At 42.0% G+C, this 57671-nt stretch carries 62 protein-coding genes, 2 pseudogenes and 2 other annotated features (1 of these 66 cut by a window edge); of the genes and pseudogenes, 4 read left to right on the forward strand and 60 right to left on the reverse strand.

Annotated elements, in window-relative coordinates; all coding sequences use genetic code 11:
* The 9 genes from rnr to ybeY all read right to left on the reverse strand — a co-directional run.
* Positions 1–1534, reverse strand: partial view of a ribonuclease R gene (rnr, locus tag DG474_RS05825; protein ID WP_000653281.1) — the 5' portion only. The gene continues 821 nt to the left of window position 1, outside the view; 1534 of the gene's 2355 nt are visible here — the first part of the coding sequence; the start codon lies at positions 1532–1534; its stop codon lies beyond the left edge, outside the window.
* 203 nt (positions 1535–1737) lie between these two features.
* Positions 1738–1971 carry a preprotein translocase subunit SecG gene (secG, locus tag DG474_RS05830; RefSeq protein ID WP_000282517.1) on the reverse strand — a complete coding sequence of 78 codons (234 nt, stop codon included), beginning with the start codon at positions 1969–1971 and terminating at the stop codon, positions 1738–1740.
* A gap of 39 nt (positions 1972–2010) precedes the next feature.
* The gene (rpmG, locus tag DG474_RS05835; RefSeq protein ID WP_007519517.1) at positions 2011–2160 is read right to left on the reverse strand and encodes a 50S ribosomal protein L33; all 150 of its coding nucleotides are present in this window, start codon (positions 2158–2160) and stop codon (positions 2011–2013) included.
* Positions 2160–3359, reverse strand: coding sequence for a multidrug efflux MFS transporter PmrA (pmrA, locus tag DG474_RS05840; protein WP_255777643.1), 1200 nt, complete (start codon positions 3357–3359; stop codon positions 2160–2162). The genes rpmG and pmrA overlap by 1 nt, the downstream gene beginning before the upstream one ends.
* The gene (gene coaE / locus DG474_RS05845; protein ID WP_255777644.1) at positions 3346–3951 is read right to left on the reverse strand and encodes a dephospho-CoA kinase; all 606 of its coding nucleotides are present in this window, start codon (positions 3949–3951) and stop codon (positions 3346–3348) included. Before coaE ends, pmrA begins: the two co-directional genes overlap by 14 nt.
* The gene (gene mutM / locus DG474_RS05850; protein WP_255777645.1) at positions 3951–4775 is read right to left on the reverse strand and encodes a DNA-formamidopyrimidine glycosylase; all 825 of its coding nucleotides are present in this window, start codon (positions 4773–4775) and stop codon (positions 3951–3953) included. The genes coaE and mutM overlap by 1 nt, the downstream gene beginning before the upstream one ends.
* A gap of 48 nt (positions 4776–4823) precedes the next feature.
* A complete protein-coding gene (gene era / locus DG474_RS05855; RefSeq protein ID WP_000143280.1) occupies positions 4824–5723 on the reverse strand; it encodes a GTPase Era in 900 nt (299 codons plus the stop codon).
* Between the two features lie 16 nt (positions 5724–5739).
* Positions 5740–6135, reverse strand: coding sequence for a diacylglycerol kinase family protein (locus DG474_RS05860; protein WP_255777646.1), 396 nt, complete (start codon positions 6133–6135; stop codon positions 5740–5742).
* Positions 6116–6613 (reverse strand): rRNA maturation RNase YbeY, encoded by a 498-nt coding sequence (gene ybeY / locus DG474_RS05865; RefSeq protein WP_042768640.1) that lies wholly within the window; start codon positions 6611–6613, stop codon positions 6116–6118. The genes DG474_RS05860 and ybeY overlap by 20 nt, the downstream gene beginning before the upstream one ends.
* A gap of 104 nt (positions 6614–6717) precedes the next feature.
* Here ybeY and pavA point away from each other — a divergent pair, with 104 nt between their 5' ends.
* Complete coding sequence (pavA, locus tag DG474_RS05870) at positions 6718–8373, forward strand: Rqc2 family fibronectin-binding protein PavA (protein WP_255777647.1); 1656 nt, start codon at positions 6718–6720, stop codon at positions 8371–8373.
* 32 nt (positions 8374–8405) lie between these two features.
* Here pavA and deoD read toward each other — a convergent pair whose 3' ends face one another.
* The 9 genes from deoD to DG474_RS05915 all read right to left on the reverse strand — a co-directional run bounded on the left by deoD (position 8406) and on the right by DG474_RS05915 (position 16497).
* Positions 8406–9116 carry a purine-nucleoside phosphorylase gene (gene deoD / locus DG474_RS05875; RefSeq protein WP_255777648.1) on the reverse strand — a complete coding sequence of 237 codons (711 nt, stop codon included), beginning with the start codon at positions 9114–9116 and terminating at the stop codon, positions 8406–8408.
* Between the two features lie 469 nt (positions 9117–9585).
* Positions 9586–10296 (reverse strand): type 1 glutamine amidotransferase, encoded by a 711-nt coding sequence (locus tag DG474_RS05880; RefSeq protein ID WP_255777649.1) that lies wholly within the window; start codon positions 10294–10296, stop codon positions 9586–9588.
* 4 nt (positions 10297–10300) lie between these two features.
* On the reverse strand, positions 10301–11110 hold the full coding sequence (locus DG474_RS05885; protein ID WP_000143352.1) for a purine-nucleoside phosphorylase: 810 nt from the start codon (positions 11108–11110) through the stop codon (positions 10301–10303).
* A complete protein-coding gene (locus DG474_RS05890; RefSeq protein ID WP_002874484.1) occupies positions 11107–11667 on the reverse strand; it encodes a DUF1697 domain-containing protein in 561 nt (186 codons plus the stop codon). The genes DG474_RS05885 and DG474_RS05890 overlap by 4 nt, the downstream gene beginning before the upstream one ends.
* Before the next feature lies 1 nt (position 11668).
* Entirely contained in the window at positions 11669–12880 is a 1212-nt protein-coding gene (locus tag DG474_RS05895) for a phosphopentomutase (protein WP_000033119.1), read from the reverse strand.
* Positions 12881–12903: 23 nt separating this feature from the next.
* On the reverse strand, positions 12904–13587 hold the full coding sequence (rpiA, locus tag DG474_RS05900; RefSeq protein WP_049505712.1) for a ribose-5-phosphate isomerase RpiA: 684 nt from the start codon (positions 13585–13587) through the stop codon (positions 12904–12906).
* Between the two features lie 105 nt (positions 13588–13692).
* The gene (locus DG474_RS05905) at positions 13693–14622 is read right to left on the reverse strand and encodes a peptidase U32 family protein (protein ID WP_255777651.1); all 930 of its coding nucleotides are present in this window, start codon (positions 14620–14622) and stop codon (positions 13693–13695) included.
* Positions 14623–14747: 125 nt separating this feature from the next.
* Positions 14748–15428, reverse strand: coding sequence for an ABC transporter ATP-binding protein (locus tag DG474_RS05910; protein WP_255777652.1), 681 nt, complete (start codon positions 15426–15428; stop codon positions 14748–14750).
* A gap of 13 nt (positions 15429–15441) precedes the next feature.
* On the reverse strand, positions 15442–16497 hold the full coding sequence (locus tag DG474_RS05915; RefSeq protein WP_255777653.1) for an ABC transporter permease: 1056 nt from the start codon (positions 16495–16497) through the stop codon (positions 15442–15444).
* 384 nt (positions 16498–16881) lie between these two features.
* Between DG474_RS05915 and DG474_RS05920 the strand changes: the two genes are divergently transcribed.
* The gene (locus DG474_RS05920) at positions 16882–17166 is read left to right on the forward strand and encodes a DUF3270 domain-containing protein (RefSeq protein ID WP_255777655.1); all 285 of its coding nucleotides are present in this window, start codon (positions 16882–16884) and stop codon (positions 17164–17166) included.
* Between the two features lie 65 nt (positions 17167–17231).
* On the opposite strand, the gene DG474_RS05925 is transcribed toward DG474_RS05920, so the two are convergent.
* The 21 genes and pseudogenes from DG474_RS05925 to DG474_RS06025 all read right to left on the reverse strand — a co-directional run bounded on the left by DG474_RS05925 (position 17232) and on the right by DG474_RS06025 (position 40152).
* Entirely contained in the window at positions 17232–18569 is a 1338-nt protein-coding gene (locus DG474_RS05925; protein ID WP_042768396.1) for a sensor histidine kinase, read from the reverse strand.
* Positions 18559–19233, reverse strand: coding sequence for a two-component system response regulator CiaR (gene ciaR, locus DG474_RS05930; RefSeq protein WP_000590630.1), 675 nt, complete (start codon positions 19231–19233; stop codon positions 18559–18561). The genes DG474_RS05925 and ciaR overlap by 11 nt, the downstream gene beginning before the upstream one ends.
* Positions 19234–19342: 109 nt before the next feature.
* Positions 19343–21889 carry a M1 family metallopeptidase gene (locus tag DG474_RS05935; protein ID WP_255777657.1) on the reverse strand — a complete coding sequence of 849 codons (2547 nt, stop codon included), beginning with the start codon at positions 21887–21889 and terminating at the stop codon, positions 19343–19345.
* 120 nt (positions 21890–22009) lie between these two features.
* The gene (locus DG474_RS05940) at positions 22010–22450 is read right to left on the reverse strand and encodes an ASCH domain-containing protein (protein ID WP_125420935.1); all 441 of its coding nucleotides are present in this window, start codon (positions 22448–22450) and stop codon (positions 22010–22012) included.
* Positions 22419–23295 (reverse strand): annotated as a pseudogene (locus DG474_RS05945) (putative PEP-binding protein). The gene DG474_RS05940 and the pseudogene DG474_RS05945 overlap by 32 nt, the downstream one beginning before the upstream one ends.
* Positions 23273–23773 carry an NUDIX hydrolase gene (locus DG474_RS05950; RefSeq protein WP_255777658.1) on the reverse strand — a complete coding sequence of 167 codons (501 nt, stop codon included), beginning with the start codon at positions 23771–23773 and terminating at the stop codon, positions 23273–23275. Before DG474_RS05950 ends, DG474_RS05945 begins: the two are co-directional and overlap by 23 nt.
* A gap of 10 nt (positions 23774–23783) precedes the next feature.
* Positions 23784–24482, reverse strand: a complete 699-nt coding sequence (locus tag DG474_RS05955) for a 3-oxoacyl-ACP reductase (protein ID WP_255777660.1) — start codon at positions 24480–24482, stop codon at positions 23784–23786.
* Positions 24475–24711, reverse strand: a complete 237-nt coding sequence (locus DG474_RS05960; protein ID WP_255777661.1) for a DUF2829 domain-containing protein — start codon at positions 24709–24711, stop codon at positions 24475–24477. Before DG474_RS05960 ends, DG474_RS05955 begins: the two co-directional genes overlap by 8 nt.
* A gap of 113 nt (positions 24712–24824) precedes the next feature.
* Entirely contained in the window at positions 24825–25640 is an 816-nt protein-coding gene (locus tag DG474_RS05965; RefSeq protein ID WP_000749425.1) for a hypothetical protein, read from the reverse strand.
* A 148-nt stretch (positions 25641–25788) separates the two neighbouring features.
* The gene (locus DG474_RS05970) at positions 25789–28041 is read right to left on the reverse strand and encodes a glucosaminidase domain-containing protein (RefSeq protein ID WP_255777662.1); all 2253 of its coding nucleotides are present in this window, start codon (positions 28039–28041) and stop codon (positions 25789–25791) included.
* Positions 28042–28151: 110 nt separating this feature from the next.
* Positions 28152–29138, reverse strand: coding sequence for a dihydroorotate dehydrogenase (locus DG474_RS05975; protein WP_255778964.1), 987 nt, complete (start codon positions 29136–29138; stop codon positions 28152–28154).
* Positions 29101–29901 (reverse strand): dihydroorotate dehydrogenase electron transfer subunit, encoded by an 801-nt coding sequence (locus DG474_RS05980; protein WP_255777663.1) that lies wholly within the window; start codon positions 29899–29901, stop codon positions 29101–29103. Before DG474_RS05980 ends, DG474_RS05975 begins: the two co-directional genes overlap by 38 nt.
* A gap of 245 nt (positions 29902–30146) precedes the next feature.
* A complete protein-coding gene (gloA, locus tag DG474_RS05985; RefSeq protein WP_255777665.1) occupies positions 30147–30527 on the reverse strand; it encodes a lactoylglutathione lyase in 381 nt (126 codons plus the stop codon).
* Positions 30528–30624: 97 nt separating this feature from the next.
* The gene (locus tag DG474_RS05990; RefSeq protein WP_255777666.1) at positions 30625–33396 is read right to left on the reverse strand and encodes a J domain-containing protein; all 2772 of its coding nucleotides are present in this window, start codon (positions 33394–33396) and stop codon (positions 30625–30627) included.
* A gap of 13 nt (positions 33397–33409) precedes the next feature.
* Positions 33410–35074, reverse strand: coding sequence for a molecular chaperone HscC (locus DG474_RS05995; RefSeq protein WP_255777667.1), 1665 nt, complete (start codon positions 35072–35074; stop codon positions 33410–33412).
* A 173-nt stretch (positions 35075–35247) separates the two neighbouring features.
* Positions 35248–35607 (reverse strand): 50S ribosomal protein L20, encoded by a 360-nt coding sequence (gene rplT, locus DG474_RS06000; protein WP_000124830.1) that lies wholly within the window; start codon positions 35605–35607, stop codon positions 35248–35250.
* Positions 35608–35658: 51 nt separating this feature from the next.
* Positions 35659–35859 (reverse strand): 50S ribosomal protein L35, encoded by a 201-nt coding sequence (rpmI, locus tag DG474_RS06005; RefSeq protein ID WP_001125942.1) that lies wholly within the window; start codon positions 35857–35859, stop codon positions 35659–35661.
* Positions 35860–35891: 32 nt separating this feature from the next.
* Positions 35892–36422 carry a translation initiation factor IF-3 gene (gene infC, locus DG474_RS06010; RefSeq protein WP_000848184.1) on the reverse strand — a complete coding sequence of 177 codons (531 nt, stop codon included), beginning with the start codon at positions 36420–36422 and terminating at the stop codon, positions 35892–35894.
* A 15-nt stretch (positions 36423–36437) separates the two neighbouring features.
* Positions 36438–36569, reverse strand: a sequence feature (ribosomal protein L20 leader region).
* Between the two features lie 72 nt (positions 36570–36641).
* Complete coding sequence (locus DG474_RS06015) at positions 36642–38882, reverse strand: DNA internalization-related competence protein ComEC/Rec2 (RefSeq protein WP_200371573.1); 2241 nt, start codon at positions 38880–38882, stop codon at positions 36642–36644.
* Positions 38866–39516 (reverse strand): helix-hairpin-helix domain-containing protein, encoded by a 651-nt coding sequence (locus DG474_RS06020; protein ID WP_125397719.1) that lies wholly within the window; start codon positions 39514–39516, stop codon positions 38866–38868. Before DG474_RS06020 ends, DG474_RS06015 begins: the two co-directional genes overlap by 17 nt.
* Positions 39517–39582: 66 nt before the next feature.
* Positions 39583–40152: a GNAT family N-acetyltransferase gene (locus tag DG474_RS06025; protein ID WP_255777670.1), complete on the reverse strand. Its 570-nt coding sequence runs from the start codon at positions 40150–40152 to the stop codon at positions 39583–39585.
* 175 nt (positions 40153–40327) lie between these two features.
* Between DG474_RS06025 and ald the strand changes: the two genes are divergently transcribed.
* Positions 40328–41440 (forward strand): alanine dehydrogenase, encoded by a 1113-nt coding sequence (gene ald, locus DG474_RS06030; RefSeq protein WP_255777671.1) that lies wholly within the window; start codon positions 40328–40330, stop codon positions 41438–41440.
* 50 nt (positions 41441–41490) lie between these two features.
* Here ald and DG474_RS06035 read toward each other — a convergent pair whose 3' ends face one another.
* From DG474_RS06035 to DG474_RS06115, 17 genes are all read right to left on the reverse strand, one after another.
* Positions 41491–42477: a PhoH family protein gene (locus tag DG474_RS06035; protein ID WP_084921953.1), complete on the reverse strand. Its 987-nt coding sequence runs from the start codon at positions 42475–42477 to the stop codon at positions 41491–41493.
* Between the two features lie 80 nt (positions 42478–42557).
* On the reverse strand, positions 42558–42773 hold the full coding sequence (locus DG474_RS06040; protein ID WP_001232084.1) for a YozE family protein: 216 nt from the start codon (positions 42771–42773) through the stop codon (positions 42558–42560).
* A complete protein-coding gene (locus DG474_RS06045; RefSeq protein WP_255777672.1) occupies positions 42770–43375 on the reverse strand; it encodes a GrpB family protein in 606 nt (201 codons plus the stop codon). Before DG474_RS06045 ends, DG474_RS06040 begins: the two co-directional genes overlap by 4 nt.
* An 11-nt stretch (positions 43376–43386) precedes the next feature.
* Positions 43387–44241 carry an RNA-binding virulence regulatory protein CvfB gene (gene cvfB / locus DG474_RS06050; protein WP_071850841.1) on the reverse strand — a complete coding sequence of 285 codons (855 nt, stop codon included), beginning with the start codon at positions 44239–44241 and terminating at the stop codon, positions 43387–43389.
* A gap of 59 nt (positions 44242–44300) precedes the next feature.
* Positions 44301–44858 carry a ribosome recycling factor gene (gene frr, locus DG474_RS06055; RefSeq protein ID WP_001262235.1) on the reverse strand — a complete coding sequence of 186 codons (558 nt, stop codon included), beginning with the start codon at positions 44856–44858 and terminating at the stop codon, positions 44301–44303.
* A 7-nt stretch (positions 44859–44865) separates the two neighbouring features.
* Positions 44866–45603, reverse strand: a complete 738-nt coding sequence (gene pyrH, locus DG474_RS06060) for a UMP kinase (protein ID WP_000002996.1) — start codon at positions 45601–45603, stop codon at positions 44866–44868.
* 83 nt (positions 45604–45686) lie between these two features.
* The gene (gene trmFO / locus DG474_RS06065) at positions 45687–47021 is read right to left on the reverse strand and encodes a methylenetetrahydrofolate--tRNA-(uracil(54)-C(5))-methyltransferase (FADH(2)-oxidizing) TrmFO (RefSeq protein WP_255777673.1); all 1335 of its coding nucleotides are present in this window, start codon (positions 47019–47021) and stop codon (positions 45687–45689) included.
* A 133-nt stretch (positions 47022–47154) separates the two neighbouring features.
* Entirely contained in the window at positions 47155–48033 is an 879-nt protein-coding gene (rsmI, locus tag DG474_RS06070; RefSeq protein WP_255777674.1) for a 16S rRNA (cytidine(1402)-2'-O)-methyltransferase, read from the reverse strand.
* Between the two features lie 2 nt (positions 48034–48035).
* Positions 48036–48353, reverse strand: a complete 318-nt coding sequence (yabA, locus tag DG474_RS06075; protein WP_000358229.1) for a DNA replication initiation control protein YabA — start codon at positions 48351–48353, stop codon at positions 48036–48038.
* A gap of 36 nt (positions 48354–48389) precedes the next feature.
* A complete protein-coding gene (locus tag DG474_RS06080) occupies positions 48390–49280 on the reverse strand; it encodes a DNA polymerase III subunit delta' (protein ID WP_255777675.1) in 891 nt (296 codons plus the stop codon).
* A complete protein-coding gene (tmk, locus tag DG474_RS06085) occupies positions 49277–49915 on the reverse strand; it encodes a dTMP kinase (protein ID WP_255777677.1) in 639 nt (212 codons plus the stop codon). The genes DG474_RS06080 and tmk overlap by 4 nt, the downstream gene beginning before the upstream one ends.
* Before the next feature lie 119 nt (positions 49916–50034).
* Positions 50035–50832 carry a pyrroline-5-carboxylate reductase gene (proC, locus tag DG474_RS06090; protein WP_255777678.1) on the reverse strand — a complete coding sequence of 266 codons (798 nt, stop codon included), beginning with the start codon at positions 50830–50832 and terminating at the stop codon, positions 50035–50037.
* 3 nt (positions 50833–50835) lie between these two features.
* A complete protein-coding gene (locus DG474_RS06095; protein ID WP_255777679.1) occupies positions 50836–52098 on the reverse strand; it encodes a glutamate-5-semialdehyde dehydrogenase in 1263 nt (420 codons plus the stop codon).
* Between the two features lie 9 nt (positions 52099–52107).
* On the reverse strand, positions 52108–53217 hold the full coding sequence (gene proB / locus DG474_RS06100; protein WP_255777681.1) for a glutamate 5-kinase: 1110 nt from the start codon (positions 53215–53217) through the stop codon (positions 52108–52110).
* 101 nt (positions 53218–53318) lie between these two features.
* Complete coding sequence (locus tag DG474_RS06105; protein ID WP_255777682.1) at positions 53319–54218, reverse strand: RluA family pseudouridine synthase; 900 nt, start codon at positions 54216–54218, stop codon at positions 53319–53321.
* Positions 54202–54669, reverse strand: coding sequence for a signal peptidase II (lspA, locus tag DG474_RS06110; protein WP_049518994.1), 468 nt, complete (start codon positions 54667–54669; stop codon positions 54202–54204). The genes DG474_RS06105 and lspA overlap by 17 nt, the downstream gene beginning before the upstream one ends.
* Positions 54666–55574 (reverse strand): LysR family transcriptional regulator, encoded by a 909-nt coding sequence (locus tag DG474_RS06115; protein ID WP_001025717.1) that lies wholly within the window; start codon positions 55572–55574, stop codon positions 54666–54668. Before DG474_RS06115 ends, lspA begins: the two co-directional genes overlap by 4 nt.
* Here DG474_RS06115 and DG474_RS06120 point away from each other — a divergent pair.
* Positions 55567–55641, forward strand: a pseudogene (locus DG474_RS06120) (AraC family transcriptional regulator); the annotation flags it as partial. The gene DG474_RS06115 and the pseudogene DG474_RS06120 sit on opposite strands and share 8 nt — an antisense overlap.
* Before the next feature lie 166 nt (positions 55642–55807).
* Here the strand turns inward: DG474_RS06120 and rpmA are convergent.
* The 4 genes from rpmA to DG474_RS06140 form a co-directional block, all read right to left on the reverse strand.
* Positions 55808–56101 carry a 50S ribosomal protein L27 gene (gene rpmA / locus DG474_RS06125; RefSeq protein ID WP_000916509.1) on the reverse strand — a complete coding sequence of 98 codons (294 nt, stop codon included), beginning with the start codon at positions 56099–56101 and terminating at the stop codon, positions 55808–55810.
* Positions 56102–56117: 16 nt separating this feature from the next.
* Entirely contained in the window at positions 56118–56462 is a 345-nt protein-coding gene (locus tag DG474_RS06130) for a ribosomal-processing cysteine protease Prp (RefSeq protein ID WP_000613697.1), read from the reverse strand.
* A gap of 15 nt (positions 56463–56477) precedes the next feature.
* Positions 56478–56792 (reverse strand): 50S ribosomal protein L21, encoded by a 315-nt coding sequence (gene rplU, locus DG474_RS06135; RefSeq protein WP_000109141.1) that lies wholly within the window; start codon positions 56790–56792, stop codon positions 56478–56480.
* A 34-nt stretch (positions 56793–56826) separates the two neighbouring features.
* Positions 56827–56914: a sequence feature (ribosomal protein L21 leader region), on the reverse strand.
* A 64-nt stretch (positions 56915–56978) separates the two neighbouring features.
* Positions 56979–57665, reverse strand: a complete 687-nt coding sequence (locus tag DG474_RS06140; protein WP_255777683.1) for a YoaK family protein — start codon at positions 57663–57665, stop codon at positions 56979–56981.
* Positions 57666–57671: the final 6 nt, after the last annotated feature.

Genomic DNA, 57671 nt, shown 5'->3' on the forward strand with positions numbered 1-57671 from the left:
CTTGGAGAGCCTCTTGGCTAATCTCACTGGCAGTTCCATAAATTCGTAAACCAAAACTAGAGGCGTAATCAATAAACTTCTGAACTTTTTCAGCCTTGGGCTCCTCGTGAATTCGATAGATGAAAGGTAGATCCAACTTGCTAAAGTGCTCGGCAACCGTTTCATTAGCAATCAACATGAAGGACTCAATCATCCGCTCAGCAATACCACGTTGGCGAAGAACGATATCCACAGGCTTGCCTTTTTTATCCACCAAGATCTTAGCTTCGCTGGTATCAAAGTTAAGGGCACCACGCTTCTCACGCATGCTTTCTAGCCTTTCATGAAGCTTGGCCATGAGCTCGATACTTGGAACAATTTTCTTAAACTCTCGTCTCTTTTCCTCATCGCCAGCTAGGATATCATTAACAGCGCTATAGGTCATACGGAAGCTCGTCTTAATAACTGTTTGGGTAATGGTGTAATTAACCACACGACCATGTTTATCAATTTCCATAATAGCAGACTGGGTCAAGCGATCTACTTGAGGATTGAGAGAGCAGATGCCATTTGACAAACGCTCTGGAAGCATTGGAACCACTCGGTCTGTCACATAGACAGAAGTCGCGCGGTTAAGGGCTTCCTTGTCAAGGGCAGAACCCTCGGTCACATAGTAGGAAACATCTGCGATGTGAACTCCGAGTTCGATATTGCCATTCTTTAAAGGCTTGATGTGTACTGCGTCGTCTAAGTCCTTGGCATCCGCACCGTCAATGGTAAAGGTGATTTCATCTCTCAGGTCCAGACGACCTCCCATATCCTTTTGAGACGGAGCTTCTGGCACACTTTCTGCTTCCTTGAGAACAGCTTCTGGAAATTCTGAAACAATATCCATGGATTCCAAGACTTCAAGAACGTCAATCCCAGCATCAGTCGAGTGCCCCACCACGTCTAGCACACTAGCGACAAAGAAATCATGTTTCTTACTTGGGTATTTGTCAATAAAGACCTTGAGAACTTCAGTACCTTCCAACTTGATAGCCGGTTTCTTCACATAAATCGGTTGGCTGATTTTTTGATTTTTGGAACGAATATAGCCAGCATACTTGGGCTTTTCCTGATCCAGAACAATTTGACCGACAACGGTTGTCAGGCTGTGTTCTAAGATATCAATAATTTTGGCTTCTGCAGCAGTTCCCTTGTTGCGGTCAGCAACTTTCTTTATGACCACCTCAACTGTATCGCCATCAATGGCATAGTTGACATCGTTTTTTCCTACAAAAAGATCGTCCTCTTCCCCTTCTAGAGTAACAAAGCCAAAGCCGTTTTTATGGGCATGAAAAACCCCTTTGAGGGTGATTTCATGTTTCTTCTTCTGGTCCAAGGTGAGGCTGCCATCTTCTCCAAATCGAATCTGGTGCTTTCTTTCCATCAGAGACAGGGTTTTAATCAACTCACGGAAATCCTTGGACCCATCCTTTCCGAGAGCCTGAGCCAGGTCATTTACCGTCACTCGCCCCTTCTCTTGCAAATATTCTTTAATTTTATCTTTCATGTTTTCTTTCTAGATTTTTTAATTTTCTTTTACTGTAAGACCTTCTCAAACATCATTTAATACTCAATAAAAATCAAAGAGCAAACTAGAAAGCTAGGCGCAGGCAGTACTGGAGTACGACAAGCCGACGCTGACGTGGTTTGAATTTGATTTTTGAAGAGTATAAAAATAAAAATAGGCAAAGACCTAGTCCTGCCCATTTCTTATCTACTTGATAATACCGTCAATGCTAAGGCAATGGCTAGCCAGAAAAAGACTAAAATACCTGTCAAACGTTGCATCACAGCTTCAAAACCACGCGCTTTACTACGTTCAAACAAATCACCTGAGCTGGCATCAAATACATTGCTGGATTGGTTCTTGGTTGGTTGCATGAAAATCGCAATCACAATCACAACAGATAATACTAATAAAATGGTTAATAATAGGTTATACATATCAAACTCCTTAAAATCCCTATTATTTTACCATAAATTCTACTTAGATTCAAGATGTAAAGTTACTTTTCTTTCCTTTGGACAATATTTTAACACCTCAATCTTGTCTGGATGAGTTTTGGAGTTCTTACTGGTTAGATAATTCATGCTACCACAAGAGGAGCACTTGAGATTGATTTTTACTCGCACTAGATTTCCTTTACTTTTAATAATGATCTAAATTGCACTATGTTACATAAACAACTGAAAGCTACACAGGCTGCTGTCGCATAAAAGACAGCATGATAGCCCAAATATCCTGCAACTGCAGATCCCGCCATAGGTCCAATCACTCCACCGAGGTAAAAAAAGACTTGATTGAAGGCGAAAATCCTTGAAATACCTGATTTCGGAGTCATTTTGCTAAGAAGGGCATTAACTCCCGGTATGAGAGCGCCCGTTCCCAAACCAAAGAGAAAACGATACAAGCCAAGTTGAAGGGGGCTGGTTGCATGGGCACAAAGTAGGTAAATGATGACGGAATAAATCTGCGCCGCGACCAACAATCTATGATTCCCTACCTTATCGCCAAGTTTTCCTAGAATTCCAGCACTCATCATGCTAGAAAATCCCATGCTGGATACGATCAATCCTGATACAAAGAGGAGATTCTCAGTCTGCCCTAAGTCCCGCACATAGAGAGCCAGAATGGGACCAATTGATTGAGCTGAAAATTGAATGACGAAGCTTGTCAAAAATAGGTTTACTAAGAGCCTAGGATACTTGAAAGAAGAAAATACTTCTTTCGTTGGGATAGCCTTCTCCTTAGCCACTAGCTGAAAATCTTCCTTGATAAAGAAAATGGTTAGGATTGCAGCTAAAAATAAGAAAGCACCTACCAATAAAAAGACATTACGAATGCCAAAAATTTCAGCAATAAAGCCTCCAACAAAGGGACCCGTCAGTGTTCCTGCAACAACTCCTGTAGATAGAGTTCCCAGAGCCGCTCCAGACTTATCTTTCGGTACCTGACTAGCAATCAAGGCCGTTGCATTGGGGACAAAACCAGTAAATACACCATTGAGCAAGCGCAAAAAGAGTAACCAATAGATATTTGGCACGAAGGCCAAACCTCCCATAGTGATGGTCATGGCAAGACCTGCTCGAATCATCATGGGCTTTCGACCATATTTGTCAGCAAGAATACCCCAGATGGGAGAAACTAGAGCTGCTGAAACAGCCGAAACTGAGATGGCTAATCCAGCATAAAAAGCAACTTGGTCTCCTTCAATTCCCAACTGCTCTACAAAGATAGGCATGAAAGGGACGACCAAGGAAATGCTGGCGCCCGTTAGAAAACTACCGAACCAGGCGACACGAAGATTCTCTTTCCAACTAATCTTTTGCACAGCTATCGCCTCCTTCAAGTAACTTCACTACTTGACTCACAAGCTGATCACGACTGCCATTGTTATCTAATATATGACTCGCTAATTTTTTCTTTTCTTCTAAAGACCACTGAGTTGCCAGACGGGACTCTGCTACTTCCATAGAAAGATAATCCCGTTTCATGAAACGTTCCACCTGAACATCACGGTTCACATAGACCAGCCATGTTTCATCAAACCAGGCACTGTAGTCCTGTTCAAAAAGCAGGGGAATATCCATGAAAAAAATCGCTTCTGTCTGAGCTAACTGGTCTCTCAGTGCAGCCAATTCCTCACGAATAATCTCCCCTTGGGTTTGCTTAGACCATTCCCGCTCCTCAGGATTTGAGAAGATGAGACTAGCCAGGAGTGGGCGATTGAGTTCTCCATTTTCAAGGATTATTTTTTGTCCAAAGTGCTGAACTAAGAGCTGATAAAGACGACCACCAGGTCTTTGTAGTTGGTGAACGACTGCGTCAGCATCCACCACTTGAAAGCCTTTCTCTCTTAGGAAATTTGTCACAGTTGACTTACCAGAGGCAATTCCTCCTGTGATTCCGATAATTTTTCCCATCAGCTCCTCCTTTGACACTGAGGACAAAAATGAGTTCCTCGTCCACCGAGCTGGAATTTCTCAATCACTGCCCCACAGCGCGAACATGCTTGTCCAGTCTTATCATAGACCTGATGGAAGTCCTGCATGGTTCCGTCTTCTCCAAAGGCATTGGTATAGGTCCGAATGGTGGAACCGCCCTTTTCAACTGCCTGTCCCAAAACAGCAATGGTCTGGTCATGAATAGCTGACGCTTCTTCTGCAGTCAAAGTTTGGGAAGGTCTAGCTGGATGAACCTGAGCTCGCCAGAGGACCTCATCCACATAGATATTACCTAGACCAGCTACCAAGGTTTGGTCTAGGAGATGAGATTTGATAGGCTTTTTAGACTTGGATAGAGCAGCTTGAAAGACCTGCAAATCAAAGTCCTGCTCTCCTGGCTCAGGGCCTAGTTTCTTAGAAATAAAGTAGGCATCCAAAAGGTCGGGTGCCAGCAATTCCATAGTACCAAACTTGCGCACATCCTCATAAACAAGAGTGCCACTATCTTCAAACCGAATCAAAATATGGGCATGCTTGCGTTCTGGAACCCGGTCTGGATAATAAAAATACTTGCCCTCCATCCGCAGATGGGAAATCAAGACCTTGTTTGTCAGGTAAAAAAGTAGATATTTCCCACGACGCCCCATTGACTCGATAATCTGACCAGGCACTTCCTTTTGAAACTCTTCCAAATCTGTCTTGATCATCTTGGGATAACGAATCTCTATACTAGAAATCTTCTTTCCCAAGATCAATTTTTCTAAGCCACGACGAACCGTTTCAACCTCTGGTAATTCAGGCATAAATCCTCCTTCTGTAAAAACAAGAAGCAGGCATGAGCCCACCTCTACTTAGTATTCTTTTTCATTATAGCCAAAGTCAGCTAAGTCTAGCTTTTTATCGCGCCAGTTTTTCTTGACTTTGACCCAAGTTTCTAGGAAAACCTTATCCCCTAGCATGAGTTCGATATCACGACGGGCCATGGTCCCAATTTTCTTGAGCATAGCGCCACCTTTTCCGATGATAATGCCTTTTTGGCTATCTCGCTCCACCATGATGGTTGCACGGATGTGAACTTTGTCTGTCTCTTCATCCCGTTTCATAGAGTCAACCACTACGGCAACTGAGTGTGGAATCTCTTCACGTGTCAAATGAAGAACCTTCTCACGAATCATTTCTGAAACCAAGAAACGCTCAGGATGATCTGTGATTTGGTCAGCTGGGAAATACTGGAAACCTTCCTCTAGATTTTCACTCAAAATATCGATTAGTCGAGAAACGTTATTTCCCTGAAGGGCTGAGATAGGAACAATTTCCTTAAAGTCCATCTGGTTGCGGAAGTCATCAATCTGAGACAAAAGCTGGTCTGGATGGACCTTGTCAATCTTATTCACCACCAGAATCACAGGAACCTTGGCAGCTTTCAGACGCTCGATAATCATATCGTCACCCTTACCACGTGGCTCATCAGCTGGCACCATGAATAGAACAGTATCCACTTCACGCAGAGTACTGTAGGCAGATTCCACCATGAAATCTCCAAGAGCTGTTTTGGGCTTGTGAATCCCCGGTGTATCGATAAAGACGATTTGCTCCTTATCCGTTGTGTAAATCCCCATGATTTTATTACGCGTTGTCTGCGCCTTGTCACTCATGATGGCAATCTTTTGCCCCATGACGTGATTCAAAAAGGTTGACTTCCCAACATTGGGACGTCCCAAAATAGCTACAAAGCCTGATTTAAATGTCATAATTTCCTCTTTTTGTTTAAAATAGTATATCCCAAATGCGTGGGAGAAAGATAAGTGCACCTGTCACTGCAGCAAGAAGGGAAACCACAAGTACGGCACCAGCCGCCATGTCCTTTGCTTTCTTCGCTAACATAGAAAAGTGATAGTGACTGGCTAGATCCACCACATTTTCGATAGCAGAATTAATAATCTCAAAGGCTACTACCAAGAAAATGCTCATTAGGAGAAAGAGCCATTCGATCCGTGACACCTGAAAAACAAAACCTGCAAGGATGACTACTAGAGCCGTCACTGCATGCTTTCGCATATTGCGTTCTTCCTTGATAGCAGTCAGAATGCCTGTCAGGGCAAATTCTAAACTAGAAATCAGGTCACGATTTTTCCATTTTCGTTTATTGTCTTGTGAGTCCATAGGCTGTCAAAATTTCTTCTTGTAAACCGAACATCTCCGCTTCTTCTTCCGGAGTGTAGTGATCGTAGCCGTTGATATGTAAAAAGCCGTGTACTGCCAAGAAGCCCATCTCACGCTCAAAGCTGTGGCCATATTCCTCAGCCTGCTCATGCGCTTTATCGATAGAGATGAACAATTCCCCAATATAGGCATCAAACTCAGACATCATTTCTGCTAATTCAGGATTTTCAAGCAGATCTTCCTCGTCAAAAGTAATGTCCAATTCAGGTTTATACTCAAGGCTAATGACATCTGTCGGACGATCCGTATCACGATACTCAAGGTTAAGTTCATGGCTACGCTCATTGGTCACAAAAGTGACTGCCATCTCCTTGTCTTCTTTTCCTATTTTTTGGGCTGCAAATTCCAAAATTTCTTGGGTTTGTTGCAAGATTTCTTGTGAAACTTGACCAGTTTCATCAACCATTTCAATATACATGTACTTCTCGATTCTCTTTACTTGGCTTTATTATACCATATTTCTATGATTTTATTCTACCTTTTTGATATAATACTATGGAATACAATCACAAGGAGAGAACGATGTCATTTGACGGATTTTTTTTACACCACATGATTGAGGAATTGCGAAGAGAGTTAGTCAATGGTCGCATCCAGAAAATCAATCAACCTTTTGAACAAGAGTTGGTCTTGCAAATCCGCAGCAATCGCCAAAGCCATCGCCTGCTCCTTTCTGCTCATCCCGTTTTTGGACGCATCCAGCTGACCCAAACGACTTTTGAAAATCCAGCCCAACCTTCGACTTTTATCATGGTTTTGAGAAAGTATTTGCAGGGTGCTCTGATTGAGTCAATTGAGCAAATCGAAAATGACCGTATTGTGGAAATCACGGTTTCCAATAAAAACGAAATTGGAGATCATATCCAGGCTACCTTGATTATCGAAATCATGGGGAAACACAGCAATATTCTCCTCGTAGATAAAAGTAGCCATAAAATCCTCGAAGTCATCAAACACGTCGGCTTTTCACAAAATAGCTACCGCACCTTACTTCCAGGATCAACCTATATCGCTCCGCCAAGCACCGAATCTCTCAATCCATTTACTGTCAAGGATGAAAAACTCTTTGAGATTCTGCAGACTCAAGAGCTTAAAGCCAAAAATCTTCAAAGTCTCTTTCAAGGTCTAGGACGAGATACGGCAAATGAATTGGAAAACATTCTTGTCAGTGATAAACTGTCTACTTTCCGAAACTTTTTCGAGCAAGAAACCAAGCCTTACCTAACGGAGACTTCTTTCAGCCCAGTTCCTTTTGCAAATCAGGTGGGAGAGCCTTTTACCAGTCTCTCTGATCTTCTGGATACCTATTACAAAGATAAGGCAGAGCGCGATCGCGTCAAACAGCAAGCCAGTGAGCTCATTCGCCGTGTTGAAAATGAACTTCAAAAAAATCGTCATAAGCTAAAAAAACAAGAAAAAGAGTTACTAGCGACAGACAATGCTGAGGAATTTCGCCAAAAAGGGGAATTGCTGACAACCTTCCTCCACCAAGTGCCTAATGACCAAGATCAGGTTACCTTGGACAACTACTACACCAACCAACCTATCACCATTGCGCTTGATAAGGCCTTGACTCCCAGCCAGAATGCTCAACGCTACTTTAAACGCTATCAGAAGCTCAAAGAAGCTGTCAAATACCTGACTGAGTTGATCGAAGAAACCAAGGCCACCATTCTTTATCTAGAAAGTGTCGAAACCGTACTCAACCAAGCTGGACTGGAAGAAATCGCTGAAATCCGTGAAGAATTGATCCAAACAGGCTTCATTAGAAGACGCCAACGCGAGAAAATTCAGAAACGCAAAAAACCAGAACAGTATCTGGCGAGCGATGGCAAGACCATCATCTATGTCGGTCGAAACAATCTTCAAAATGAAGAGTTGACCTTTAAAATGGCCCGCAAGGAGGAACTTTGGTTCCATGCCAAGGACATCCCTGGAAGCCACGTCGTCATCTCAGGAAATCTTGATCCATCTGATGAAGTCAAGACAGATGCAGCTGAACTAGCTGCCTACTTCTCCAAAGGGCGTTTGTCAAATCTAGTTCAAGTGGATATGATTGAAGTCAAGAAACTCAACAAACCAACTGGTGGAAAACCTGGCTTTGTAACCTACACAGGACAAAAGACCCTCCGCGTTACACCAGACCCAGAAAAAATCGCATCTATGAAAAAATCCTGATTCAACTTGAAATCAGGATTTTCTTTTACATTTCACTCTGCAATCAAGGTTTCCAAGCCGACTTTCATCATATCAGTGAAGGTGTTTTGGCGTTCTTCTGCAGTGGTGTCTTCATCTGGATTGACCAAGCTATCAGAAATGGTCATGATAGCAAGGGCATCAACGTGGTGTTGGGCAGCAAGATAGTAAAGGGCTGCTGCTTCCATTTCGACAGCTTTAACTCCCCATTTACCAAGTTCGATGTTCTTTTCAAAGTAGTTTGAATAAAAGACATCTGATGACAAAACGTTCCCAACGTGGGTGGTCATACCAAGTTCTTTGGCGATATGGTAGGCCTTGTCTAGCAAATCAAAACTAGCGATTTGTGGAAAATCATACTGTGGCCAGTCGTTGCGGATGATGTTTGAGTTGGTTGCAGCTGCTTGCGCCAAAACCAATTCACGGACGTGGACATCTTCATTCAAAGAACCAGCAGTTCCCACGCGGATCAATTTCTTTACACCGTAGTCCACAATCAACTCACGCGCGTAGATCGAAATGGAAGGCATCCCCATCCCAGTTCCCATGACAGATACACGGTGGCCCTTGTAAGTACCAGTGTAGCCAAACATGTTCCGCACTTCGTTAAAACAAACAGCATCTTCAAGGAAGGTCTCCGCAATAAATTTCGCACGAAGAGGATCCCCCGGAAGAAGAATTTTATCAGCAATTTCACCTTGCTGAGCAGCAATATGGATAGACATAATATAAGATACCAAACCCGTCAAAAAGCGAAGGGAAAATAGGAGTTGGGCGCAGTGAGCGATGCTCGCTAGACCAACTATCTTTTTCCCACTGCTTTTAGGGTGGGTTCAATTCCTTTCTTTCTTAATTTTGATGATATTGAGAAGACTAGACCGGCTTCAATTCAAAACCGAACCATCCTCTCTATGTTTTTAGAAAAGTTTTCCGCTCGTGTTCAAATTAGAACACTTCACTCTACCTTTCTTTTTGTATATTTAGGATAGCGACAGAGAACAAAGGAAAAATAGGAAACTGACGACGCATCGCAGATGCTAGACAGTTTATCTTTTTTACACAGTTCTCCGCCCGTATTCAGTTCAGCGAATACGGTTTACCCATCCTTTCTTTCTTGATTTTAAAATTAAATATTTCACAGAACAATTAGCCCGAGTTTGACTATAACTCAGATACTCTGCCTTTCTGTAGTTCCTAGTTTATCAATGAATCTAAAAATGCATACAGTTTTGCATTCATTTCAGAATAATCGTTTCCACGTAATTCTTCTGGTGTTTGAACAAAAGGCAACTTTTCACTTTGCTCTCTTAATTTCTCCTCACCATCCGCAGCAATCAATAATTCTACTGCGTCTGGATCAAATTCCAAATGAGCCTGAAAGGCATAATGTTTTGGACTGAAGCGAATAATTTGGCGTGGACAACCTTGACTGGTCGCCAAGACGACAGCTTCATCTGTCAGCCCTGGCATATCACCGTGCCAGTGGCCGGTTTCTATGTTTTTTCCGAACAAGCTGACATGAGGATCTGTTAGACCTTGCATCGTCAATGTCACAGGATAAACGCCGATCTCGCGCTCTGGACTATGTTCATACTTCGCACCATAGGCAACAGATAGGAGTTGCGCACCAAGACAGACACCAACAATATAAATATCTGTAGCAATCGCTTCTTTCATAAAAGCAAGCTCAGCCTTTGGATTATAGTATGGGAAGTTTTCTCTATCCTCATCAGGTGATTGAGGACCACCCATAACAATCAGAAAATCAATCCCGTCAATTGTTTCAGGAAGAGGTTCTTTTTCATAAACCTTTGTTGATGTAATTTGATGACCTCGTTCTATAGCCCATTTTAGATATGCTCCTGGAACCTCAAATGTCTCATGTAAAATAAAGTGAACTCTCATGACATTACAATTCAGCAAGAATCGCTTTAAGCAAGCCTTTGAAGTCACCTTTGACACGTTCAGTCACTTCTACAACCTCTTCATGGTTAAGCTCTTCTTGGAAACCAGCAGCATGGTTAGTGATACATGAAATACCGAGAACTTTCAAGCCTGAGTGAGCGGCTACAATAACTTCAGGAACAGTGGACATACCAACTGCATCTGCTCCCAATGTCTTATAGGCGCGAATTTCTGCAGGTGTTTCATAAGTCGGACCGGTTACACCGATATAGACACCTTCGTCAAGCTTGATACCAAGTTTCTTAGCCACTTCATGGGCAGTAGCACGATATTCTGGAGTGTAGGCTTTAGACATATCTGGGAAACGTGGACCAAAATCATCCAAGTTTTCACCCATCAATGGGTTCTGCCCCGTCATATTGATATGGTCTGAGATAGCCATCAAGGTACCAGGACCATATCCAATACCTCCAGCTGCATTGGTTACAATGACACCTTCACATCCGAGAACTTTCATCACACGTACTGGGAAAGTCACGACTTCAAGAGGATTTCCCTCATAGAAATGGAAACGACCTTGAAGAGCCAAGACCTGACGCCCTGCAAGTTCACCATATACCAATTTACCAGCGTGCCCAACTACTGTAGAGCGGCCCCAGTTTGGGATATCTGCATAGTCTACTACAATTGGATTTTCGATTTCTTCTGCCAATTCTCCAAGTCCTGATCCAAGGATTAGACCGAACTCAGGCGCTTGGATTCCCTTGTCTTTCAGGAAAGCAGCTGTTTCCTTGATTTTATCTAAAAATGTCATTGTGTGTCTCCTTTATTATTTGTTAACATTTGACCGATTTTGTCAAAGGTTTTTGCATTGCGAATGGTGATATTGCGATAAAAAGGCATCTTGAGCAAGTGCTTGTGATAGGCAGTTGCATAGTAGGATTTTTCAGAGAATTTCCCCCAGAAAATCCCATGTTTTCCAAAATGAACCACTTCATCTTTCAGTTCCAAACTTTCAACTGTCTCAATGACTTGAGCAACATCCAAGCCCTCCGTGTAAAAGAGGACGTCCTTTCGTGCCAAATCTTTGGTCCACCATTCAGGTAGATTTTCAAGTTCCGTTTCAAAATCCTCTTGACTCAGCAAGGAAAAGCTCTGAATAAATGGATAATGGACTGCAAAGAAATCCTCTAACTTTTCAACCAATTGGGCTTTGGAATCTGTCGAAGTAAAGAAAATATTGCCACTGTTGATGTAGGTATCAACTTTTTCCACTCCCAACTCTGTCAGTTCTTGACGAAGTTGCGCCATGACAACCTTATTCTTGCCACCGACATTAATGCCCCTTACCAGTAAAGAATAGCGTTTCATCTTATACCAATTTATCTAAGAAACTTTCCCCAATCATGGCAGTTTCCACACCAAAGTTATCCGCAACTGTTGCTGAGATATCTGCAAAATGCCCAACTGGAATGACACCATTTCCCTTAAAGCTAGGGCTGTATGCTAAAAGTGGAATATATTCACGAGTGTGGTCAGTTCCAGCATAGGTTGGGTCATTTCCGTGGTCCGCAGTAATCAAGAGAAGATCATTTTCTCTCATGGCAGCGATAATTTCAGGCAAGCGTTCATCAAACTCATGCAAGCAATCACGGTAGCCATGAGCATTGCGGCGGTGTCCATAAAGGGCATCAAAGTCCACCAAGTTTGTGAAAGAGAATCCTTTTTCAAACTCAGCAAGTCCCATAGTCTTCAATAATGTATCAATTCCATGGCTGTTTGACTTGTTGTGGCCCATGTCATGATTGATACCAGCGCCATTAAAGATATCGTTGATTTTACCAACAGCGTAAGTATCGATACCTGCTTCGTTCAATTTATCTAAAACGGTTGGTGCAAATGGAGATACAGCCAAGTCACGACGGTTTGCTGTACGAGTGAAATTACCTGGTTCACCAACATATGGACGGGCAATGATACGACCTAGAAGGGCAGGACGCTCAAGGGTAATCGAACGAGCGTATTCACAAATACGATAAAGTTCATCTAAAGGAATGATATCTTCGTGGGCAGCAATTTGCAAAACAGGGTCAGCTGAAGTATAGATAATCAACTCCCCAGTTTCCATCTGACGAGGTCCGAAATCATCGATAACAGCAGTTCCTGAGTACGGTTTATTAGCTTCACGAATGACCTTGCGTCCTGAAAATTCTTCGATCTTTGTCAGAATTTCTTCTGGGAATCCGTTCCAGAAAGTATCGAAAGGCTCGGTAATATTGAGTCCCATGATTTCCCAGTGTCCAGTCATGGTGTCCTTACCTAGAGATACTTCTTCCAATTTTGTTGCATAACCTGTTGGATTGCTTTCAGCTGGTACAGTCTTCAGCGGCGTTTCGCGAGGAATATTTCCTAGACCGATTTTAGCCATGTTTGGCACATTCAAACCAACTGTTTTTGAAATGTGTCCCAGTGTGTCAGAAGCTCCATCTGGAACTCCTGCATTGACAAAGTTATTGGCATCCGGCGCAGCACCGATTCCCACAGAATCCAGTACCACCAAGTGAATACGATTAAATTTTGACATAGTGTATCTCCTTATTATGTTGATTAGTTTGCTTTTGTTGAAGTTAAAATCTGAACCCCATCTCGTCCCGCTACGATGACCTTATCCACCATTTGGTTAAACAAGCCGTGCTCTACGACACCAACGACATGGTCCAATTCTTGCCCGAAGGCAATTGGATCTTCAATGACATCCAAAGCTAGGTCAATGATAAAGTTCTGCATATCGGTCACAAAACGTTGGCCGTCTTTTTCACGGAAACTTGGTTTATAGCCAGCTCGCTCAAACCGACGAAAGACCTGTTCTGCACCATACTGAACCACTTCTACTGGCAATTTAAAAGCACCTAGTTTCTCTACCAGTTTGCTTTCATCTACCACCCAAATGTATTCTTTTGAGGGCGTTGCGACAACCTTCTCCATCAGAAGGGCACCACCACCGCCTTTAATCCCGTTAAACTGGCTATCTACTTCATCCGCCCCGTCAACCGTCACATCGACAAAGTCTACTTGATCAATCGACTTGAGCGGGATGTTAAGACCTTCAGCCTGTTTACTGGTCACACTGGAAGTCGTTACAGCAGTAATCTGCAAACCTTCTTCCTTAATCCGACGGCCAATTTCTTCTACGAAATAGTAGGCAGTTGATCCAGTACCGAGTCCAACAACCATGCCATCCTTGACAAACTCAGCAGCCTTGATACCTGCCATCTTTTTCAGATTCTCCACTTAAACACCTCCATTAAAGAGCTACTTTTATTATAACATGTATCCGTTTTTATTTCATGAATACACTTGAAAAACCCGAACGTTTTTATTTCGGGTTTTGGTGTCCTATTTAACCATATCAGGATCGTAATCATAGAATCCTGTGTCGAGGAAACGGTTTTTAGGGTGTAACTTGCGCACTTCCTCATCTAACAAGAAAGCTTGGTCATGGCCGAAATTCCCCTCTTGGATCAAGCCACGCGCTTGAATAAAGAGTTTAGCAATCTCTACAAAATTCTGACCTGGGGTGTAAAGTCCCTCAAGTTTCCAGTGAGTAAAACCATGCTCCACCAATTCTGTCAATTTGGTCATCAAATCAAGGTCGTTATTTGCAAAGATGTGGGTACCATGATTATCTTCAAAGATAGAGTAATGACTCTCTGGATCACTTGGTTCAGCCAAGAAGAGGTCACGTTTACGTGTCTTTTCATCATCGATGTGCGTGAAGTTATAGTAGTTTTGCAAGAGCGGACGCTTAGAATGGTGAATGACACTAGCCCCATAAACCAATACTTCAGCAGGAATTTCCAAAATCTCAGGCATCTTGAAGAGTTCAGCAGATGGAATTTCACGCGCCAAAACCGCCTCAGATGCGCCAGCCTTTTGACCCCAGAAGTTAATTTGACGACTACTTGTTACCATGGTTGAAGCATCGTAAATGGTTTTAAAGGAATAGCCATCACGGTTTACCACGTAAAAGACACCTGCATCCCCAACAGTAATATAGTCTGTCTTGATTTCTTCCAAGAAGTCTAGGAAAGGCTTGATACGGTCCATCATATCTTGGTGCATGAGGGCATTAACCGCAACAATCAATTCTTTGCCTGCTTCATGAACGAGATTAGCGATGGTGCGTAACTCTTCATAACTAAAGGTCGTTGGCAGACGAAGACCAAAATCTTTTTCACCGACGTAGATACGGTCTACGCCAGCTTCGAGTAGTTGTTCAACTTGTTCAATACTTTCAGCAGTTGCTGTAATGATAATCTTTTCCATAAGAAAAATTATACCACATTTCTCAAAAATCAGCTATGGTTACTGAGAGTTTCACAAAAAGTTAAACTTGTTTCTATCTTTCCCAATCAAAAAAGTGAACAGTAACTTGTACCATTCACTCTATTTTATGCATGTGTTTCTTCAACTAGGTGGCCATCGTTCATGACATAAATACGATCAACCTTATCAAGAAGACGAGTGTCATGCGTAATCATAACAACTCCTCTACCTTGTTCATGGGCAATGGCAGCCAGCATCTCCGTTACTTGGTAGGCACGCTCAGTGTCAAGACTGGCTGTCGGCTCATCTGCAAGCACAATGCTTGGATTGTTATAGAGCGCTCTAGCAATCGCGGCACGCTGACGTTCGCCACCCGATAGAGCTTTGGGATAATGATTTTGAACTTTTTCCAAATCCAACAAGTCAAACAGCTCTTTTCGGTCACTTTTACTATTTTTTCCCTTATCTAGTCTGTCTATCAAATCCAGCTGTTCCTTGACCGTTAGAAAAGGAATTAAGTTTGAAGCCTGGAGAATGAAACCAAACTCTCTAAAACGGAGATCTGTTTTTTCCTTCTCCGTCAAACTGCCTGTTTCCTTCCCTTTGACTAGAATCTTTCCACTCGAAGCTTCCTGTAGTTGTCCTAGAGTTGTTAGAAAGGTCGTCTTGCCAGAGCCAGAAGGCCCAACGATAGCTACGAACTCTCCCGCATTTAGCTGAAAATTCGTCTCATGCAGGGCTACGACTCTCATCTTTCCTTCCCCGTAGGTTTTTGTCACTTGATTCATTTCTATCAATGCTGTCATACTATTCTCCTTATCATTCTGCAATTGCAGTAATCGGGTCCACCTTTAGTAAGCGTGGAAGTGAAATGACACCACCTAGAAGGGCCATCAAGGAAATTACCAAGCTTAGGACAGAGTAGGCTATCCAACTTGGATAGAAAAAGAAGGTAGCTGGTAAGACTAAAATCACTCCTCCGATTGCCAGCAAGGCTAAAGCAATCCCCATACCAGACAAAAGGAAGATTTGACAGAACAGAGACCATACAATGGTTTTGATCTGTATTCCCTGAGCTCGCATTATTCCATAAAGGCCTAGTTTTTGGATGGTAATGATATAAACAAAAATACCCACAATCAAGCCTGTGATGACAATCATAGCAAGAATCATTCCTGAAAATACATTCACCTGAGGTGTGTAACCAGGAATTTTCGAAATCATTTTTGGAATGGAAATCTGTTTCAGTCCATCGCCAGCCACTTCTATATCATTTTTCAATACCAAGGCAGAGATGGAACGATTGGCTTTCAAGGTTCCTTGTAAGGTCCAATAAGTCGTCAGACTCGTAAAGACAACAGGCTCAGTGAAAAATTTATTTCCTTGAGTCAAGCCTACGATCTTGTAACTCTCTTCGCTTCCATTGAGCTGAATGGCATCACCTAGCTTCATCCCATAGTTCTCAAAAGACTGATCCACGACAACCTCATCATCTCCTTCAGGATAACGCCCCTCCGTCAAACTTGGAGAGATAAATGCGTCCCAGTCTTGAGCAAAAATGGAAACATTGACCTTTTCACTACCATCGACTAGATTGGTTACAGCGAACATATAGCCCAATGGAGCAGCCTCTTCAGAACTCTTATCCTTGTAGTCCTTTTCAGGAATAAAGGATGCCGTCAAATTATCATTTGCGTAGTCAGATAAAACCACCCCCGTCGCTTGCCAATTATCAATAGCTGCTCGGTTGTTTCGCACAAGACCGAGAGCTAGACTAGTCATAAAAAAGACCATAAAAGCGATAAGAAAAATGGTCGTTAAGATCAAACTATATCGAAGTTTGTTTCGCAATATCTCTTTGATAGCAAGATACATGCTTATCTCCTTTTACTTTTCCCAGAGGTAGCAAGAATGCCACCCAGTCCAATAGACAGAATCTCTGTCTTATCATCCATTCAAAACAACTCCTACCAACACTCTTCAAAAGTATCCAGGTAGCAACTTAACAAATCATCTTAGGAAAAAGCCTCAGCTTGCTATCAATTTATATAAGTTATCCTTTCCTTTCTTAGTATATTTATAATAGAGAAGGTCAGGTCATCTGTTTTAAGTGTAACATCCATGCTATCATTTTCCCTTGTAGGTGTCAAGAGAGCGACTTAGAAGTTGATAAGAGACTTTAGTAGTTTTGTAACAATTCTGTAATAATTCTCTGCATAAAAAATGATAAAATAGTTATGTACTGTTAAGGAGAGAATCATGTCCGCAAGAAAACTAGAAGCTTATGAGTTTGAACAAGCTCCCGAATCGAATCAAACTCCGCTTTACCAAGATTACACACCTGAAGCCCCAGTCGGCCCTAACCTAAAAGAGATTTTATTTTTTGTAAATATCGCTTGTTTCTGTATTTTTATGGCACTGTTTAGTTTTATCTTTTTAGCCTTAAAATTGAACACAGCTTTATCCTTTATCGCTGCAATGGGTCTTAGTTTCGCCCTTTTACAACTTCAAAGAAAGATAATCAAACGAAAATTTTCAAAATAAAGGTTGGTACTCCTACCAACCTCTTTTCTAGTTATCAAAAAAAGACAGTTATCTAACTGTCTTTTTTATTTATTCTTACGTTTTGAAGGCGATTGAATAGCGATCTTAACTTCAAAAATTGTTCCTCTAGGTTTGTTATCTTTTACGCTAATCGTTCCTCTTAATGCATCTACGATCTGCTTGGCTAAAGATAGTCCAAGACCAAAGCCACCTTTCTGACGGGTTCTCGCCTTGTCCACACGGTAAAATCGGTCAAAGATTTTCTTCTTGTCAGCAGCTGAGATTCCAATTCCGTTATCCGTTACTGTTAGATAGAGGTGGCGATCTGTAGCATGAACTACAAACTCAATTTTCCCATCTTCTTCAGTATACTTGATGGCATTGTCAAATAAGATGGTCATGAGCTGTTTTAGGAGCAACTGATCGGTCATGAAGGGACGATAAATCCGATTTTCATACTCAAAAATACGATCATTTTCAGAAGCAATCAACTCATAGTTAGCAAAAGTCGTCTTAAAGAACTGTGGTGATACTTCTGCTATTTCTGGTTTGATTCCATCATCTCGACGTGCAAGGTTGAGAAGATTGGTCGTAAGGAAGCGCATGTTGCGAACTTCTTCAAGACTCGAAGCGATACTTTCGCTGGATTCCATAATCGTTGCCTCTGGTTTTCGAAAGAGATTTTCTAAACGATTTTGTAAAACGGCCAAAGGCGTTCTCAGTTCGTGACTTGCATTTTCAACAAAGGACTTCTGCTTTTGCATACTTTCCAGCAAGGGTTTGACACTGACACGTGCTAGGTAAACACTGGCAATTAAAGACAGGAGCCAGAAACTAGCCATGACTACAACAATTAAATGCTCGTGATTTTGGCTGATTTGCTCGAGCTGGCTGGTATTGATTAAAACCGCCGCATACTTGACGTTACTTGATACCGAGGAAGAGTTGGTTTCCATCAAAATCATCCGATAGGTTTCTTCCTGACCGTAGCTATTGACAACTTGGATTTGGCGAATGTGATTCAACTCCTTTTTGTCCAGCTTGATCTTGTCCAAACCTAAAAAGCGATTCCCCAATAAGAGTTGGTTAAAATCCTTGTCAAAGAGCAAGACTTCCGTATTGGAGCTGACATTGGGCTTGATTTCAGCCTTGTTGGCATCCGCTGTTGCTGGTTGAATATCCTTGACCTCTTCAGTCGCCCGATTCAAGGCTAACTGGATAACCGCTTGGGGACTGCTACTAAGGGCTTGGAGTTTTTCATCTACAGAAGTATAGAGACTCGAGTGCATGACCTGGAGGATAATCAAGGTCATAGCAGAGAAGATCAGGGTGAACACTCCAAAGTTTCGAATGAAATAGCTGAAATCATCCGCATACCATGTTTTTTTTAGTTTATTGAACATCTTTTAAAATATACCCGACACTACGCAAGGTTTGAAGATTTTCAGCAAAGGCTGTTCCCTTCAATTTCTTACGAACTTTTGAGACATAGACTTCTACAACGGAAATCGTCGTATCGCTATCAAATCCCCATAGACGGTCAAAAATTTGCGTCTTAGGAAGAATAACATTTTGATTTTGAAGGAAATAAACCAATAACTCAAACTCTTTTCCGAGTAGTTCCACAGGAGTATCTTCCACCTTCACTTCATTCGTTGAAAGGTTAACGACAATATCTCCATAGGTCAAGGTGTTTTCGTTAAACTTACCTGAACGTTTGAGAAGGGCTTGGATCCGCATTTTGAGTTCTTCAAGGTAGAAAGGTTTGGTGAGGTAGTCATCCGCTCCAAGCTCAAAACCGTGTCCCTTGTCATCCAAACTCTCTTTGGCAGTCATGATAAGGACTGGTGTCGTGATTCCTTTTTCACGCAATTCTTTCAGAACTTGGAAGCCATTTTTTTCAGGCAACATCAGGTCAAGCAAAATCAAGTCATAGACGCCACTTTCAGCTTCGTAAAGACCTTCTTCTCCATCAAAAACCTGCATGACATCTGCAAAATCATCCAAAAAGTCAAATACTGAGTTTGACAGGCCTAGGTCGTCTTCTACTAATAAGATTTTTATCATCAGAAACTCCTCCTTGTTATGATTATTATACCAAAATTGCCTTAAAAAAAACTCAACTCTCTCTTCTTTTAAGATAGAAAGTTGAGTTTTTGTTTACATTTTGAACGAATTAAGCCTTGCCATATTGGGCTACAACAGCTTCGACTGCTGCTTTCTCACGCTTAATCAAGTCAACACGCGCTGCGATATCCTTGATCCCCATGCGGATATTACGGCTAAGAGCTAGGTCAGAAAGTTGCGGTTCAAAGAATTCCTTATACTCAGCCAAGCGTTCTTCTGTTTTAAAGATGTGTGATGGGAAGATGACAAAGCTATCAAAGCTCATATCCCCACCAAGAGCTGCCTTGATCCAATCCCAGTTTTCACGCGCCCATACCCAAACAGTTTCTTGAGTTGTTTGGTGTCCGAGGAATTGGAGGTACCATGAAGAAAGGTCTTGTGGTTTCACCACAAATTTGTCCTTCCATGAACGAATCAAGGTTTGGATATTGTCAGCATCTGTACTGTAGGCTAGAGCAGCTGCCAACTGGCGTTTGAAGACCGCATCCGTCGCATGAGTGTAGAGGTCCAGATAAGTTGCGACCAAGTCCTTGGTCTCATAGTGTTTCATTTCATTGATAAGAACTTGTGCACGGATGGCTGCTGGAAGTCCTGCAAGGTTCTCCTTGTGAGCTGCAAAGATTTGGCTAGCGACTTGACTAGCTTCTGCATCATTGGAGCGAATCATCATAGAAACGGCCAACTGACGAACCAATTCATCCTCATCTGATTCTCCGTCTTTGGCTTCAAAACCAAGACGGTCATAGTTATGACGAGCTAATTTAGCAACGAGTGTATTAAAGGCTTTCTCAGTCTCTGTTCCTTCATCGATAAAGCGCTCAAGGGCAGAAATCACTTGAGAAACAGCTGAAACCACAAGGTAAGACTCTTCCTTAGCAAGTTTATCAAGGACTGGGAGCAAGTCTGCATAAGAAATGTGCCCTGCTTCAGCCAACAAACGACGTTCTTGAACGATTTGCAGTTTGCTTGTGTTATCAAGTGTCTCTAACTCAGCAAGAACAGCTTCTAACAAGTCTCCTTGATAGTCGGTAATATAGTGGGCAGTATTTTCAGTGTTGAGACGAAGAGCTCCTTCATTTTCAGCAAGAAGAGCGGCGTAGCCAGGAATTTCGATACTTTCAGTTTCAAGTGTATCTGGCAAGCCCTTCCAGTTGCTGTTCAGTGGTACAACCCAGAGACGGTTCTTGTCTTCGTGCTCACCGATAAAGAATTGTTTTTGTGAAATCTTCAAGACATCATTTTCAACTTTGACAGTGAGAACTGGATAACCAGGTTGCTCCAACCAAGAATCCATGAAAGCTGCAACATCTCGTCCTGATGCCTGACCAAGGGCATTCCAAAGGTCACGACCAATGGTGTTGCTGTACTGGTGCTTTTCAAAGTAAGCATGCAAGCCTTTAGCGAAATCAGCATCACCGAGCCAACGGCGAAGCATATGCATGAGACGGCTTCCTTTAGCATAGACGATAGCTCCATCAAAGAGGGTATTGATTTCGTCTGGGTGTTTAACTTCAACGTGAACAGACTGAACGCCATCCGTCGCATCGCGTTTAAGCGCCGCTGGAACACCGCCTGTTTGGAAGTCTTCAAAGATATTCCAACTTGGCTCGATGGCATCCACACAGACGTATTCCATCATGTTAGCGAAGCTTTCATTAAGCCAAAGGTCATCCCACCATTTCATAGTCACGAGGTTCCCAAACCATTGGTGGGCCAACTCATGTGCTACAACTAGGGCAACTTGTTGACGGCTAGCAAAGGTTGAGTTCTCATCTACAACCAAGTAAACTTCACGGTAGGTCACAAGACCCCAGTTTTCCATAGCACCAGCTGAGAAGTCAGGCAGGGCGATGTGAAGTGATTGAGGAATTGGGTACTTAACTCCATAGTAATCTTCGTAAAACTCGATTGAGCGAACAGCGATGTCTAATGAGAAATCAAGGTTAGATAGTGGATGGGCTTTGGTTGAGTAAACACCTACGAGGGTACCGTTTTTAGTTTTAGCCGTTACCCCTTGCAAATCACCTGCAACAAAAGCTAATAAGTAAGAAGACATGCGAGGTGTTGTCGCAAACTTCCAGATGCCTGATTCCTTGCGTTTTTCCACATCAATTTCTGGCATGTTTGACAAGGCCACTTCACCTTCTGCCTGGTCAAAACGAAGGGCGAGGTCAAAAGTAGCCTTGGCTTCAGGCTCATCCACACATGGGAAGGCTTCACGCGCAAAATGGCTTTCAAACTGAGTAGACAAGACTTCCTTCTTGATACCATCAACTGTGTAGTAAGAAGGGTAAATCCCTGTCATATTGTCTGTGATTTTTCCTAAAAAGGCGATGACCAATTCAACTTGACCAGCCTCAGCCAATTCGATATGAAGGGCTTCATTGTCATGGTCAACTGTAAATGGACGAGCTTGACCTGCAACTTCTACAGAAGCGATTTCCAAGTCTTTTTGGTGGAGGGAAATACGGTCACTCTGCGCTTGACCAGTGATGGTCACCTTCCCAGAAAAGGTCTTGGTCTCACGACTCAAGTCTAAAAATAAATCATAGTGTTCAGGAACAAATTGGGTAATAAAATGTTCAACAGCTTGCATAGTTTTCTCCTATTCTAAGTTTAAGAGTTTTACTCTTCTTCAAACAAACTTATTATATCATGTTTTGCTTTAGAAAAAAGGATTGGACGGTAATTTCCAAAACTTTCTTCCTTCTACAGTCTACAGTGGGTAGACCTTGCGAAATTCTTCTAGAACGACCTTGCTGTCAGGTGTAAAAGTCAGTCCTGCCTCTCTCAGCCACTCGGTGAAACAGTCTTCATGGACCTGGCGCCAATAGTCCAAAGATTTATCCCCCTCACCTTCATTGTAGGCATGGTCAGCAGAAACTTGATGAAAAGTCTGAACGGAAACCTTGGTAATTTCGACAATGCAGACAGCCTGATTTTGACTGTCTAAAATGACATCGAAGGTACCTTCTCGCGGAAGAGGTTCGTCCTCTATTGCGTAGAGGTCGTAGGCTGAGGCGGTTGCTGTCTTTTCGCCTTTTAAAACCAAATCTGCCAAGAGATCGGCTTCCACTCCAAAAGCCCAGGCATCTATCTCATCTCCAATCGAGGGGTTAATTTGCTTATACGCATTCCACATTTCTTGCGGTGTCATGGGTTGCTCCTTTGTAATTTTTTACTTACTTCTTTTACACGTTTGAGGTGGTCTGGATAATCAATCTCTAAATCAAAAATCTCTGGGATAGAACTGTAGTGGATAATACACTTGATACCCATCTGATTCATTTTTTGTATGAAAGAAGCATTCAGATAGCCTGCTACAGCAAAGTCAATCTTTTTTATCCTTGCTTTATCCTGCATATCTCTTAGCATATCTAACATTATTGGACTTTCCATATCATGCCATTGACTGTTTCTCACAGTCGCAAAAACAAAAGAAGTCAAATCATTCATTCCAACTATAATCTTTGAAATACCCGTTTCCAGTATCCTGTCCAAGTCAAAATAAGCTGACGGCAATTCAATCATTGTGCCGACTTTTCCAGTAAAACCATGCTCACGCAATACTCTAATAGCTTGCTTTAACTGCTCAGAATTATTGACAAAAGGAAAAATAACAGACAGATTGGGATTTGTTTGATAAACTTCTGTAACGACATGTGCCTCAGCCTGAAATTCATTCGGACACGCCAGCAAACGCCTTATCCCTCTATATCCAAACAAGGGATGATTTTCATCAAAATGCTCTTTAGTCCCCTCTAAACAATTAGCTTCTGTATTTGTTAACTCTGAAAAACGATACCAAACCTCTTCATCTGAGTACAAGGAGCAAATGGTATCTAGATAATCTTTTACAAATTGCTGACAACTTACTAATAGGATGTTTTGATTAAGCTCTCTAAGTAATTATTCTCCACGAATCATACCGACGTGGTGCAATAACTGAGGATAAACTTTTTCAACAATTTGTTCTCCACTAAGGACAAGTTGATTTTTCATCATTCACCTTCCAATTCATATACAAGGTCTTGTCCAACTCTGGAAATCCCAATAACTCTGCTTTGACCTTCAAGACTAATGGTGATGCATTTTCTGTAGTAATTTCTTCCAAATTCAACCAAAGTGCATTTGCTGAATCATTACTTCCATCAAGAACCTCCTGAGGAATTGAATTTTGGGAGTGTTCAAAATCGAGTACTATATCATAAAATGCCATGATATGGTGAACCATAAAATTTTTCAACTCTTCCCTGACGAAAACATCGTAGATTCGAGGATTTGAGTAGCTTCTAACAGTAAATTCTGTCTCTTCCATCACTTCTCTAATCAGAGTTTCCGTCAATCCTTCACCAAGTTGCTGACTACCACCAGGTAGATCATAACGATGTTGATAAGGGCCTCTCGTTTTTTCAATGCAGAGTAACTTCCCATTTTCAAAGCAAACAGCATAGACTCCAAAGTGTTTTTTGATTTCCATCCAACTCCTCCTACTTCAAAGACCAGCCACCATCTATTGTCAAGATTTGTCCTTGCATGGCGCTCGCTTTTCCACTTGCTAAGAAAAGGCTAATCTCTGCTACTTCCTCTGGCTCAATCCAGCGTTTGATGGGAGTTTCACTAGCCACCCAGTTCGCCAATCCACCTGGTTCAAAGTCCGCAGCGGTCATAGCTGTCTTGACTGCCCCTGGAGCAATCCCAAAGACCTGAATACCAGTCTCAGCATAGTCTAGAGCCAACTGCTTGGTAAAGCCAGCTAAGGCGTGCTTAGACGAGGTATAGGCGTGACCACCTCCGCCAGCTAGACTTGAAGCAATCGAACACATATTGATGATGATTCCTTTTTTATTTTCCAACATTTGTGTCAAATAATGCCGAGTCAACTCAACAGGAGTCACGTAGTTGATTTCAAAAATCTCTTGAATTTCCTGCGCTGATTGTTCCAATAAGGGTTTGTAAGCATCCAAAACTCCTGCAGTATTGCACAAAACATCCACATAAGGACACCAGTCAAAAATTGGCTCCAAGTCCAAGGTCAAATCTCTCTGTAAAAAGTGGAAATCACCCTGTAAGAGTGGATTTTCACCTTGGTCAACTCCATAAACTTGATAACCCTTCTCTAAAAAGAGTCGAGCTTGAGCCAGACCAATCCCTGAACTTACACCTGTAATCAATACACGTCTAGTCATGCACTTCTACCCAATCCGTCGCTAAAACATCACAAGGTGTCGGGCTCCACATGGAAAAGCCTTCGCCATCTCCAGACACGTTGATGAGAAAATAAGGCGTCACTTCAAGTGCAACCCCGTTTTGTTCGATAGTGTCAAAGAGTTGGACATAGTTTTCAGCCCCTCCCCAACCAGCGCGTACATATTTTTTCTTAGCTTTTAATCCAGGCAGGATTTCTTCAAAAGTCATGATGTTCTCCTTTAATTCTACATTCTTCAATTAATTATAACAAAAAACCGTTTTCCAACGGCTTTTTGACTGTATCTTAGTTCAATAAAACAAATAGCTATCCAATTCTTTAATTATTTCAGTTCAATTAATTTATTGTAGATTTTCTCAGTCAGTTCTTTCTGTTGTGCTCCTGTTAAATGGTGCGAAGTGCGAATTAATATGGTTCCATAAACATAGTGGGATCCTGGATTTAAAGCAGTTCCATCAAAAGCACTAATATAAGTATTGCGCTTTTCTGCATCTTCTTTTGTCTTATAAACCTCTATATTTCCTCCAACATCATTGCCTTTATGAACAATATCCGAGCCTTCTACAGATTCAGTCACTTGCTTGTCAACAAAATATACAGACGCTGTATATCCTCCTTGTTTATTTAATTTTTTATTAGGGTCATTATCCTCCGTAACAGATTGTACTCCAGTAATTGATTCTATTTCTTTAAGTCTTTCTTCAATAAAAGAACTAGAAGGATTTGTAATTTGTTTTAATTGAAGAATGCTATTTTGATAGTGAGTCAATTTTTCAGACAAATTCTTTTTTGTTTCACTATAATCTAATGGTTGACTTAATTCTTCAATTTGCTTCTCAATCTTAGCAGTCGCTTTCTCCATTTCTGGTTCTTTACGAAGTGAATCTTTGCTATCCTTTATAGTTGATTTCAATTCTTCCAATGTCTTAGAATCAAGAGGTTCTTCATTATTCTCAATAACCTTTTCAGCCTCAGCTATTTGATCTTCAACTTCTTTATTCTTTTCATTTAAATCCTTTACTACATCTTCAAACTTAGTTACAGCAGCTTGATGAGGCGCATAGGATAAGAAATAGTATCCTGTTGCCAAACCTAAAGCAATAAAAGTAATAAGCCCAACAATCATTGATTTCTTCATTTTAAACTCCTCAATTTATAAATAACCTCCTCTATATTTTAATATATTGTTTTAAATATTTCAAGTGTAAAAAGCTATAGAATCAACTTATTGCCAGATATACAAAAACGATAACCACTTTTCAGTAGTTACCGTTGATTTCTTTTGATTAGTCTTTCCCACCAAGTTTGCTATTGATGGTCATCATGATGCTGGCTATCTTCTCACCCCAGTATGGATCAGAAGCATAGCGAACATTCATTCCGGTTGCCTTGTTTCCAAGATGGTCTCTACCATAGTCGATGTAATTCTCACGGATCCACTTGGCCGCTCCGAGAATTCCTTTGTCCACATTATCAAAGCTCTTGGCTGAGAGATATGGGCTAGTATCATAAGCAGCAATACCAAAGAAGTTGTTCTTATCTCTGGCAATTTGACTGCGTCCCCACGCACTTTCAAGAGCACTATGTGCCATCAAGTAAAGGGCATTGACGCCATAGCGTTCCTCAGCTTCTTTGAAAGTCGCTCCTTTACCTGCAAGAGGACTATCCTGCAAGTTCATCATCGAATACAGTTTATCCAATTCAGCTGCACTATAATTACTTGGCTCTCTCAAGTTTTTATAGAGGAAAGGATTTTTAATGGTAAAGCCATCAAAATGCTCTCCATCAGTTGAGTAGTACTTCTTACCAATAACCATAGCAGAAGTGTGTGGAGCTACTTTGATACTCGTATAAGGAGAGAGTTCATGGTAGAGGAATTTCCCATCACTAGTATAATGAGGGATAAACTCGCTTCCTTCATCCACTGCAGTCAAATCACTTTGATTCATATAGCCAGATAAGCCAGAAATCGAAACTGCAAGTCGGCCACCTTTTCGAGTCGAGCTATCCAGTGAGACAATGCTTCCTTGGTTAATGTAACTCAAGATTTCTCCAGATGCACTATAGACATAGGCAGTGATTGGTTTAACTTTGTAATATTTGGTTTTATCCGCAACATGCCATCTACCAGAAGCATCCAAGGTATGACCATCCACAGTTTCATTTTTTGCCATATAACCGCCTGATTTAAGGTAATACCATGATTGGTCGGATGAATCGTAGATTAATTCTTTCTCAGCCATCTTTCCATTTGACTTGAGGTAGAACCAATTGTTCTTGTACCATACCCACTCACTCGCAGCCATATAACCACCAGATTTGAGATAGTAGTAACCATTATCCCAGAGCCATTCTTTATTGGCATAATTTCCATCAGAGTTAATATAGAACCAAGAGTTATAATTCTTGTCAAAGAGCCACCCTTTGCCAGCTTTTGCACCACTGCTCGTCACATAACTGCGGTCAATCCAAGTTTCCGTAGAGAGGTAGCCGCCTGATTTGAAATGGTAATCCTTGCCTTTGATGGTTTGCCAACCTTTTTCAGCATAGGTTCCGTCAGCTTTCAAGTAAAACCAAGAGTTATAATTCTTGTCAAAGAGCCATTCCGATTTCAGTTTGGCTCCACTTTTAGCAACATAGAAGCGGTCAATCCAGCGCTCGGTAGAAAGATAGCCGCCTGATTTGAAATGGTAATCTTTTTCTTTAATCGTTTCCCAGCCTTTTTCGGCATAGCTACCATCAGATTTCAAGTAAAACCAAGCATCATAATTCTTATCAAAGAGCCATTCCGATTTCAATTTAGCTCCACTCTTCGCAACATAGAAGCGATCAATCCAACGCTCAGTAGAAAGATAACCGCCTGATTTAAAATGGTAGTCCTTCCCATCTATAGTTAACCACCTATTTTCAGCATAAGTACCGTCTTGTTGAAGGTAGAACCAACTGCTATAGTTGTCATCATAAATCCAGGCTTGTTTAACCTTATGACCATTTTCTGATATATAGTTCTTACCAAGCCAAGCATTTTTCAGCATTTTACCTTGTGAATTGATGTAGTACTGGTTCTCCCCTTGAGTGATCCACTCATCTTTGGCCATTTTCCCGTCTGCTTTAAGGTAATATTTTTCCTGACCTTGTTGAATCCATTCTTTTTGAGCTTTCTGACCATCAGACTTGAGATAATACCAGGATTCTTGTTCCTGATTAAATACCCACTGTTCCTTGGCTTTAGTACCACTTCCAGTCACATAGTACTGGCCAACCCACGTTTTCGTAGCTAATTTTCCAGCTTCGTTAAAATAGTAATCCTTATCACCAACAGTCAACCAACCGTTCTCAGCACGGTTTCCATCAGCTGTTAAATAAAACCAGGCCTGTTGCGTTTGGTCATAGATCCATTGGTTGGTTGCTGGTTTCCCGTCTGCTTTGAGGTAGGTCTTTCCTTGCCAAGTTCCCTCTTCTGCTTTTGCTGTCTCCACTACAGTAAAAAAACACCCCAATAAGCCAGCACTTACTAGGGCCACTTTCCATCGTTTCATTTAAATGCTCCAATAACGTTTTCTAATCCCTATTGTAACATAGTTAATCGACGGAAATATTACAAATTGATGAAGATTCTATTTCTTGTTGACGATAAGGAAGACCTAGCTTATCTCAGACTGGCTTTGACTTCCTTGCGTAATTCTTCCAAACTGCTAATGCCGTATTTATCCATGACTTTTGGTAAATTTTCAATAATATCAGGACAGGCATATGGATTGGTAAAGTTAGCTGTTCCAACCCCAATGGCAGAGGCACCAGCCAGATACATTTCTAGCGCTGCTTCAGCCGAATCCACTCCCCCCATTCCAATGATGGGCAGGTCTGTTGTTTGGGCTACTTGTCGGATGAGTTTGAGGGCTACTGGAAAGACTGCTGGTCCAGACATTCCACCTGTTCCATTGGCTAGGATTGGTTTTCTTGTTTTGAGGTCAAAGCGCATACCGACTAGAGTATTGATCATGGTTAAGCCACTTGCTCCTGCATCTTCTGCGGCTTTGGCGATGGTGACAACATCCGTTACACTAGGGGTTAACTTGACATAAACTGGCACATCAGAGGCTTCCACAGCTGCCTTTACCACTTCATAAGCTAGATCAGGATCTTGCCCAATCAAAAAACCATGATTACCATGATCCACATTCGGACAAGAGATATTGAGCTCGATAGCTTTTACATTGGCTGCCTTGGAAATCCCCTGAGAAACGGCAGCGTACTCTTGTTTTGAAAAGCCTGCAACATTTGCGATGATGGGAAGCGTAGGATACTCTCTTTCCAGCCAAGGTAGTTTTTCAGCTAAAACAGCTTCTAAACCAGGATTTTGCAAGCCGATTGCGTTGAGCATACCAGCAGGTGTCTCTGCAACCCTGGGAGTAGGATTGCCAAAACGGGGGTCAAGTGTCGTCGCCTTGATCATAATGGAGCCTAAAAGGTCTAAATCATAGTACTTAGCATACTCTTGACCAAAACCAAAACAGCCTGATGCTGGTATGATAGGATTTTTCAAGTCCAAGCCCGGTAGAGAAACTTGTAAACGATTTCTAGTCATGACTTTCTCCTTATAATACAACTGTTCCTGTGCGGAAAACAGGGCCATCTTCACAGACGCGTTGGCTAATAGTCTCACTATCTGGCACTTTTAGGACACAGGCATAGCAAGCTCCCATCCCACAAGCCATACGAGATTCCAGAGATAGGTAGGCTCTTGGGTGATCATAAAATCTTTGATTGATATACTTCATCATTCCAGGAGCCCCACAGGAGTAAACAGCATCAAATTGACTGTCTAAATCATTGATGACGACTGACACATTTCCCTTAATGCCATAAGAACCATCATCTGTCGTTACAAAAACCTGACCATACTGGGTTAATTCTGTTTCGAGAATAACAGCATCCTTGTTGGCAAAACCGAGGACTGTCACTACTTTCACCCCACGCGCATACAATTCCTTGGCCACCTCAAGCAAGGGTGGAACACCAATACCCCCACCAACAAGGAGAACTTGGCTCGGGTCGTCCAGGTCAGACAAGTCAAAACCGTTCCCCTGAGGTCCCATCACATCAAGTGTATCACCCTGACTTAATGTTGAAAAAATAGCGGTCCCTGCACCCTCAATCCGATAAATGAGTCGACACTGCTTCTTAGCCTTGTCAATAGATGAGATTGAAATAGGACGACGCAAGAGATGGGCATCATCAGGCACACGCAAATGTAGAAATTGACCTGCTCGCATCGCTTCAACCATTTCTCCTTCTAAGACTAATTCAAAGATTGCTGGCGCAATTTCCTCCTGTGCAACCACCTTCATAGTTTCCAAACGAATGGCACCCAAACGCTTCTTACATGTGGGATTCATGATTTTCCTCCTTAAATTTAAGGGGACCAGATAAAGAAAAGACCTTGCTAGTGCAAGGCCTCAGTTGGGTTAGGCTAGAACTCATGCGCACACTTAAAAAGTCTCCACAGAGAGTCCCCTATCCCTTTTATCTGACACCTTGTGAGTCTCTCTGGACTCCCCTTAAAGGTTAAATTTGTATTAGTATACTCTTTCAGAGAAAAAAAGTCAAGTAGAAAACGAACATTCTACTTGACTTTACTGGATTATTTTTCACGAATGACTTCGACCTTGTAACCGTCAGGATCTTTGACAAAGTAATAGTTTGGTTGAGTTCCTGGAAGTCCGTTAGGCGCTGTCACCTCATAGCCCTTCTCGCTATGTTCTTGATGAAGCGCCTCAAGATCAGGTGTACTGAGGGCGATATGGGCAAACCCATCTCCAACCACATAAGGGCCGTGATCATAGTTATAGGTCAATTCCAACTCGTAGTCATCACCATCAAGTCCTAGATAGACAATGGTGAAAGCATGATCTGGAAAATCCCTGCGACGCAATTCTTTAAAACCAAAAGCATCTTGATAGAATGCGATTGATTTTTCAAGGTTTTCTACTCGTAAGCAAGTGTGTAGCATTTTTGAAGCCATTTTCATTACCTCTTTCATTTGAATAGTTCTATTATACCTTTATTCAGGAAAATTTACTAGAAACTTGAACTAGAGTCCTCTTCTCTAAGCTTTCATTCTAAGCAGAACTTTTACGATTTTCCTTGCGTATATTGCGAATAAGGAAAAGCATGATCAGGACAAAAAGTCCCTCGAGGAAGTAGAAAGCAAATTCGCTGTTCATGATTAGTAAGTCTCTGTAAAAATATTTATTATAGAAAACTGAATTTGGTGCGAATAGGATTCGGAACAGTCTTCTTAGGAAAATAAAGATCTGCAATCCATAAATCATAAAGACCTTCTTCACACCAATCATGAAGCCTTGATCCTTTGTAAAATAAGACAAGGCAACTCCATTTAACAAGAGGATAACAGTTATAGCCAGTGTTTCATTTCGTAGAATAGTTGGATCAAAGATGTCTAAACGGATGTGAATGTAGGGCAACGTTTGAAAGAGTAAGATTCCCAAGATTGCTGGTATGAAAATTTTCTTCAGAGATGGTGGAAATCCAGGACTAAATCTTGTAAAAGATAAGCAAATCACAAGGATTGCAAAAATATGGAAGTAAGCTATTGCAACTCCTGAAATAGTCTGGCTTCGATTTACCAAAGCAGAAAGAAAACCAGCAGAAAGAAAGATACCGATAGGAATCAGCTTATCCAAAGAATAATCCCACTTCAGTCCTTGACTCACTTGGAAACCATCGATGAAGCTGAAAAATGTAATAAACATAAGGGCACCAATGAGACCAAAAGGTAAGGATGGAATGACGAGGGTCAATAGCAAGATTAGTAGGAACCATGGATGGGGGCTGTAGTAGAATTTCCGTTTTTCCCCCCTAGCAGTCACTCCTTCCTCAATCGGTGTTTTCCTTAATTTTAGCATATAGACGTAAAAGAGAGAAAACATACCCGCATGAACCCATGAATTATAACCCGGTCGCTCTATAATACTGAGTAGCAAACTTACAATCGTAAAGAGACCAGAGAAAATCTGAAGAAACTTATTTTTAAAGACCTGTCTTTTTTTCCAATCCAAATAAGAGAGCTTGGCCTTTGGATGACTAAGTTCATAAGCATAAACTGTCATCTCTTCTAGTTTCTGGTCTGTCTCCTCCGTCATCATTTGGGGAGCCATTTTAGAAGTAGGAAAAGGAGATAAAACATATCTCAGGAGCTCGCCGTCTGTAAACCGATGGTACTCCTTATAGATCTGTTGAAGTAAAATCGTTAGAATACGTGGTCTTCCTTTAAAGTAGCTTCTCCACTTTTCCCAATCATTGATATCTTCATCGTTCTTAGTGAGCTTATCTATATAAAGATAACCTTCATTGTACCAGTAATCAAAATTTTCTTTTTTGTTAAGTGCATACTCCTCTACCACTGAAGGATAGGAATGGATACTCTTCCAGAAATGAAGTTTTTTCAGGTAAGGATTTGATTCCTCATCACTGTAACGCTCCACAAATTGGAAAACAAGGGCTAACACTTTCGCATTGGTTAAAGGATAGACGTCCACCTTTTCTAACAAATCAAGTAGGAGCGTGTGATCTTTGACTGATTCAAAAAGGTATTGCCAATCACGTAACAGTTTGTACTCGTCTTCATAGTGAGCATGGAGCAACTCATAAAAGGCTGCCTCAACTTCATCCGGATTATCTAGAGTGTAATGACTAAAGTCAACGTTTTCTCCCAGCTCCTCTTTTACTTCCTCTAAGTAATCAGCCAAGTCATTCAAGAGTGGATAATCCTCTTCAAATATGACTTGTCGGTTTTTTTCCAGGATATAGGTCAAAACGGGCACACTCTTGATTATCTGACGATTTTGATTTACTTGATCCAAGACCATAAAGCTCAGACAGGGGTGCTTGAAAAACTCTATCCAAGAGCTCAATTGATTTGCTTGGTTAGAATCTTGAAGAATTTCTTGGCAAAGTTGATAAGAATAATAGAATTCTTCAGTGGCTTCATGTGCGCTTTCAAGCGAACTGCCTTCCTCTTCTGCTATAGCTCTTTTAACTTTCCAATACTTCAGCTTATAGTAATAGCCCCAGTACTTAAAGTCAGGTATATAATCTTCCAGCAAGGGGATGAGGATAGAGAATTGCTCCGGTTTGTTAAAAATATAAACATCCATTTCCTCTAAAACGGATTGAACAATGTCCATATCATACTGATACTGATGAAAGAACTGACGCCATAGATGCTCTTGTTCCTCTTGGTTATACCCGTCGTTTCCAACAATACTTTCAATCGCATTTTGGATCAGATAGGTTCCTTCATTATAACCACTAAAGTCAAGAGTAGACCTTGTTGTTCCTTCTTGCCCTTGGTTCTCTTCGTCACCAAACGTTTCAAAGTTGAGGGTATTCGTAGCTCTTTCTTCAGAATCTCCATTTAGCTGAACTTCCTCATCATAGTCACTAAAGTCAAGGGTGGACTTTTGCTTATCCTCTTCTGCTTTAAAGGTTTCAAAGTTAAAGGAATCGCTGAATTTATCAGTCGATTGCTGATAATCACTGAAATCAAGACTAGATCTTTCAGACTCTTCGTTCTCAGTATTCGTTTCTTCAGTCAAGTTTTCAAAGTGGAGACTAGAGTTAGGCTTTTCATTCGCCTCTTCTTCAAGTTCAGCAGCTTCTTGAGAGTCACTCGCTTTTCTTAGACTATTTTCTGGTTTTGTATTTCTAGATCTCACATAAGTCAAGGCTTTTTGATAAGCTTCAACAATTTCTTGGTAAATTTCTGGTTGGTCTTCTGGGTGATAGAGCCGAACCAGTTCAGCATAACGCCTTCTAATAAGCTTGACGTCAGTCGTTGGCTCTATCCCTAAAGTTTCCCATATATTCATAAGGTCTCCTCTTTTACAGTCCTCGCTCTAGGAAGTCTAAATAGTTTGAAAATGATTGATAAAGTTTTGGCAAATGATACACAGATGCTTGACTGACCTCTTCTTCAAATCGTCTAGTTTCAGCCATTAGCTCATCTCTTCTTCTCCCCAAGAGCATACTGTACACGCGATTCGCTTTTTCAATCAAGAAACGATAAACCTCTGTTTCTTGAGCATTAATCTTATAGCGAGTCAACTCTGCTTGCTTAGCCTTGATTTCCTTTTCTGTCAGAGTAACACTATCTTGGAGAATAACATTGCTAAAGACTTCCTGTGTTGAATCAATTTTCACTTCGACATCCAAAATCCCATTTAAATCATAGGTAAAACGAACTGTGAAACTTTCATTTTCTCTAGTATTAACAGGGACGGGAACTTCTAATTCTCCTAGAAACAGGTTTTGTGATGCCTTCATCATCTCACCTTGATAGACCTTTATCTTGACTTGGCTCTGTCCCAATTCAGCCGTGTAGTACTGCTCAATGCGTGAAGCAGGTAGGGTAGAATTTCGCTCAATAATCGGTGAAAAACGGTCTCCAACTATCTCAATCCCCAGTGTAAAAGGACAAATATCAGACAGCAACAAATCTCGAATCTCACCCTGGCGTTCTTTGATTCCTGCTAGAAGGGCACAACCTCTCGCAATCATCCGATCAGGATCATCCGAAACCTGCACCACTTGATTGATACAGTAGGATAAAAAGTCCTGAACCAAGCGGAGTTTCGAAGTCCCCCCAACAAGAACAAAGTTATCTGATGATACATAGCTATAGCGTGCATCCATCAAGGCACGGTCCAAAACGGCCTTAACACGGGCTAGCAGAGGTTGACAAAGCTCATAAAAACGCTGGTAGCTCAAGTCTAAAGTGTATTCCTGTTCTTGGTCCAGAACTGTCATCTTCACTTCTTCTTTCTCATTGAGTTCTAGTTTAGTCTTTTCAGCCTGTACCAGAATTTTGCCATAAAATTCACGGGAAATCGTATCCTTGGTTAATTTATTGGAGACTAAAAATTCCTCAGCAATTGCTGCAGTAAAATCCTCTCCTCCCAAACGATTGTCCCCTGCAATCGACACGATTTCAACAATATTATCAAACAACTCAACAACTGAGATATCTAGCGTACCCCCACCAAAATCGACTACAATAAAAGATTGATCTTCTTGGTTTACCATAGATCTTTTAGCAAGAGCCGCTGCGGAAGGTTCATTGATAATCCGATCAATCTGAACGCCTGCAAATTTCCCTGCTAGTTTGGTCGCATAGCGTTGAGCATCATTGAAATAGGCTGGAACACTGACAATCACTTCCTCGACCTTTTCTCCAAGATAGGTCTCTGCATCGTCTACCAACTTTCGAATGATAAAAGAGCTCAATTCTTCAGCCTTATATGCTCGATTTCCTAACGTCAACTCATGCTTAGTCCCCATAAAACGCTTGAACTGAGAAACCGTCTTATCTGGGTGGGTCACCAAGCGTTCCTTGGCAATTTTTCCAACAATAATCTCATCATTCTCATCTAAAGTCACAACAGAAGGAGTCAAATACTCACCAAAAGCATTGGGAATCAGCTTGACCTGGCCATCTTGGTATACCCCTACTAAAGAATTAGTCGTCCCTAAATCAATACCTACTATCATCTTCTTCTAACTCCAAATCTTTTTAGATATTCCTATTATACAAGAAATATCCTATTTTCTTTGAAAAAATCTGTTATTTACTCTCTAAAATAGAAAATCATTTATGGTAAATAAAAAAGTTTCATCCTACTCTTGCGGTAAAAACCACGAGAGTAAGAATGAAACAGTTGTCATTATTTACCAAGTTTTGCTTTAGCTGCATCTGCAAGAGCTGTGAAAGCTGCTGCATCGTTAACAGCCAAGTCAGCAAGCATTTTACGGTTAACTTCGATTTCAGCCAATTTCAAACCATGCATCAATTGTGAGTATGAAAGTCCGTTCAAACGAGCTGCCGCATTGATACGAGTGATCCACAATTTACGGAAGTCACGTTTTTTCTGACGACGGTCACGGTATGCATAGTAGTAAGAGTTCATTACTTGTTCTTTTGCAGTACGGAACAAGATGTGTTTAGCTCCATAGTAACCTTTTGCTAATTTAAGAATACGTTTACGACGTTTGCGTGATACAACGCCACCTTTAACACGTGCCATGTTTTATTTCCTCCAAATATTTCCTAGAATTGTTTACTTACTGTTAGGCTATTATTTCAAGCGAGTAAGCATTGCTTTGATACGTTTGAAATCTCCTGAATGCACCATAGATGCTTTACGAAGATGACGACGTTGTTTCTTAGTTTTTCCGTGGAAACGGTGAGAAGTGTAAGCACGGAAACGTTTAAGTCCACCAGAACCTGTACGTTTGAAACGTTTAGCTGATGCGCGGTGTGTTTTTTGTTTTGGCATGATTTTTTCTCCTTTATTTAACTTTCTGACAATTATTTTTTGTCAGTTGCTGGCGCCAACTGCATGAACATTTGGCGTCCATCCATCTTAGCTCGTTGTTCGATGATCGCAATATCTTGTGTTGCTTCAGCAAACTCGGCTAAAACTTTTGCACCAATCTCTTTATGGGTGATCATACGCCCTTTAAAGCGAATGGATACCTTAACTTTATTTCCTTTTTCAAGGAACTTGCGTGCATTGCGAAGTTTTGTGTCAAAGTCACCCTTGTCAATAGTTGGACTCAGACGAACTTCTTTCACAGTAACAACACTTTGTTTTTTACGTTGTTCTTTTTGCTTTTTCTGGTACTCGAATTTGAACTTACCGTAGTCCATAATTTTAGCAACAGGCGGTTTTGCTTGGGGTTGAATCAATACTAAGTCAACATTTGCACTATCAGCCAATGCTTGCGCTTCACTGAGTGGCTTGATGCCTAGCTGTTCTCCCTCAAGACCGATCAAGCGAACTTCACGTACACGAATTTCATCATTGATGAATAAGTCTTGCTTTGCTATGGTTTTCACCTCTTTTTTATTATTAGAGAAAAACAATAGCGGACTCGTAATAATACAAGCCCGCACGTTATGATAGCGTTTCTTAGAAACTTTTCATCCGTAGGGCCAGGCAACTTGATGTCACAAGGCGAGAAGCTCTCACTTCTGCTTTTCTCAACTTTTATATGATACCAAGTTTTCTATCCCTTGTCAAGATAAAAAGTCAATTTTTCGAAAAGTTTGTCTATTTTATCGAACCGTTTCAATTCTCCAACTATTCCATCCTTTAAAGCGGATAGCCCCTTGCTGGTCAGTTCGGTAAATCTTACTCTTGATACTTTCCATTCGTGTCAAGGTTTCCTGATGGGGGAGTTTCGTACGATTGCTCTTTCCGACTGAAATGAGAGTAATCGCTGGTTTGAGCTGTTCTAGGAAAACTGGATTTGATGAGGTTTTAGCACCATGTTGGCCTGCTTTCAAGACATCCACCTCTAGGTCAGGATAATGCTTCATCAAGTCCTTCTCTCCCTTCTCTTTCAAATTTCCAGTAAAGAAAAAGTGCTTATCCAAAAGTTTTCCATAAAGAACCAGAGAATCATCACGATTCCCATCTCGAATCTGCCTTGGAGATAGAACTTCTAAGTAACTGCCAAAAATCGGGAAATACTCCCCAGCTGTCACACTACGTACCTTGTTTTGACTTGCTTCTAGTTCCGCTACAAATTCCTTCTGTGTCAGACTTCCTTTTGATACTAAAATCTCCCCCACATGGAAAGCCTTGGTCACCTCCAGCAAATCGCCAACATGCTCCTTGTCTGTATTGGTCAAAATCAGCTGGTCAATCTTGTCTACTCCTCGACTTTTTAGATAGGGAATCAAGGTACGCTGGGCATTGCTGGTCGTCGACTTTTCTTGCCAAGCCTCGATTTTCTTATCAGATTCTGCCTTACCACCTACATCTATGAGAATAGTTTTCCCAGTCACATCCCGTAGGAAAATACTTTCACCTTGCCCCACATCCAGCATGGTGATTTCATTTTCCAGTGGATGCTTGGTCAAGAAAAAGAGCCCCACAATAAAGAGACTGAATCCTGCTAGTCTTTTAATGTTTTTCCTCATATCATATAGCAAGGCTAATGAAACTAAGAGGAGAATCAAAAGCCATGTGGTGGGTTGACCAAGGACCAGGGGCCTACTTGCCAGCTGCGATACCAAGCGAATGATGTTCTCCAACCACTCAAAAACAAAGTTAAACTGAGTGACTGAGTAAATAAAAGACAGAATGAATAAGATGGACAAAAGCGGCAAGAAGACCACATCAAACAGAAAGGAAAAGACAAAGGTCAAAAGGATAGACCAAGGCTGAAATTCTGCAAAATAGAAGGATAGAATAGGCAATATTCCCAAAGAAATGACCAGACTTTCTCTGGCAACAGCCTTGATCCCATCGCCTTCTTTGCTAGTCATAGTCAAGATAAAAGCATAAGCGCAGGACAAGACCCCTCCAGCTGTCAAGAAAAAGTTGGGCATGATGATAAAGAGGACAAGGATCGTCAAGGCAAAATTATCCAAACCTTTAACACCATGTTGGGCCAGTAACTTTTGTAAGAGACTGCGAATGACAGATGCTGAAAATCCTGTCAGACCTGCATAGATAAGAGAAAATGGATAAGTTAGCCACTTCAACTTCTCTTGAGTCAAGCCCAATCGCAAGAGGAGTTTCTTAAAGGCCTCCATAAAGAAGCCCACCTGCATACCCGACAAGGCAAAGAGATGGATAATTCCAAGACTGGAATAGAGTTCATTCATCTCCTCAAAGTCCGTGTCCAAATGTCCCAGCAAGAGCCCCGTCATATAGTTGCGCATAGGGTCTGGAAAGTGCGCCTTGATCCAAACTACAGCCTTTCGACGTAAAGCCGACAAATTTTCACCTATATCCCAACTGCTAACCTGTTTAAGTGACTGGATGCTCTTGATAGTCAGTGTCTGGTAAATTCCCTGAGTCTTCAGATAGGCTCGGTAGTCAAATCCACCAAAATTTCTCTGCCCTTCAGGCTCAGAAAGTTTTCCTTCTAGCTCTATCTCGTGAAGGTCTGTTAAGGCCTGAAAGAGCTCTTTCTCTTCCTCGGACTGGAGTTTATAATAAACTTGGAAGGTGCGGCCCTCAGCCTTGCCCCGAAAGGACAGACTGTCTCCATTGACTTTGATGGTATCTGGTAAAATCCGTACCCTTTCAACAGAATCCACTAGGTTCTGACTAGCTTGTGTCTGTTGCCAGTTTTGAAACAAAAACCAAATTCCAAAAACTCCACAAATCGCTAGAACTTTACCAGCCGATTTCCAAGGAAATTGGAAAAAGAGGCAGACCAGCAAAAAAACAAAACCTAGCAGTGCGAGATAGGACGCTCCTAAAATGACAAAGTAAAGCCAGAGTAACAGAAAACTCAGATAGATTAAGGGGATAGGGAAATTCTTAATCCGCTGTGACATAATCTTTTAGCTTTTCTATGGTCTTAGCGCCAATACCAGAGACCTTCTTTAATTCATCAACCGACTTGAATTTGCCATTTGCCTCACGATGGTCGATAATATCCTGGGCTCGTTTTCCTCCCAAGCCTTTGACCTGCTTTAGTTCTTCCAGACTAGCTTTATTGAGGTTGACTTTCTTTTCTTTACTTGTCGAAGGAGTCGTTCCAGAGGCAGCCTGCTGACTAGCTGCTTCTTCTCCCTTAGTTGGAACATAGACAAGAGCCTCGTCACTGACTTTCTGTGCTAGATTGAGCGACTTGCTATCTGCCTCATCTGTCAAGCCACCTGCCTTCTGAACGGCATCATGAACACGACTCCCTACTGGTAAATCATAAATTCCTGGCGATTTAACAGCACCTTTGACATCTACTGTGATTAGATCTTGTTCAGCAGACTCATCCTTTTCTTCCTTCTTGATTTCCTTTTCAGATGATGAATCCTTTGAAACAGCTGCAACTTCAGCCTGCAAGTTTGTTTCTTTCACAGATGTTTGTGAAGTTGGCTTTAGTAGGAAAAATCCGCCCAAGGCCAAACCCAAACAAGCACAGATGACAATGATTTTATACTCTTTTATTTTCTCGATAATTGCTTCCATATTTTCTCCTCTCTTAAGTTATTCGCAAGAGAAAGAAAAAAACAGCTGAAATATCTTTTCAACTGCTTATTTATTTGCAAAATAGTCTTCCTTAGTCAAGACATAATAAACTCTTGTGATCATTCGACCTGGTTCTTTATTATCCATTCTGGCATAGGGTTCTTCGTAGGAAAAACGCATACCTGATTTCTCCATGACCTTTCCTGATGCGGGGTTGTCTTTATCGTGAAGAGCGGTCAACTTGTTCATTCCAATCTTCTCAAAAGCCAGTTCAATCACGGCACGATTGGCTTCTGTCGTCAATCCTTGATTCCAATACTTTTGGTTAATAATGTAACCAATAGCTGCTTTTTTGAGAATAGGGTCAATCTTGTGCAAATCAATAGTTCCGATAAACTGACCATTGCTTTTTAGTTCGATTCCCCACCGTCCCAAGGGATTGGTTAAGTAGAACTGAGCGATGTTGTTCTTGGTTTCTTCTAAGCTTTGATTTGTTGGAAAAGTGTAGCGTGTATTTTCTCTGTCTGAGGCATACTCAAACATAGCTTCCGCATCATCCAAGGTTACAGGTCGGAGCAATAAACGCTTCGTTTCTATAGATGGATACTGGGCAAATTTCACAAATATTGATTCCATACTTTCCCTCCATTAGATCTTGATTCTAACTAGTCTAGCATAAATAAATTTGGGTGACAAGTTTTTCTTGATTTTTGAAGCGGTTTCATATACAATAAAACCATCACATTTTTGATTTATGAACTGAAATGTGACAACTAAAACAATCCCGTCAATTGAAAGGTAGGTTATCTCTATGTTAATCGGAATCCCAAAAGAAATTAAAAATAACGAAAACCGCGTTGCCCTAACTCCTGCTGGCGTCCATAGTTTAGTCAGCCGTGGACATCGTGTCCTCATCGAAACAAATGCTGGTCTCGGTTCAGGATTTACTGATGCTGACTATCAAAAGCAAGGAGCTGAGATTGTCGCTACTGCTGGTGAAGCCTGGGCTGCCGAGTTAGTCGTGAAAGTAAAAGAACCACTAACTTCTGAATACGGTTATTTGCGCGATGATCTTCTCCTCTTCACCTACTTGCACATGGCCGCTGCGCCAGAATTAGCAGATGCCATGCTAGCAGCCAAAACAACAGGAATTGCCTATGAAACTGTTCGTGATAATCAAGGACAACTACCGCTCCTCGTTCCTATGAGTGAGGTTGCAGGTCGTATGGCTGTTCAAATCGGAGCTCACTTCCTTACTAAGCAAGCTGGTGGTTCTGGTGTCCTACTAGGTGGTGTACCAGGTGTTCCAAAAGGAAAAGTAACCATCATCGGTGGTGGTGTCGTCGGTACACATGCTGCCCGCATTGCCCTTGGTCTTGGTGCTCAAGTGACTATTTTAGATATCAGCGCTAAGCGTCTCTCAGTTCTAGAAGAAGTCTTTGGAAACCAAATCCAAACTCTTATGTCTAATTCATTCAACATCGAAGCAAGTGTGAGAGATGCTGATGTGGTGATTGGTGCAGTTCTCATCCCTGGTGCCAAAGCACCGAAATTGGTGACAGATGAGATGGTCAAACAAATGCGTCCAGGCTCTGTCATTGTTGACGTTGCCGTTGACCAAGGTGGCGTTATCGAGACAGCTGACCGTGTGACAACACACGATGAACCTGTCTATGAAAAATACGGTGTTCTCCACTATGCCGTTGCCAATATCCCTGGTGCGGTCGCCCGTACTTCTACTATCGCCCTAACCAATGTCACTCTTCCTTATATCGAGGCATTGGCTGGCAAAGGATTTACACAAGCAATTGCTGAAGATGAAGGCTTGCGTCAAGGTGTGACCACTTATAAAGGTTACTTAACTAGCCTCCCAGTTGCTCAAGGCCTCGCTAAAGAGCACACGTCTATCGACGAACTTGTTTAAAGCTAGACACTCATTAAAAAAAAGCAGTTCACATCTGAACTGCTTTTTTGCTATTCTGTTTCTTCCTTCTTTTCTTCATTTTTAACTGAAGCTGGTTCATAAGCTCGGATAATCTGAGCGACAACTGGATGGCGAACCACATCCTTGGCTGAAAAATGAACAAAGTCGATTTGGTGAATGTTCTTGAGCTTTTCTTGGGCATCAATCAAACCGGACTTGACGTTACGTGGCAGGTCAATCTGACTGATATCTCCATTGACAATCATCTTCGAATTAAATCCTAAACGAGTCAAGAACATCTTCATCTGCATGATGGTCGTATTTTGTGCTTCATCGAGAATGACAAAGGCATCATCCAAGGTCCGCCCACGCATGTAGGCAAGAGGCGCTATTTCGATAATTTCACGCTCCATAAGACGAGTCGTTTGGTCTTTGCCGAGAATCTGATACAAGGCATCATAAACTGGTCGAAGATAAGGATCCACCTTCTCCTTAAGATCACCCGGAAGAAATCCTAGACTCTCACCTGCTTCCACTGCTGGACGAGTAAGGATAATCCGCTTGACTTGCCCACGTTTAAGAGCTGTCACTGCCAAGGTCACTGCAAGAAAGGTCTTCCCTGTCCCTGCAGGTCCGATTCCAAAGGTCACATCATGCTGTTTGACACTGTCCACATAAAGCTTTTGACCCAAGGTTTTGACACGGATCGGTTTCCCAGTATTGTCTTTGATAATTTCTTCTTCGTAAAGGGCGACAAACTTGTCGATTTCATCGTTTTTGACCATGCTAATCGCAGTCACCACATCTGGCGTGCCAACGGTCATTCCTCGATTTACCAAGACCATCAAAGCCTGGATAACCTGACGGGCTTCCTCACAGGCAGTCTCTTCTCCCAAAACCTGCACAATCTCCGTACGAGCATGAATCACCACATCGAGCTCTTCTTCCATCAAACGAAGATGGCGCTCATTGGAACCAAAAAGATGGAACAAGTCATCTGGATGACTCAGTTGAATGTCTATTGAATGTTCCTTCAAATAAAGAACCTCTCTAATCCGTTTATTTCTTTTTATTATAGCAAAGAGAACAATAAAATACTAGCCTCATCTCATTGTCTCTAGTGTTCTAAGTATTCTTGCCAGATGGCGTCAAAGTCTCCTAGGTTAAAAGAGAAGCTGGCATGCTCCTCCAAAAAGCGACTCACCTCATCAAAATCATCTGTATGTTTTGGAAAAGCTGACTCTTCAAAAGCGAGGTCTGCCAAGATGGCTTTAGGGCTATTACTTTTAGGATTGCGCTCGGTCATGAGCCAAGTGTAAAATGATTTTCTCAATTCTTTCTCCTATCAAGAGTTTTTTGATGACACTTTTCTGATTCTTGAAAATTACTGGACTTAGCCTCTGAAACGTAGTGGTTTATAAAATCTGTTTTCGCATCTGTATAGCCGTCTCGATTGTGTTCAAATTTTTTCCACAAACTTAGTTTTAATTCCTGATACGCTTGGGCAATATCTGGATGCTGGCAGAGATAATCTCTAAAATAAATCTCGTCATGATCTCCCGTCATTCGCAAATGTAGATGAAAAACTTTCTTAGCAAATCCCTGATCTGTATATCCTTTATTTAGCGAAATCCTGTTAGGACTCTCCGACATCACTAGCCACCCATTCTTCACCAATAAATCCCTAACTCTTGCTAAATCCTCTATTTTACCTACTTCTAGCAGAATATCAACGATATTTTTGGCCCAAATATTAGGGATAGCAGTGCTACCGATATGTTCTATTCTTTTAATAACATTTGCACCCAATATTTTTTTCAGATTTGCTTTTTCCGATTCATACCAGTCTTTCCACTCTGGCTTGTGCTCTACTAAAAAAATCGGAAAAAGTTGCCAGAGTTCCTCTAAACTCATTTCTTCAAGTTTCTTTATCATGTCTATAAGGCCTAAATCAACTCTGTCCCAAACTGATCTTGCTTGATTTTGCCAGCCTTCATCAAGCCACCGAGTGCTTTCTTGAACTGACCTTTAGAAATACCAAAGGTTGCTTTGATATCATCAGGAGATGACTTATCATTTAAAGTCATGAAACCGCCATTGCTTTCCAAGTAGGTCAAAATCATCTGAGCATCATTTTCCAACATTTCAAAGGAACGTGGTTTGAGCGATAGATTCAACGTGCGGTCCACTTCACGGAAACCGATGACCCGCGCATCTAAAACTTGACCCAGTCGTGGCTCTGCGTAGCGCTCGCTAGGATGGATAAAACCAAGCATGTTATTCTCTGGCAGATAGACAAAGGTCCCTGACAGCTTGAGGCGGTAAACAATGGCTGGCCAGTTTTGGTTCTGCATGTTGTTGTAAGCAGGACGAGCCAGGCGTTGGAAATCTTCCTGATAAGCCAAAAGTCCCCAGATTCGGTCTTTCTTGTCCACTTCAAGACGGATGTAGAGTTTGTCACCTTTCTTAGGCCAGAGTTCCTTGAGCTCAGGGAGGATATCGAGTGACACAACGATTTCTTTATCAGGTAGACCGGTATCGACAAAGACACCCAAGTCCTTACGAACTTCTGTTACGGTTCCCCAGCCAAATTGGTCCTGAGTGGCAGTCACTTCTAGAGTGGTCAAGCGGAGTTTTTGCTTCATATCCGTGTAGGCAAAACCTTTGACCGAATCCCCTACCGTATGCTGACCTTCTTCCTTGGCAAGAGCATAGGTCTGACCATCCTTTTGCACAAAGTAAAAACGGTCATTTTCATCGATGATGAGTCCAACGATAAAACTTGCAAGATTTGTATTCATATTTCCTTCTTTCGAATAAAACTCAGCCAGCAATGCCAACTGAGTTTTTCTGTTTATTTTTAGACTTCCAAGATTTCTTTTTCTTTATTGGCAGTCATGTCGTCGATGTGTTTCACAGCATCGTCTGTTACTTTTTGAATATCTTTTTCAAGAGTCTTCAATTCGTCTTCAGTGATTTCTTTTGCTTTTTCTTGTTTTTTAGCTTCATCCATAGCATCACGGCGGATATTGCGGACAGCCACTTTAGCATTTTCACCGACCTTCTTCACTTCTTTAGCAAGGTCACGACGAGTCTCTTCTGTAAGAGCTGGGATAACCAAGCGGATCACAGAACCGTCATTAGCTGGTGTAATACCAAGATCAGAAGCGTTCAAGGCACGTTCGATGTCTTTCAATGAAGACTTGTCAAATGGTGTTACCAACAAAACACGCGCTTCTGGAATAGTAATTGAAGCGATTTGGTTAAGAGGAGTTTCGACTCCATAGTATTCTACATGGATACGGTCTAGCAAGCTTGCGTTGGCACGACCGGCACGGATACCACCAAATTCACGAGCAAGTGATTGGTGAGACTGGGTCATTCTTTCTTTAGCTTTTTCTACAATTGCATTAGCCATAATTTTCTTATTCCTTTTCTTCGATATTGTTTGAAACTGTTGTTCCGATATTTTCACCAAATACGACACGTTTGATGTTGCCTGGTTGGTTCATGTTAAAGACAACCAAGTCAATGTCGTTGTCCATAGAGAGGGTTGAAGCAGTTGAGTCCATGATACGAAGACCTTTATTGATAACATCACGGTGGGTCAATTCTTCAAACTTAACGGCAGTTTTGTCTTTCTTAGGATCGGCATTGTAAACACCGTCTACACCATTTTTAGCCATAAGGATGGCATCCGCTTCGATTTCAGCTGCACGAAGGGCTGCTGTTGTATCTGTTGAGAAGTAAGGTGAACCAATCCCAGCACCAAAGATAACGATACGACCCTTTTCAAGGTGGCGAAGGGCACGTCCACGTACATAAGGTTCTGCCACTTGTTGCATCGCAATGGCAGTTTGCACACGCGTATCGACACCAACTTGTTGCAATGAATCTGCCATCACAAGAGCATTCATCACGGTCCCAAGCATTCCAGTGTAATCTGCCTGAACACGGTCCATTCCTGCTTCTGCAGCAGGTTCCCCACGCCAGAGATTTCCTCCACCAATAACAAGGGCAATTTCGATACCTAAGCTATGAACTTCTTGAATCTCTTTTGCGATTGTTTGAACTGTCTGGATATCAATCCCTACGCCACGTTCACCGGCAAGGGCTTCACCTGATAACTTGATTAAAATACGTTTATACTTGGGATTCGCCATTTTTACTCTCCTTTTTTTATCCTACCTATTTTATCACAATTTCTAAGATTTTTATAGTGCCATGAGCAATTCTTTCAAAAAAATTAGACAGTTAAAAATTCCTCTAAGTCCTGAAGAGCACGTTCTGCAATTTTTTCATAACGAGCCTTCTTATCACGGATACGCTCGCCTTCCAACTCCTTGATAATGCCAAAGTTGACATTCATGGGTTGGAAATGTTTGCTATCAGCGTGAGTGATGTAATGAGCTAGACTTCCGATCGCTGTGGTCTCTGGGAAGATAGCTTCACTTTCACCCTTGAAGAGTCGAGCCGCGTTAATACCTGCAACCAAGCCTGAGGCTGCTGACTCAACATAGCCTTCCACACCCGTCATTTGACCAGCAAAGAAGAGGTTGGGTTGTTTCTTAGAACGGTAAGTCTGTTCAAGAAGATTTGGTGAATCCATGTAAGAATTGCGGTGCATGACCCCATAACGGACAAACTCAGCATTTTCAAGACCTGGAATCATTTGGAAAACACGCTTTTGCTCCCCCCATTTGAGGTGGGTTTGGAAACCAACGATATTGTAGAGGCTACCAGCCGCATTGTCCTGACGAAGCTGGACAACTGCATACGGTGTTTTGAACTCCCCGTCACGAGGGCCTGTATAATCGTCTGGATACTCTAAACCGACTGGTTTCATCGGACCATAAAGCATGGTTTTAATGCCACGCTTAGCCATGACTTCGATAGGCATACAACCTTCAAAGTACTTTTCTTTTTCAAACGAATTGAGCGGGGCTTCTTCCGCATTGACCAATGCTTCATGGAAATCCATAAATTCTTGCTTGGTCATAGGGGCATTGAGGTAGGCTGCTTCTCCCTTGTCATAACGAGACTTGAGATAGACCTTGCTCATATCGATGGTATTGACATCGATAATCGGCGCCGCCGCATCGTAGAAATAGAATCCATCCCCATCATTAAGGGCATGAATCTTTTCAGCTAAGGCATCACTAGTCAAAGGACCAGTAGCGACAACTGTAATTACATCAGTCGGCAATTCTGTAATTTCATCACGAACCACCTCAATCAAGGGGTGGTTGGCTACTTTTTCGGTCACCATTTGAGAGAAACCATCGCGGTCCACCGCAAGCGCACCACCTGCAGGAACACGTGTAGCCTCGGCAGATTCCAAGATGACCGAACCCAAGCGACGCATTTCTTCCTTGAGGAGACCCACTGCATTTGTCAGAGCATCGCCACGAAGAGAATTGGAACAAACCAACTCCGCAAAATTATCTGTTTTATGCTGAGGTGTTGACTTGACACCACGCATTTCATAGAGTTTAACTGGAATACCACGTTCTGCGATTTGGTAGGCTGCTTCAGAACCTGCTAAACCTGCTCCGATAACATTGATATAAGATTGAGACACGACACTAATACCTCTTTGGGTGGAAACTAAGTCCAAATAAAAACAAGCTACTAGACTATTTGACACCCACAAATCTTTCTAAATTTTCTTTTACTAGTATAACAAAAAAAGGGAAGAAGGCAAACTTCCCTGTTTAGTCATTTTCTTGATTTTCTTCCCAATCGTGGTAGGCAGCGTAAAGCTGGCTTTTATTCCACTGATATATCTTTGCGACTTCCTTAATAGCTTGATTTTTCTTCATGCCTTGCTGGATACGAGATTGGATTTCTGAAAACAAGTCCTCCTCGTCCTTTTCCTCCACATCCTGACTGTCACCTTCAACGATGAGAAGGCATTCGCCCTTGAGTGGCGTTTCAGCGATGCTTTCTAGCAGCTCTGAAATCTTTCCTCGTTGGTATTCTTCATAGATTTTAGTCAATTCCCTGACCAAGACTACCGAGCGATCGCCGTATACTGCTAGCATATTTTCCAATGTATCTGATACACGGTGGGGTGATTCATAGAAAATCTGAGTTTCTTGATAGGCTTTTTTGGCTTGAAAAAATTGCTTTTGCTGGCCTGATTTTCTCGGTAAGAAACCGTAAAAGATATGTGGCTGTGGCGCTAGGCCACTGGCAATCAAGGCAGAAATTCCTGCAGAGGCACCCGGAACTGTAACAACTGCGATTTCTTCCTCAATAGCTGCCTTGACCAAATCATGACCAGGGTCCGAGATACTAGGCAGACCCGCATCAGAAACCTGAGCAATACTTTGTCCTGCTTTCAAGAAACCAATCAAATCAGGAATTTTTTCCTTGGCATTGTGCTCGTGAAAACTAATCTGCTTAGTAGAAATGTCAAAATGCTTGAGTAAAAGCCCTGTATTGCGCGTGTCCTCAGCAGCAATCCAGTCCACCTCTTTCAAGGTCTGAATGGCACGAAAAGTCATATCATCTAGATTGCCAATCGGCGTTGCTACTAGGTAAAGCTTGCCATAGGGAGATTGTCCCTTAAAACTTTTTTGAATCTGCATGCTTACTCCCTATATAACAACTCATCACAGAACATACATTCCTCGTCCTGCTCTCGGCGCTGTCCATAAAAATCATTACATACGTGAAACCCATCTTTATAGATTCGGCGGACGCTTTCACGAACGTGCTTGGCCTTAACAGGTGTATCTGCTTCCACCTCGCCTAAGCGTTCGCGCAACTTACTATTTTCCAATCGAAGAGCTGTATTTTCCTCTACCAGGCTCTTGAGATTTTTCTTGATGGCTTCCACATCGGCCAAGGTCACCAATAACTGTTGGGAAAAATCGTCCAGTGCATCAAATAATTCTTTTTTGTCCATAAACCAGCCCTTTCCTTTCTTTATCCTTCATTGAGTTTATATTTCTTTCAAGACCAGATATTCCATGGCATTTTGAAAGCTAACATTGGCTTGCCACATTTTTCTAGCTTCTAGCAAATCTTGTAAAATCTGTCGCATCCTTGCTTGTAAGAGATCCTGTCCACAGAGCACTTCGAGGATCCGCAAAACTTGATCTTGTTTTTCCTTGTCATCTGCCAGGCTAACTAATTTGGCTACCTGCAAATAACTCTCTCTCTTCTTGGCTAATAACCAAGTCAGTAGGCGCTCACTTTCATCCACCAAGGTCCAAAAACTAGCCTGATTGACCAACTTTTCAGCTTCAGCTCGTGATTGACAAAACTGGGCTAAGAGAATCGCTTTTTTCTTGACCAGACCTGCTTGTTCTAATTGAAGAATGAGCTTTTCTTCTTGCTTTTTAAAATGGAAAATCTGCGTCCGACTACGGATGGTCGGCAAGATCTTTTCCTCATCGCTGGTTAAGAAGAAAATGTAAGCTTCACTCTGGGGTTCTTCGATGACCTTGAGCAAAGAATTGGCTGCGTTGGGATGCATTTTATCCGCCTGCTCGATAATAAAAACCTGTTGCTGGCTTTCAATCCCTGCTTGGGAAAACTGTCCCACTAATTCTCGAATCCGTTCTGTCTTGATGACCTGATTGACTGGCTTGATTAAAGTAACATCGGGAAATTCTTCCTGTTCAATCAGCTTGCAGTTTCGGCATTTCTCACATGGTAAAACGCCTACTTTATCCGTACAAAAGAGGCTCTTAGCCAAAAACTGCGCCATTTCCAAGCTTCCAAAGAATCCCGAAAAGAGATAGGCGTGATTGAGCTGGTCTTGTTCTAGGATACGGACAAAGCGGTCAAACTGCTCTGGCTGCCAAGCCTTTAGTTGATCTTGTTTCATTTAGCCAAGCCCATTCTGTCAAATAAGACAGCCTTGGTCGTTTCCACAACTTGCTCCAAAGGAAGACTCGCATCAATCTTGACCATGCGATTTCCTTCTTTGTCCAGAAGAGAAAGATAGCCTTGACGGACTTTTTTGTGCAAGTCTAAGCCTTCCATGTCCAAACGATTGACCTCGCGGTCACTATTAGCAGCAATGCGAGCCAGCCCTTCTTCCACCTCAATGTCAAAATAGAGGGTCAAATCGGGTTTGAGGCCATCTGTCGCAAAGTGATTGAGCCAATCAATGGCATCAATATCCAAGCCACGTCCAAATCCCTGATAAGCAACGGAACTATCGATGAAGCGGTCCATAATGACCAACTTACCAGTTTCAAGTGCAGGCAGAACTTTTTCTACCAAATGCTGTCTGCGACTGGCAATATAGAGAAGGAGTTCTGTTTTAGGATCCATCTGAGTATGACTTGGATCTAAAATCACTTCCCGAATCTTCTCTCCAATCAAGACTCCACCTGGCTCACGGGTCGTCAGTACCTCTACTCCTTTTTCCTCTAAAATTGGGAGCAGAGCCTCTAAAACACTGGTCTTTCCTGCTCCCTCTGGTCCCTCAAGAGAGACTAAAAATCCTTTTGACATGTCTAACTCATTTCTTTTTTACTACTTCTATTCTATCAAAAAAATGAGGGTTTGTGACAATCTTTTTGTGTCTTCTCCATTCAATCGACCATAAAAGAGGCTGGGAGTCATCCAACCTCTTATTTACCTAGTTCTTGTGTTCGTTTATAGGCTTGATGAACTGCGTCCATGACGGTGCCTCTAAAGGCATGTTCTTCCAGACTTGCTACGCCAGCGATAGTCGAACCTCCTGGGCTACAAACTTGGTCTTTCAATACTCCAGGATGTTGCTGACTTTCGAGAACCATTTGTCCAGCGCCAACTACTGTCTGGGCTGCCATTTTCAAAGCCATTTCTCGTGGCAATCCTGTCTGTACACCCGCATCTGCCAAAGCCTCGATAAAGAGATAGACAAAGGCCGGTCCACAACCTGCGAGACCTGTCGCCGCATCGATTAAGCCATCCCCAAGTTCAACCAAAAGACCAGCCTTGGCTAATAATTGACAAAAGAGTTCACTGTCCTCAGCACGACAGTTTTCTGACATGGCATAACTAATCACTCCTTGCCCGATAGCCACTGGAGTATTGGGCATGATGCGAATGATTCGGTGGTAACTTGGAAGAAGTCTAGCCAGTTTTTCCAAAGTCAATCCAGCTGCCATGGAAATCAAAAGAAGACTCTCTCTTTTTTCAAGGATAGTCTGGTATTGAGCAAGCAGTTCAGAAAACTGAGCTGGCTTTACTCCTAGAAAAATCACATCTGCTTCTGCAAAAATTTCTTCATTGCTGGAAGCCTGACCGCCAAAGTTGGCGATGAAAGCATCTACTTTTGCTTGACTACGATTGGCAAGGAGAATCTGTTGATCCGTCTTGGCCTGCAAGACAGCCTTGGCCAAGCTAGCTCCCATATTTCCCAAGCCGATAAATCCAATCTTCATCTCTTACTCCCTTACCTGTCCGTCACCAGTAACCACATACTTGTAGCTTGTCAACTCTTTCAAGCCCATTGGCCCACGCGCATGCAATTTTTGAGTAGAAATTCCCATTTCACATCCAAGACCAAATTGCCCACCATCAGTAAAACGAGTCGAGGCATTGACATAAACCGCGGCAGAGTCCACTTGATCTGTAAAGTAAGCTGCAGCTTCAGCATTTTCTGTCACAATGGCATCCGAATGATGGGTACTATGGCCTTCAATATGCGCAACCGCTTCTTCTAAACTACTCACAACCTTAACCGCTAGGACATAGTCTAAAAACTCAGTGTCAAAGTCTTGAGCCTCAGCTTCTCGACCTGAAACATACTGACTTGCTTTGCTATCCAAACGAAATTGAATTGGTTCTAGTCCAGCTTCCTTACGCTCTGCAACCAGCACTTGTTCCAATCGAGGAAGAAAGCTTGCTGCCTTGGCTTCATGAACCAGCAAGACCTCCATGGCATTGCAGACAGAAGGACGACTGGTTTTAGCATTGTTGATGATGGCTAGAGCCTTGTCTTCATCGGCATCCTTATCTACATAGACATGGACAATCCCAGTTCCTGTCTCAATAACAGGCACGATAGCATTTTCAACAACAGCATTGATCAAGCCAGCGCCTCCACGAGGAATGAGAAGGTCTAGATAGCCCTTGGCCTTCATCATATCATAGCTACTTTCACGGCTAGTATCTTCCACCAGTTGAATCACATCTGGATGGATTGTGGTCGTCTCCAAGCCCTTCTTCAAAGCTGTGACAATAGCATGAGCAGTTTGGTAGGCATCCTTACCACTACGAAGAACGACCGCATTGCCACTTTTGAGAGCCAAAGCAGCCGCGTCAGACGTCACATTTGGACGGCTTTCATAGATAATACCGATAACCCCCATGGCCACACGCTTCTTAGTAATAACCAAGCCATTTTCAAGCTGACTTGTTTCTAGGACTTCACCAATAGGATCTGGTAAAGCAACCACTTCACGAATCCCTCTTGCCATCGCTTCTATACGTCCCTCATCCAAATAAAGACGGTCTAGCATGACATCTGAGATTTTCCCCTTGGCCGCTGCCATATCGAGGGCATTGGCCTCTAGAATCTCCTCAGTAGCTGCCAATAACTGATCAGCCATGGCTAGCAAGGCTTGGTTTTTCACTACTTCACTAGCAGTATTGATTGATTTCTTAACAGCCTGTACCTGTTCGAATTGTTCTTGTGTACTTACCATCGTTCACCTCTAAAATTCTGTAAAGAGCAGCTGGATTTCAGGAGTGATGGAAATCCAGTCATCACGGTGAATCAAGACTCCCTTAGCTTTTTGAGAACGGAGCATATCTTCTAGAGCTGAGACGCCAAATTGGACACGTCCCTTTCCAAGAGATTGACCTGTTTCTTTATCTGCTACTGTTACAATATCGTTGTAAGAGAAGTTTCCTTCCACTTCTACCACACCCGATAAAAGGAGACTTTTCCCGTTTTTTGAAAGTGCCTCTGCAGCTCCACCATCTACCCAAATCGTTCCCTGACTTTGAGCATAGAAGGCCAGCCATTGTTTCTGGGTACGAAGTCCCTTCTCTTGCGCAACAAAGAAGGAACCATCCCTAGTTTCTTCAGCTGCCTCAATCAAGGCATCTGATTTCAAGGAGGAGCAAATATAGACTGGCACACCTGACTCCGTCGCAATAGTTGCAGCTTTGATTTTTGTCAGCATGCCCCCAGTACCGTTTGACGAACCTGCTCCACCAGCCATATCAATAATCTCACGATTGATAGTCTCGATTTTCTCAAGACGTTTAGCTCTTGGATCTGAGTTGGGATTTCCAGTATAGAGACCGTCCACATCAGTCAAGAGAACCAAAAGATCCGCTTGAACCATCGCTGCTACCTGGGCACTCAGAGTGTCATTATCACCTACCTTGAGCTCATCAATAACGACACTGTCATTCTCGTTGATGATGGGGATTGCACCACGATGAAGCAATACAGACAAGGCCTGGTGGGCATTCTTATAGCGACGTTTATCTACAAAATCATCCTGTGTCAGCAAGATTTGTGCAGAAACGATCTGGCGCATGAGGAGGTTGGTTGTGTACTCTTCTAGCAGCAATCCTTGGCCTACTGCAGCCGAGGCCTGCTTATCTGCAATCTTGGTCGGACGTTTTTTAAAACCCAAAGCTCCAAATCCAGCGGCAACTGCCCCAGATGACACTAAAATCAACTCATGTCCAGCCTCATGCAGCATAGCCAATTGCTGGGTAATTGCCTTTACTTTACTTCTTGATAAACTCCCGTCTTCATTTGTTAAGGAGGAGGTCCCTACCTTAAAGACGATTCGTTTGTACTTCATATTCTCACTCCGATTCTTCATATTTATCCATTATAACATGAATACTTTAAAATAGAAAAGACTTGAAATGAAAAAGGTTGAGACAAGGCATCTCAACTCTTTTATCTATTCTCAGTTTTACGCAATCTTTCCAGCGTTTCTTTAAAAATCTCTGGAATATCTGCTGTGAACTCCAAGGTTTCACCTGTTCTCGGATGGGTAAAACCTAGAGTCTTGGCATGGAGAAACTGTCCATGTCCTTTCAAAGTCTTACGAGGACCATAGACTTCATCACCAGCGACTGGATGGCCAATATAAGCCATATGAACACGGATTTGGTGAGTACGCCCTGTTTCCAGTTGCAACTCTAGCAAACTATAATCTCCAAAGCGTTCCAAGACGTGAAAACGAGTCACTGCTGGCTTCCCTTTAGCAGTCACAGCCTGTTTCTTACGGTCTTTTTCACTACGACCAATCGGGGCTTCAATGACACCACGATCATTTGGCAGATTACCGTGAACAATTGCCCAGTATTTACGTAGAGACTTCTTATCTTTTAACTCTTGGGCAAGTGCCAAGTGGGCCTCATCATTTTTTGCAATCATAAGGAGGCCAGACGTGTCCTTGTCAATGCGGTGAACGATACCCGGCCGGAGAACACCATTGATACCTGACAAGTCCTTGATATGGTACATGAGGGCATTGACCAAGGTTCCGCTAGTATGACCAGCACTCGGATGCACCACCATCCCCTGAGGTTTGTTAACAACGGCCACATCCTCATCTTGGTAGATGATATCTAGCGGAATATCTTCAGCCACATACTCTAAAACCTCTGGTTCTGGCACATGATAGGTGATGATATCCCCCTCTTGGACAGTGTATTTGGCTTTCTTGGCTTGCCCATTAACCAAAACTTGTCCAGCCTTGATTTGTTCATTCGCGAGACTGCGTGACAATTCTGTCAGATCTGACAGAGCCTTGTCTAGACGTTGCCCACCAGTTTCAATTTTTATTTCCATTTACTTCCTCTTTAAGCATTGCAATCAATAAAACAATCACACCAACTGTCAAATAGCTGTCAGCCACATTGAAAATCGCAAAGTTGATAAAGTCTAGGTGAAACATATCCACCACAAAACCTTGACTCATTCTGTCGATAAAGTTGCCCAGACCTCCCGCTATTATCAGGGTCAGTCCAAAAACCAACCAGAGAGAATCCTCCATGTGTTTATGTAGATACCAAATGGCACCTACCATGACGACCAGTGTAATGACAGCAAATAACCACTGCTGATCTTGCAGCATAGAGAAGGCTGCTCCTCTATTTTGCAGGTAGGTCAAGCTAACGAGATTGGGGATCCACGAACGCACTTCACCTAGTGGAATCTGCTGGACAACATAATTTTTGACCAACTGATCCAGCCCAATCAAAAGCAGTGCAATGACTGCTACTATTCCTCTTTTTTTCATGATTTCCTCTTTTGATCAAAATATTCTTGCATGACTTCTACGAAAAGAGTCCCAGCTTGGCTAAGCTCCACTTCTTCCCGTTTGACATAGACCATGCGGTTATCTAGATTATCCTTGAGACGAATGACTGTGATGCCATTAACACTGTCACTATCTAAAAACCCAGATCCAGTTGCATAAGCATCCGTCCGCTCCAAAATACCATTCAAAGTAGCACGGTCCGTCACATTAAACATCTGCGAGCTCGCGCTGGTGTCGACAAAGTTCTCTGAATAGTATAGATACTCATCCTTTTCCTGAGTGAAACGAACCGTTGGCAGATCCGCTAGATCCTCCATGACCAATTCCTCTTTCTGTGCTAAAGGATGCCCTTCACGAAGATAAATGTGAGTCTGGAAAGGAATTAGTTCAATAACTTCTAAACCAAGTTTTTCAACCCGTTGCATGATTCCCTTTTTATTTTGGTTGTTGAGGTAGATAATCCCAATCTCACTGTGTCCTTGGGCCACTTCATCTAAGATTTGAACTGTAGTAGACTCAAAAATACGAAAGTTCTTATAATCAGGATAACGTTCTGAAAAGGCCGTAATGGTTGGTGGCAAGAAGTCATAGTGTTGACTGGCAATGGAAAATTCATCCTTTTCTTCCTCAGGATTGGCATACTGATTTTGAAAAACATCAAAGCCTTTGACCAATTCTTGCGCTTTCTCATAAAATTCCATTCCACGACGAGTCAAAAATGTTCCCGAACTTGTTCGACGGAAAATCTTAAAACCCAACTCTTTTTCCAAATCGCGCACAGAAATAGACAGACTCGGCTGACTAACATACATCTTTTCAGCAGCTTCACGGAAAGTACCACTATTGGCAATGGCCACAACATAGCGTAATTGTTGAATGTTCATCTTTTACCCCCAACTTCTCTATCTGTTCATTATACCATATTTCAGAATTTTTCCAAAAAAGAAAAAAGTGTCCATCAAAAGTTTAAATCTAACTACTCTCTATTAAATTAAATATAGATATCAAAACAAAAAAACAGGCTCTCCGAAAACTCGGAAAGCCTTATTTTATGCTAGTTCTAGCTTCCTCGCCTTTTCATTTCAAGGCTCGGGATAAAAAGGTTCACTGAACCTTTTTATTTTGCGATTGGGTAAACAGAAACTTGTTTCTTATCGCGACCTTTACGTTCAAAGCGTACTACGCCTTCAACTTTAGCGAACAAAGTATCGTCTCCACCACGTCCAACGTTTACACCTGGGTAGATGTGTGTACCACGTTGACGGTAAAGGATTGATCCACCTGTTACAGTTTGTCCGTCAGCTGCTTTAGCTCCAAGACGTTTCGCTTGTGAATCACGTCCGTTTGATGTAGAACCTCCACCTTTTTTGTGGGCGAAAAGTTGCAAGTTGTTAAGAGTCATTTTTAACATAATGTTTTCCTCCGTGTTAGTTTTCTGTGATAACTCTGGTTTGGACGAACTCAGAAGAGTTCTCCGATAAGTTTGCCATACCTAAGAAAAATGATTCGAAGAATAACTGGGTCATTTCTCTCTGGTGTGAAGGAAGATCCGCTGGTATTTCAACCTTTAGATAGCCACCTTCATCTTCGTTTAATTCTAAGATTGGTTCATAGCCTGCAAATTTCTCAATGGAATTGATAAAGTTAATGGCAAGCGTAGAAACCGATGCACACACGACATCTAAGCCGTATTCGCCACTTTCGGCGTGTCCAGTAATTTCCGCACTCCTCAGCTCGCCATCTTCGGCTCTCTCAAAGACTGCTTGTATCATGTGTTCTCCTTAAAATTAAGCGTTGATCGCGTTGATGACAACTTTTGTATATGGTTGACGGTGACCTTGTTTACGGTGGCTACCTTTTTTAGGTTTGTACTTGTAAGTAACAACTTTCTTTTGTTTTCCTTGTTTTTCAACAGTTCCAACTACAGTAGCTCCAGCAACAAGTGGAGTCCCGACAACAGTGTTTTCACCACCAACAAGAACAACTTCGTTAAAAGTAACTTCTTGACCAGCTTCAACGTTCAATTTTTCAACGTAAACTGCTTGACCAACTTCAACTTTAACTTGTTTTCCGCCAGTTTTGATAATTGCGTATGTGCTCATTATGCACCTCCTATGATTTTTAGGGTTTCCCCGTATTTTTGTGAAGACTCGCCTAGCATCGTGGGACGAACCACTTTATACTCACTATGTGAGCAACGATGTTCGTGCGGTTGCACAGGATTGTGCATAGTCAACTCTTCAAGTATAGCATATCTTCTTTTTTCTTACAAGCGAAATCAATCAAATTTAAGCTTTTTCTTTCCCTTTTTTTCTCCAAGAAGCAAAAAGCATACTGAAGTAAAAGATACTCATCATAAGAGGAACACCTAGAATTGTCTTCTCCTGATAATAAATCGTCAAATAAGCTGAAAAAACAACTCCAAAGACAAAACTGCTAAGCAAGCTAACAAAAATCAAGCCCTCTCGTAGGAAAGGCGTATGCTTGGTCCGGAAATAATCTCCAAAAGCCAACATGGTTCGTTTGATATTCCCTGTCATAAAAGCATTATTATAGGCAATACCTGACACTTCTCCAAAAGCAGTTGTCACCAATCCCATACAAAAGGCCAAGGGCGGTACGAGATAGATATTATTAACCGTTTGCGGTACAAAGCCTATAATTAGGGACAGGACTGCAAGAGGAATCAAGGACAAAATCGGCTTTTTAACAATTCGTAGTTTTTCCTTATACAATGTCAGAAAAAAGACACCCATCATAAAGGAAAACAAGGTCATTACTTTAGCACTAGCATCCGAGACATTCTGCTGAATGAGTCCTACAGAAAGAAAGACGACATTCCCTGTTTGTCCAGCCACAAGGGTGTTCCCTCGCACGATAAAGGTATAGGCATCGACATATCCTGCGCAAAAAGTCAAAAAAAGCGCTAGTCTCTTAGACTGACGTGATATTCTCCTTATTGGTAATAATCTCATTTTCTC

The sequence above is a fragment of the Streptococcus oralis genome (assembly GCF_024399415.1).
GTDB classification, from domain to species: domain Bacteria; phylum Bacillota; class Bacilli; order Lactobacillales; family Streptococcaceae; genus Streptococcus; species Streptococcus oralis_CS.

Bases quoted from the DNA above. Each gene is read 5' to 3' on its own strand.
- secG (WP_000282517.1), bottom strand. From the start codon at position 1,971: ATGTATAACCTATTATTAACCATTTTATTAGTATTATCTGTTGTGATT.
- coaE (WP_255777644.1), bottom strand. From the start codon at position 3,951: ATGGGAAAAATTATCGGAATCACAGGAGGAATTGCCTCTGGTAAGTCA.
- mutM (WP_255777645.1), bottom strand. From the start codon at position 4,775: ATGCCTGAATTACCAGAGGTTGAAACGGTTCGTCGTGGCTTAGAAAAA.
- era (WP_000143280.1), bottom strand. From the start codon at position 5,723: ATGACATTTAAATCAGGCTTTGTAGCTATTTTGGGACGTCCCAATGTT.
- DG474_RS05860 (WP_255777646.1), bottom strand. From the start codon at position 6,135: ATGGACTCACAAGACAATAAACGAAAATGGAAAAATCGTGACCTGATT.
- ybeY (WP_042768640.1), bottom strand. From the start codon at position 6,613: ATGTATATTGAAATGGTTGATGAAACTGGTCAAGTTTCACAAGAAATC.
- pavA (WP_255777647.1), top strand. From the start codon at position 6,718: ATGTCATTTGACGGATTTTTTTTACACCACATGATTGAGGAATTGCGA.
- deoD (WP_255777648.1), bottom strand. From the start codon at position 9,116: ATGTCTATCCATATTGCTGCTCAGCAAGGTGAAATTGCTGATAAAATT.
- DG474_RS05880 (WP_255777649.1), bottom strand. From the start codon at position 10,296: ATGAGAGTTCACTTTATTTTACATGAGACATTTGAGGTTCCAGGAGCA.
- DG474_RS05885 (WP_000143352.1), bottom strand. From the start codon at position 11,110: ATGACATTTTTAGATAAAATCAAGGAAACAGCTGCTTTCCTGAAAGAC.
- DG474_RS05890 (WP_002874484.1), bottom strand. From the start codon at position 11,667: ATGAAACGCTATTCTTTACTGGTAAGGGGCATTAATGTCGGTGGCAAG.
- DG474_RS05895 (WP_000033119.1), bottom strand. From the start codon at position 12,880: ATGTCAAAATTTAATCGTATTCACTTGGTGGTACTGGATTCTGTGGGA.
- DG474_RS05905 (WP_255777651.1), bottom strand. From the start codon at position 14,622: ATGGAAAAGATTATCATTACAGCAACTGCTGAAAGTATTGAACAAGTT.
- DG474_RS05910 (WP_255777652.1), bottom strand. From the start codon at position 15,428: ATGACAGCATTGATAGAAATGAATCAAGTGACAAAAACCTACGGGGAA.
- DG474_RS05915 (WP_255777653.1), bottom strand. From the start codon at position 16,497: ATGTATCTTGCTATCAAAGAGATATTGCGAAACAAACTTCGATATAGT.
- DG474_RS05920 (WP_255777655.1), top strand. From the start codon at position 16,882: ATGTCCGCAAGAAAACTAGAAGCTTATGAGTTTGAACAAGCTCCCGAA.
- DG474_RS05925 (WP_042768396.1), bottom strand. From the start codon at position 18,569: ATGTTCAATAAACTAAAAAAAACATGGTATGCGGATGATTTCAGCTAT.
- ciaR (WP_000590630.1), bottom strand. From the start codon at position 19,233: ATGATAAAAATCTTATTAGTAGAAGACGACCTAGGCCTGTCAAACTCA.
- DG474_RS05935 (WP_255777657.1), bottom strand. From the start codon at position 21,889: ATGCAAGCTGTTGAACATTTTATTACCCAATTTGTTCCTGAACACTAT.
- DG474_RS05940 (WP_125420935.1), bottom strand. From the start codon at position 22,450: ATGACACCGCAAGAAATGTGGAATGCGTATAAGCAAATTAACCCCTCG.
- DG474_RS05950 (WP_255777658.1), bottom strand. From the start codon at position 23,773: ATGGAAATCAAAAAACACTTTGGAGTCTATGCTGTTTGCTTTGAAAAT.
- DG474_RS05955 (WP_255777660.1), bottom strand. From the start codon at position 24,482: ATGACTAGACGTGTATTGATTACAGGTGTAAGTTCAGGGATTGGTCTG.
- DG474_RS05960 (WP_255777661.1), bottom strand. From the start codon at position 24,711: ATGACTTTTGAAGAAATCCTGCCTGGATTAAAAGCTAAGAAAAAATAT.
- DG474_RS05965 (WP_000749425.1), bottom strand. From the start codon at position 25,640: ATGAAGAAATCAATGATTGTTGGGCTTATTACTTTTATTGCTTTAGGT.
- DG474_RS05970 (WP_255777662.1), bottom strand. From the start codon at position 28,041: ATGAAACGATGGAAAGTGGCCCTAGTAAGTGCTGGCTTATTGGGGTGT.
- DG474_RS05975 (WP_255778964.1), bottom strand. From the start codon at position 29,138: ATGGCCCTGTTTTCCGCACAGGAACAGTTGTATTATAAGGAGAAAGTC.
- DG474_RS05980 (WP_255777663.1), bottom strand. From the start codon at position 29,901: ATGAATCCCACATGTAAGAAGCGTTTGGGTGCCATTCGTTTGGAAACT.
- gloA (WP_255777665.1), bottom strand. From the start codon at position 30,527: ATGGCTTCAAAAATGCTACACACTTGCTTACGAGTAGAAAACCTTGAA.
- DG474_RS05990 (WP_255777666.1), bottom strand. From the start codon at position 33,396: ATGAATATATGGGAAACTTTAGGGATAGAGCCAACGACTGACGTCAAG.
- DG474_RS05995 (WP_255777667.1), bottom strand. From the start codon at position 35,074: ATGATAGTAGGTATTGATTTAGGGACGACTAATTCTTTAGTAGGGGTA.
- rplT (WP_000124830.1), bottom strand. From the start codon at position 35,607: ATGGCACGTGTTAAAGGTGGCGTTGTATCACGCAAACGTCGTAAACGT.
- rpmI (WP_001125942.1), bottom strand. From the start codon at position 35,859: ATGCCAAAACAAAAAACACACCGCGCATCAGCTAAACGTTTCAAACGT.
- DG474_RS06015 (WP_200371573.1), bottom strand. From the start codon at position 38,882: ATGTCACAGCGGATTAAGAATTTCCCTATCCCCTTAATCTATCTGAGT.
- DG474_RS06020 (WP_125397719.1), bottom strand. From the start codon at position 39,516: ATGGAAGCAATTATCGAGAAAATAAAAGAGTATAAAATCATTGTCATC.
- DG474_RS06025 (WP_255777670.1), bottom strand. From the start codon at position 40,152: ATGGAATCAATATTTGTGAAATTTGCCCAGTATCCATCTATAGAAACG.
- ald (WP_255777671.1), top strand. From the start codon at position 40,328: ATGTTAATCGGAATCCCAAAAGAAATTAAAAATAACGAAAACCGCGTT.
- DG474_RS06045 (WP_255777672.1), bottom strand. From the start codon at position 43,375: ATGATAAAGAAACTTGAAGAAATGAGTTTAGAGGAACTCTGGCAACTT.
- cvfB (WP_071850841.1), bottom strand. From the start codon at position 44,241: ATGAATACAAATCTTGCAAGTTTTATCGTTGGACTCATCATCGATGAA.
- frr (WP_001262235.1), bottom strand. From the start codon at position 44,858: ATGGCTAATGCAATTGTAGAAAAAGCTAAAGAAAGAATGACCCAGTCT.
- pyrH (WP_000002996.1), bottom strand. From the start codon at position 45,603: ATGGCGAATCCCAAGTATAAACGTATTTTAATCAAGTTATCAGGTGAA.
- rsmI (WP_255777674.1), bottom strand. From the start codon at position 48,033: ATGCAGATTCAAAAAAGTTTTAAGGGACAATCTCCCTATGGCAAGCTT.
- yabA (WP_000358229.1), bottom strand. From the start codon at position 48,353: ATGGACAAAAAAGAATTATTTGATGCACTGGACGATTTTTCCCAACAG.
- DG474_RS06080 (WP_255777675.1), bottom strand. From the start codon at position 49,280: ATGAAACAAGATCAACTAAAGGCTTGGCAGCCAGAGCAGTTTGACCGC.
- tmk (WP_255777677.1), bottom strand. From the start codon at position 49,915: ATGTCAAAAGGATTTTTAGTCTCTCTTGAGGGACCAGAGGGAGCAGGA.
- proC (WP_255777678.1), bottom strand. From the start codon at position 50,832: ATGAAGATTGGATTTATCGGCTTGGGAAATATGGGAGCTAGCTTGGCC.
- DG474_RS06095 (WP_255777679.1), bottom strand. From the start codon at position 52,098: ATGGTAAGTACACAAGAACAATTCGAACAGGTACAGGCTGTTAAGAAA.
- proB (WP_255777681.1), bottom strand. From the start codon at position 53,217: ATGAAGTACAAACGAATCGTCTTTAAGGTAGGGACCTCCTCCTTAACA.
- DG474_RS06105 (WP_255777682.1), bottom strand. From the start codon at position 54,218: ATGGAAATAAAAATTGAAACTGGTGGGCAACGTCTAGACAAGGCTCTG.
- lspA (WP_049518994.1), bottom strand. From the start codon at position 54,669: ATGAAAAAAAGAGGAATAGTAGCAGTCATTGCACTGCTTTTGATTGGG.
- DG474_RS06115 (WP_001025717.1), bottom strand. From the start codon at position 55,574: ATGAACATTCAACAATTACGCTATGTTGTGGCCATTGCCAATAGTGGT.
- rpmA (WP_000916509.1), bottom strand. From the start codon at position 56,101: ATGTTAAAAATGACTCTTAACAACTTGCAACTTTTCGCCCACAAAAAA.
- DG474_RS06130 (WP_000613697.1), bottom strand. From the start codon at position 56,462: ATGATACAAGCAGTCTTTGAGAGAGCCGAAGATGGCGAGCTGAGGAGT.
- rplU (WP_000109141.1), bottom strand. From the start codon at position 56,792: ATGAGCACATACGCAATTATCAAAACTGGCGGAAAACAAGTTAAAGTT.
- DG474_RS06140 (WP_255777683.1), bottom strand. From the start codon at position 57,665: ATGAGATTATTACCAATAAGGAGAATATCACGTCAGTCTAAGAGACTA.